This window comes from Nocardioides salsibiostraticola, assembly GCF_054783655.1.
Genome location: NZ_BAAGQD010000012.1, coordinates 1 through 56,392 on the forward strand (window position 1 = coordinate 1; position 56,392 = coordinate 56,392).

54 protein-coding genes and 2 tRNA genes (1 of these 56 cut by a window edge) are annotated in these 56,392 nt (G+C 67.9%); 31 read left to right on the forward strand and 25 right to left on the reverse strand.

What is annotated here, in order from left to right; translation table 11 throughout:
• Positions 1-140: 140 nt before the first annotated feature.
• Together ACYVLV_RS06770 and ACYVLV_RS06775 are read right to left on the reverse strand one after the other, a co-directional pair.
• On the reverse strand, positions 141-2,003 hold the full coding sequence (locus ACYVLV_RS06770) for an AMP-dependent synthetase/ligase (RefSeq protein WP_460808738.1): 1,863 nt from the start codon (positions 2,001-2,003) through the stop codon (positions 141-143).
• 134 nt (positions 2,004-2,137) lie between these two features.
• On the reverse strand, positions 2,138-3,286 hold the full coding sequence (locus tag ACYVLV_RS06775) for an acyl-CoA dehydrogenase family protein (RefSeq protein ID WP_460808740.1): 1,149 nt from the start codon (positions 3,284-3,286) through the stop codon (positions 2,138-2,140).
• A 143-nt stretch (positions 3,287-3,429) separates the two neighbouring features.
• Here ACYVLV_RS06775 and ACYVLV_RS06780 point away from each other — a divergent pair, with 143 nt between their 5' ends.
• Complete coding sequence (locus tag ACYVLV_RS06780; RefSeq protein WP_460808742.1) at positions 3,430-4,137, forward strand: MerR family transcriptional regulator; 708 nt, start codon at positions 3,430-3,432, stop codon at positions 4,135-4,137.
• A gap of 18 nt (positions 4,138-4,155) precedes the next feature.
• Here ACYVLV_RS06780 and ACYVLV_RS06785 read toward each other — a convergent pair whose 3' ends face one another.
• Complete coding sequence (locus ACYVLV_RS06785) at positions 4,156-5,184, reverse strand: LLM class F420-dependent oxidoreductase (RefSeq protein ID WP_460808744.1); 1,029 nt, start codon at positions 5,182-5,184, stop codon at positions 4,156-4,158.
• Between the two features lie 140 nt (positions 5,185-5,324).
• Positions 5,325-7,451, reverse strand: a complete 2,127-nt coding sequence (locus ACYVLV_RS06790; RefSeq protein ID WP_460808746.1) for an acyltransferase family protein — start codon at positions 7,449-7,451, stop codon at positions 5,325-5,327.
• A gap of 180 nt (positions 7,452-7,631) precedes the next feature.
• On the opposite strand from ACYVLV_RS06790, the gene npdG reads away from it, so the two are divergent.
• Positions 7,632-8,303, forward strand: a complete 672-nt coding sequence (npdG, locus tag ACYVLV_RS06795; protein ID WP_460808751.1) for an NADPH-dependent F420 reductase — start codon at positions 7,632-7,634, stop codon at positions 8,301-8,303.
• Between the two features lie 26 nt (positions 8,304-8,329).
• On the opposite strand, the gene ACYVLV_RS06800 is transcribed toward npdG, so the two are convergent.
• Positions 8,330-10,471: an acyltransferase family protein gene (locus tag ACYVLV_RS06800; protein WP_460808753.1), complete on the reverse strand. Its 2,142-nt coding sequence runs from the start codon at positions 10,469-10,471 to the stop codon at positions 8,330-8,332.
• 132 nt (positions 10,472-10,603) lie between these two features.
• On the opposite strand from ACYVLV_RS06800, the gene ACYVLV_RS06805 reads away from it, so the two are divergent.
• Positions 10,604-11,950, forward strand: coding sequence for an MFS transporter (locus tag ACYVLV_RS06805; protein ID WP_460808755.1), 1,347 nt, complete (start codon positions 10,604-10,606; stop codon positions 11,948-11,950).
• A gap of 6 nt (positions 11,951-11,956) precedes the next feature.
• Here ACYVLV_RS06805 and ACYVLV_RS06810 read toward each other — a convergent pair whose 3' ends face one another.
• The 7 genes from ACYVLV_RS06810 to ACYVLV_RS06840 all read right to left on the reverse strand — a co-directional run bounded on the left by ACYVLV_RS06810 (position 11,957) and on the right by ACYVLV_RS06840 (position 16,039).
• The gene (locus ACYVLV_RS06810; protein ID WP_460808757.1) at positions 11,957-12,364 is read right to left on the reverse strand and encodes a hypothetical protein; all 408 of its coding nucleotides are present in this window, start codon (positions 12,362-12,364) and stop codon (positions 11,957-11,959) included.
• Positions 12,361-13,080, reverse strand: a complete 720-nt coding sequence (locus tag ACYVLV_RS06815) for a hypothetical protein (protein WP_460808760.1) — start codon at positions 13,078-13,080, stop codon at positions 12,361-12,363. Before ACYVLV_RS06815 ends, ACYVLV_RS06810 begins: the two co-directional genes overlap by 4 nt.
• 59 nt (positions 13,081-13,139) lie before the next feature.
• Entirely contained in the window at positions 13,140-13,457 is a 318-nt protein-coding gene (locus ACYVLV_RS06820; RefSeq protein WP_460808762.1) for a hypothetical protein, read from the reverse strand.
• Positions 13,458-13,490: 33 nt separating this feature from the next.
• Positions 13,491-14,234 (reverse strand): hypothetical protein, encoded by a 744-nt coding sequence (locus tag ACYVLV_RS06825; protein WP_460808763.1) that lies wholly within the window; start codon positions 14,232-14,234, stop codon positions 13,491-13,493.
• 145 nt (positions 14,235-14,379) lie between these two features.
• Positions 14,380-14,616 carry a PspC domain-containing protein gene (locus ACYVLV_RS06830; RefSeq protein WP_460808764.1) on the reverse strand — a complete coding sequence of 79 codons (237 nt, stop codon included), beginning with the start codon at positions 14,614-14,616 and terminating at the stop codon, positions 14,380-14,382.
• Positions 14,613-14,879, reverse strand: a complete 267-nt coding sequence (locus ACYVLV_RS06835) for a hypothetical protein (protein ID WP_460808765.1) — start codon at positions 14,877-14,879, stop codon at positions 14,613-14,615. Before ACYVLV_RS06835 ends, ACYVLV_RS06830 begins: the two co-directional genes overlap by 4 nt.
• A complete protein-coding gene (locus tag ACYVLV_RS06840) occupies positions 14,879-16,039 on the reverse strand; it encodes a PspC domain-containing protein (protein ID WP_460808766.1) in 1,161 nt (386 codons plus the stop codon). The genes ACYVLV_RS06835 and ACYVLV_RS06840 overlap by 1 nt, the downstream gene beginning before the upstream one ends.
• Before the next feature lie 143 nt (positions 16,040-16,182).
• Between ACYVLV_RS06840 and ACYVLV_RS06845 the strand changes: the two genes are divergently transcribed.
• From ACYVLV_RS06845 to pcrA, 5 genes are all read left to right on the forward strand, one after another.
• Positions 16,183-17,484: an ATP-binding protein gene (locus ACYVLV_RS06845; protein WP_460808767.1), complete on the forward strand. Its 1,302-nt coding sequence runs from the start codon at positions 16,183-16,185 to the stop codon at positions 17,482-17,484.
• Positions 17,477-18,139: a LuxR C-terminal-related transcriptional regulator gene (locus tag ACYVLV_RS06850; protein WP_460808768.1), complete on the forward strand. Its 663-nt coding sequence runs from the start codon at positions 17,477-17,479 to the stop codon at positions 18,137-18,139. The genes ACYVLV_RS06845 and ACYVLV_RS06850 overlap by 8 nt, the downstream gene beginning before the upstream one ends.
• 122 nt (positions 18,140-18,261) lie before the next feature.
• Positions 18,262-19,062: a M15 family metallopeptidase gene (locus ACYVLV_RS06855; protein WP_460808769.1), complete on the forward strand. Its 801-nt coding sequence runs from the start codon at positions 18,262-18,264 to the stop codon at positions 19,060-19,062.
• Positions 19,063-19,090: 28 nt separating this feature from the next.
• Entirely contained in the window at positions 19,091-19,447 is a 357-nt protein-coding gene (locus tag ACYVLV_RS06860; protein WP_460808770.1) for a hypothetical protein, read from the forward strand.
• A 45-nt stretch (positions 19,448-19,492) separates the two neighbouring features.
• Positions 19,493-21,907 carry a DNA helicase PcrA gene (pcrA, locus tag ACYVLV_RS06865; protein WP_460808771.1) on the forward strand — a complete coding sequence of 805 codons (2,415 nt, stop codon included), beginning with the start codon at positions 19,493-19,495 and terminating at the stop codon, positions 21,905-21,907.
• Between the two features lie 99 nt (positions 21,908-22,006).
• Here the strand turns inward: pcrA and ACYVLV_RS06870 are convergent, their stop codons facing one another.
• Positions 22,007-23,059, reverse strand: a complete 1,053-nt coding sequence (locus ACYVLV_RS06870) for a M23 family metallopeptidase (RefSeq protein WP_460808772.1) — start codon at positions 23,057-23,059, stop codon at positions 22,007-22,009.
• A 290-nt stretch (positions 23,060-23,349) separates the two neighbouring features.
• On the opposite strand from ACYVLV_RS06870, the gene ACYVLV_RS06875 reads away from it, so the two are divergent.
• From ACYVLV_RS06875 to sucD, 3 genes are all read left to right on the forward strand, one after another.
• Positions 23,350-23,808, forward strand: a complete 459-nt coding sequence (locus ACYVLV_RS06875; protein ID WP_460808773.1) for a cobalamin B12-binding domain-containing protein — start codon at positions 23,350-23,352, stop codon at positions 23,806-23,808.
• 189 nt (positions 23,809-23,997) lie between these two features.
• A complete protein-coding gene (gene sucC, locus ACYVLV_RS06880) occupies positions 23,998-25,167 on the forward strand; it encodes an ADP-forming succinate--CoA ligase subunit beta (protein WP_460808774.1) in 1,170 nt (389 codons plus the stop codon).
• Positions 25,168-25,187: 20 nt separating this feature from the next.
• Positions 25,188-26,084, forward strand: coding sequence for a succinate--CoA ligase subunit alpha (gene sucD / locus ACYVLV_RS06885; RefSeq protein ID WP_460808775.1), 897 nt, complete (start codon positions 25,188-25,190; stop codon positions 26,082-26,084).
• Between the two features lie 189 nt (positions 26,085-26,273).
• Here sucD and ACYVLV_RS06890 read toward each other — a convergent pair whose 3' ends face one another.
• Positions 26,274-27,290 carry an alkaline phosphatase family protein gene (locus ACYVLV_RS06890; protein ID WP_460808776.1) on the reverse strand — a complete coding sequence of 339 codons (1,017 nt, stop codon included), beginning with the start codon at positions 27,288-27,290 and terminating at the stop codon, positions 26,274-26,276.
• A 73-nt stretch (positions 27,291-27,363) separates the two neighbouring features.
• Between ACYVLV_RS06890 and murI the strand changes: the two genes are divergently transcribed.
• The 7 genes from murI to ACYVLV_RS06925 all read left to right on the forward strand — a co-directional run bounded on the left by murI (position 27,364) and on the right by ACYVLV_RS06925 (position 32,788).
• Entirely contained in the window at positions 27,364-28,194 is an 831-nt protein-coding gene (gene murI / locus ACYVLV_RS06895) for a glutamate racemase (RefSeq protein ID WP_460808777.1), read from the forward strand.
• A gap of 49 nt (positions 28,195-28,243) precedes the next feature.
• Complete coding sequence (locus ACYVLV_RS06900; RefSeq protein WP_460808778.1) at positions 28,244-29,014, forward strand: MBL fold metallo-hydrolase; 771 nt, start codon at positions 28,244-28,246, stop codon at positions 29,012-29,014.
• 75 nt (positions 29,015-29,089) lie between these two features.
• Positions 29,090-30,004: an ABC transporter ATP-binding protein gene (locus tag ACYVLV_RS06905; protein ID WP_460808779.1), complete on the forward strand. Its 915-nt coding sequence runs from the start codon at positions 29,090-29,092 to the stop codon at positions 30,002-30,004.
• A complete protein-coding gene (locus tag ACYVLV_RS06910; RefSeq protein WP_460808780.1) occupies positions 30,001-30,804 on the forward strand; it encodes an ABC-2 transporter permease in 804 nt (267 codons plus the stop codon). The genes ACYVLV_RS06905 and ACYVLV_RS06910 overlap by 4 nt, the downstream gene beginning before the upstream one ends.
• Before the next feature lie 28 nt (positions 30,805-30,832).
• Complete coding sequence (gene rph / locus ACYVLV_RS06915; RefSeq protein WP_460808781.1) at positions 30,833-31,549, forward strand: ribonuclease PH; 717 nt, start codon at positions 30,833-30,835, stop codon at positions 31,547-31,549.
• A gap of 3 nt (positions 31,550-31,552) precedes the next feature.
• Positions 31,553-32,191, forward strand: coding sequence for a non-canonical purine NTP pyrophosphatase (locus ACYVLV_RS06920; protein WP_460808782.1), 639 nt, complete (start codon positions 31,553-31,555; stop codon positions 32,189-32,191).
• Between the two features lie 9 nt (positions 32,192-32,200).
• Entirely contained in the window at positions 32,201-32,788 is a 588-nt protein-coding gene (locus ACYVLV_RS06925) for a 1-acyl-sn-glycerol-3-phosphate acyltransferase (protein WP_460808783.1), read from the forward strand.
• Here ACYVLV_RS06925 and ACYVLV_RS06930 read toward each other — a convergent pair.
• The 4 genes from ACYVLV_RS06930 to bcp form a co-directional block, all read right to left on the reverse strand.
• Complete coding sequence (locus ACYVLV_RS06930) at positions 32,781-33,656, reverse strand: bile acid:sodium symporter family protein (RefSeq protein ID WP_460808784.1); 876 nt, start codon at positions 33,654-33,656, stop codon at positions 32,781-32,783. The genes ACYVLV_RS06925 and ACYVLV_RS06930 overlap by 8 nt on opposite strands.
• A gap of 44 nt (positions 33,657-33,700) precedes the next feature.
• Positions 33,701-34,471: a hypothetical protein gene (locus ACYVLV_RS06935; RefSeq protein ID WP_460808785.1), complete on the reverse strand. Its 771-nt coding sequence runs from the start codon at positions 34,469-34,471 to the stop codon at positions 33,701-33,703.
• Positions 34,472-34,517: 46 nt separating this feature from the next.
• Positions 34,518-34,599 (reverse strand) — tRNA-Leu (locus tag ACYVLV_RS06940).
• 34 nt (positions 34,600-34,633) lie between these two features.
• Positions 34,634-35,122, reverse strand: coding sequence for a thioredoxin-dependent thiol peroxidase (gene bcp / locus ACYVLV_RS06945; RefSeq protein ID WP_460808786.1), 489 nt, complete (start codon positions 35,120-35,122; stop codon positions 34,634-34,636).
• A 110-nt stretch (positions 35,123-35,232) separates the two neighbouring features.
• Between bcp and ACYVLV_RS06950 the strand changes: the two genes are divergently transcribed.
• From ACYVLV_RS06950 to ACYVLV_RS06980, 7 genes are all read left to right on the forward strand, one after another.
• Entirely contained in the window at positions 35,233-35,919 is a 687-nt protein-coding gene (locus ACYVLV_RS06950; RefSeq protein WP_460808787.1) for an energy-coupling factor ABC transporter permease, read from the forward strand.
• Between the two features lie 26 nt (positions 35,920-35,945).
• Entirely contained in the window at positions 35,946-36,296 is a 351-nt protein-coding gene (locus ACYVLV_RS06955) for a PDGLE domain-containing protein (RefSeq protein ID WP_460808788.1), read from the forward strand.
• A gap of 44 nt (positions 36,297-36,340) precedes the next feature.
• Complete coding sequence (gene cbiQ, locus ACYVLV_RS06960; RefSeq protein ID WP_460808789.1) at positions 36,341-36,964, forward strand: cobalt ECF transporter T component CbiQ; 624 nt, start codon at positions 36,341-36,343, stop codon at positions 36,962-36,964.
• Between the two features lie 18 nt (positions 36,965-36,982).
• Positions 36,983-37,738 carry an energy-coupling factor ABC transporter ATP-binding protein gene (locus ACYVLV_RS06965; protein WP_460808790.1) on the forward strand — a complete coding sequence of 252 codons (756 nt, stop codon included), beginning with the start codon at positions 36,983-36,985 and terminating at the stop codon, positions 37,736-37,738.
• Entirely contained in the window at positions 37,735-37,983 is a 249-nt protein-coding gene (locus ACYVLV_RS06970; protein WP_460808792.1) for a DUF3618 domain-containing protein, read from the forward strand. Before ACYVLV_RS06965 ends, ACYVLV_RS06970 begins: the two co-directional genes overlap by 4 nt.
• 54 nt (positions 37,984-38,037) lie before the next feature.
• Entirely contained in the window at positions 38,038-38,337 is a 300-nt protein-coding gene (locus tag ACYVLV_RS06975; RefSeq protein ID WP_460808870.1) for a GroES family chaperonin, read from the forward strand.
• A 68-nt stretch (positions 38,338-38,405) separates the two neighbouring features.
• Complete coding sequence (locus ACYVLV_RS06980) at positions 38,406-40,862, forward strand: penicillin acylase family protein (protein ID WP_460808794.1); 2,457 nt, start codon at positions 38,406-38,408, stop codon at positions 40,860-40,862.
• A 10-nt stretch (positions 40,863-40,872) separates the two neighbouring features.
• Here the strand turns inward: ACYVLV_RS06980 and galK are convergent, their stop codons facing one another.
• Together galK and ACYVLV_RS06990 are read right to left on the reverse strand one after the other, a co-directional pair.
• Positions 40,873-42,039 (reverse strand): galactokinase, encoded by a 1,167-nt coding sequence (gene galK, locus ACYVLV_RS06985; RefSeq protein WP_460808797.1) that lies wholly within the window; start codon positions 42,037-42,039, stop codon positions 40,873-40,875.
• A gap of 18 nt (positions 42,040-42,057) precedes the next feature.
• Positions 42,058-43,455 carry an MFS transporter gene (locus ACYVLV_RS06990; protein WP_460808800.1) on the reverse strand — a complete coding sequence of 466 codons (1,398 nt, stop codon included), beginning with the start codon at positions 43,453-43,455 and terminating at the stop codon, positions 42,058-42,060.
• Positions 43,456-43,533: 78 nt separating this feature from the next.
• On the opposite strand from ACYVLV_RS06990, the gene ACYVLV_RS06995 reads away from it, so the two are divergent.
• On the forward strand, positions 43,534-44,433 hold the full coding sequence (locus ACYVLV_RS06995) for a haloalkane dehalogenase (protein ID WP_460808802.1): 900 nt from the start codon (positions 43,534-43,536) through the stop codon (positions 44,431-44,433).
• Positions 44,434-44,530: 97 nt separating this feature from the next.
• Positions 44,531-44,674, forward strand: a complete 144-nt coding sequence (locus ACYVLV_RS07000; RefSeq protein ID WP_460808804.1) for a hypothetical protein — start codon at positions 44,531-44,533, stop codon at positions 44,672-44,674.
• Between the two features lie 7 nt (positions 44,675-44,681).
• On the opposite strand, the gene ACYVLV_RS07005 is transcribed toward ACYVLV_RS07000, so the two are convergent.
• Positions 44,682-46,124, reverse strand: a complete 1,443-nt coding sequence (locus ACYVLV_RS07005) for a proprotein convertase P-domain-containing protein (protein ID WP_460808806.1) — start codon at positions 46,122-46,124, stop codon at positions 44,682-44,684.
• Between the two features lie 298 nt (positions 46,125-46,422).
• On the opposite strand from ACYVLV_RS07005, the gene ACYVLV_RS07010 reads away from it, so the two are divergent.
• Entirely contained in the window at positions 46,423-47,061 is a 639-nt protein-coding gene (locus ACYVLV_RS07010; protein WP_460808808.1) for a hypothetical protein, read from the forward strand.
• Positions 47,062-47,201: 140 nt separating this feature from the next.
• On the forward strand, positions 47,202-49,265 hold the full coding sequence (locus tag ACYVLV_RS07015; protein ID WP_460808810.1) for a hypothetical protein: 2,064 nt from the start codon (positions 47,202-47,204) through the stop codon (positions 49,263-49,265).
• A 76-nt stretch (positions 49,266-49,341) separates the two neighbouring features.
• Here the strand turns inward: ACYVLV_RS07015 and ACYVLV_RS07020 are convergent.
• Positions 49,342-49,417, reverse strand: a tRNA-Lys gene (locus ACYVLV_RS07020).
• Positions 49,418-49,475: 58 nt separating this feature from the next.
• Positions 49,476-51,059, reverse strand: coding sequence for a phytoene desaturase family protein (locus ACYVLV_RS07025; protein WP_460808812.1), 1,584 nt, complete (start codon positions 51,057-51,059; stop codon positions 49,476-49,478).
• Between the two features lie 115 nt (positions 51,060-51,174).
• Between ACYVLV_RS07025 and ACYVLV_RS07030 the strand changes: the two genes are divergently transcribed.
• The gene (locus tag ACYVLV_RS07030; RefSeq protein WP_460808814.1) at positions 51,175-52,122 is read left to right on the forward strand and encodes a pirin family protein; all 948 of its coding nucleotides are present in this window, start codon (positions 51,175-51,177) and stop codon (positions 52,120-52,122) included.
• A 34-nt stretch (positions 52,123-52,156) separates the two neighbouring features.
• Positions 52,157-53,971, forward strand: coding sequence for a penicillin acylase family protein (locus ACYVLV_RS07035; protein WP_460808816.1), 1,815 nt, complete (start codon positions 52,157-52,159; stop codon positions 53,969-53,971).
• 86 nt (positions 53,972-54,057) lie between these two features.
• Here the strand turns inward: ACYVLV_RS07035 and ACYVLV_RS07040 are convergent, their stop codons facing one another.
• Complete coding sequence (locus tag ACYVLV_RS07040) at positions 54,058-54,882, reverse strand: hypothetical protein (protein ID WP_460808819.1); 825 nt, start codon at positions 54,880-54,882, stop codon at positions 54,058-54,060.
• A gap of 83 nt (positions 54,883-54,965) precedes the next feature.
• Positions 54,966-56,392, reverse strand: the 3' portion of a protein-coding gene (locus ACYVLV_RS07045) for a sensor histidine kinase (protein ID WP_460808821.1). The gene runs 298 nt beyond the window's last position; the window shows 1,427 of its 1,725 coding nt (coding positions 299-1,725); its start codon lies off the right edge, out of view; it ends in the stop codon at positions 54,966-54,968.

A 56,392-nucleotide genomic window follows, 5' to 3' on the forward strand; every position in this document is an offset into this window, starting at 1 on the left:
ACGTGCTGCCAGAACACTCGCTGAACCTCAACGCGCACCGGAGGACGGCCCACGTCAATCACCTCGATCAGATCAAGGTGTTGCGTTCACCGCCTGAACCCGCCTGGCGTCCTTCGCACCTCAACCAGCGCCGCGTCACATCAGGAGTACAACCGCTCCAACACGTCGGCGTACTTGGTGTTCACCACGCGGCGCTTGAGTTTCAGGGTCGGGGTGAGTTCCTCGGACTCGGCGGTCCACTCGGTGCCGAGCAGTTCGAAGGCCTTGACCTGTTCGGGTCGGGAGAGGCGTTCGTTCGCCGCGTCCACAGCCGCCTTGGCCATCGCGATCATCTCCGGGCGTTGGGCGAGATCCGCGAGGTCGGTGTAGGTGACCCCCATCTTCTCGGCCACGATCGGGGCGATCTCACCGTCGAGGGTCAGCACCGCCACTACGTAGGGCTTGCCGTCACCGACGGCCATCGCGTGTCCGATGATCGGCGATTCCTTGAGGTAGTTCTCGATGTTGGACGGGGCGATGTTCTTGCCCGATGAGGTGATGATGAGTTCCTTCTTGCGGTCCACGATCGCGATGAACCCATCGTCGTCGAGCGTTCCGATGTCGCCGGTGTGCACCCACTGGTCGGAGTCGATGAGTTCGGCGGTCTTGTCCTCGGCGCGGTAGTAACCCGAGGTGTTCACCGGGCCTCGGACCAGCACCTCTCCGTCCTCGCCGAGGGTCACCTCCATGCCCGGGGTGGCGCGACCGACGGTGCCGAGCTTGAAGCCGTCGGGGCCGTTCGCGGTCACGGCACCGCAGGTCTCGGTCATGCCGTAGACGTCATAGACCTTGATCCCGAGACCGGCCATGAACTTGGCGACCTCCAGCGGCATGGGCGCCGCTGCGGAGGCGGCCCACTGGACCTGGTCGAGTCCGAGGAGGAGCTTGAGGAAGCCGAGGATGGCGGCGTCCGCGTCAGCGTAGGCCTTCTCGATCTCCGGGGTCATCGTGCCGCCCACCTGCTGGGCCTCGACCCAGGTCAGGGCCGCGGCCATGCAGTCCTGGACCATCTTGACGTTGTTCGGGTCCGGGTCGGAGGCGAGCTTGGCGGAGATTCCGGTCTTGATCTTCTCCCAGACCCGGGGGACCCCGAAGAATGCGGTCGGGTGGACCTCACCCAGGGTGGCCAGCAGTTCGGCAGGGTCGCCGATCGTGTGGACGTGCCCGCCGATGTACTGCGGGGCGTAGATGCCCAGGGTGCGTTCGGCGATGTGTGCAAACGGCAGGTAGCTCACCTGACGCTGGGGGCCGTCGAGTCCGGCGCCCTCCAGGGTGCTGACGACTTCATAGAGCACGTTGTGGTGGCTCAGCACCACGCCCTTGGGGTTCCCGGTGGTGCCGGAGGTGTAGAGGATCGTGGCGGGGGACTCCGGGGTCAGTTCCGCTGCGCGGGCCGCGACCTCGTCGGGCAGGGCGGTACGCCGCGCCTGGCCGGCGGCGACCAACTCGTCCCAGGTGAGGTAGAGGTCGCCGTCGGGCTTGGCGTCGGCATCGATCAGGACGACCTTGAGCAGTGACGTCGACTCCTCGATGGCGTGGGACCAACGGGCGAGGTGGTCGGCGTTCTCGAGGATCGCGACGGTCGGTTCAGACTGCCCGGCCACGAAGGCGACCTGCTCACCGGACAACGTGTTGTAGATCGACATCGGCGTGGCGGCCGCGTGGACGATGCCGATGTCGGCCACCACGTGCTCGATCCGGTTGGTGGCCATGATCGCGACGTGGTCACCGGTGCTGACGCCCAGCGAGATCAGCCCCGCGGCGACGTCGAGTCCCGCCTCGCGGGTCTGGGACCAGGTCAGGGTGCGCCATACATCCCCGGGGGCCGTGTGGTGCTTGTCGGAGTACGCCGGACCGTCGGCGTGCTCCTCCACGGTGGCGGCCAGGACATCGACCAGGGTGCGGCCGGCGACCGCCTCTTCGATGGTGGCACGAGTGGCGAGAACGTCGGGCGTGGATGACATCAAGGGACTCCAGGGGTCGGTGCGCGGCCCTCGTCGGGGCAGTCGTGGACAAGACGAAACGGACGGGTCAAGAGCGCCTCGGGAACGCCCTGACCCGCCCGTGTGGTGCGTGTCACAGTCTTACAGGTGGGGAACTAGATGCCCAGCATTCGGCCGATGATCTCCTTCTGGATCTCGGTCGTGCCGCCGTAGATCGTCTGGATCCGGCTGTCCACGTAGGCCTTCGCGATGGGGTACTCCATCATGTAGCCGTAGCCACCGTGGAGCTGGACGCCCTGGTCGACGATCTTCTTCTGCAACTCGGTGGTCCACCACTTGGCCATCGAGGCCAGCGCCGTGTCGACCTCACCGGCGTTGAGCTTGGTGACGCAGTCGTTGACGAAGACCCGGGCGATGTGGACCTCGGTGGCCATCTCGGCCAGCAGGAACCGGTTGTGCTGGAACTTGCCGATCGGCTTGCCGAACGCCTCCCGCTCCTTGGCGTAGCTCAAGCACAGTTCGAGGACGTGCTCGCAGGCCGCCACGGCGATGGCCGCGATCGAGATGCGTTCCTGGGGCAGGTTCACCATCAGGGAGACGAAGCCAGAACCCTCCTCGCCGAGCAGGTTGGTCTTGGGCACCATCACGTTGTCGAAGAACAACTCGGAGGTGTCCTGGGCCTTGAGGCCCATCTTGTCCAGGTTGCGTCCGCGCTCGAAGCCCTCCATGCCGCGCTCGACCACGAGCAGGCTGATGCCCTGGTGACCGGCGTCCGGGTCGGTGCGGGCGACCACGATGACCAGGTCGGACATGATGCCGTTGCTGATGAAGGTCTTCGACCCGTTCAGCACGTAGTGGTCGCCCTTGTCGACCGCCGTGGTCCGGATGCCCTGCAGGTCCGAGCCGGCACCGGGTTCGGTCATGGCGACCGCGGAGATGAGCTCGCCGGAGACCAGACCGGGCAGCCAGCGCTGCTTCTGCTCCTCGGTGCCCAACTGGCTGATGTAGGGGACGATGATGTCGCTGTGGACAGGGAAGCCCAGTCCACTCGCGCCGACGCGGCTGATCTCCTCGGCGATGATCATGTTGTAGCGGAAGTCGGCCACGCCCATGCCGCCGTACGCCTCGTCGACGTCGAAGCAGAGCAGCCCCTGTTCGCCGGCCTTGGTCCAGACCTCGCGGCTGACCTGACCGTCCTTCTCCCACTGGTCGTGGAAGGGGACGACCTCGCGTTCCATGAACGCCCGTACGGTCTTGCGGAAGTCGTCGTGTTCCTGCTCGTAGATCGACGGGGTCTCGGGCATGGCGGGGTCCTCCAGGACGTGACGGGGTGGGGCCGCGGGTGGCCGCGGCATCTGCAGTGAAACTGTGACAGCAATACTGTCATCATTCAAGACCGGGGTGCCGATTGACCCCCTTCCACCCTGACAGCGTTACTGTGCCAGTCATGGACGCCGCTCTCGCCACGATCGATGAACTCTCCGCCGATGTGGGACTCACCGTGCGTACGACGCGCTACTACGCGAGCCTGGGGTTGATCCCACCGCCGATCCGGCAGGGCCGGGTGGCCTACTACGACGCCCGGCACCGGTCTCGACTGGAGTTGGTGCGGGCGCTGCAGGACCACGGCTTCACACTGCAGGCCATCGAAGGCTTCCTCGCCGAGATCCCGACCGAGGCATCGGTGGAGGAACTCGCGCTGCAGCGGGCGATGCTGACCTCCTGGACGGCCAGAGGGCCCGAGCCGATCACCCATGCGGAACTGGAGGCGAGGGCCGGGCGCGCCCTGGGGGAGGCCGAGGTCGACTTACTCGAGCGGATCGCGGCCCTGGAGCGACGGGCCAACGGGTACGTCGCCCTGCCCGGTCTCTCGGTGGGTCTCGGACTGCTGGACGTCGACGTCCCCGCCGAGAGCCTGGCGCTGGCCGAGGAGGCCATCGGCCGGCACATGGAGGCGTTGGCCGACGAGCTCACCGACATCCTGCGCACCCAGGTCATGGTCCCCTACCGCAAGGAGCCGCACTCGGCCGAGGACGCGGTGAAGTTGGAGCAGACGATGTCGCAACTGCGTCAACTCACCCTGGAGGCGGTCGTCAACGGCTTCCAGCGCGCGGCCAACGCGGTGATCACCCGGTCGTTGGGGCGCAGTTCCTGAGCGGGTGGTGGGGGCGGCTCAGCCGATCCATTCCTTGACCTGAGCGATCGCGGCGGCGGGATCTTCGGTGGCCGGGACGACCTGCAGATTGGTCACACCCGCCTCACGGAACGCCTCGATGCGCTCCTGGACGTACGACGCCGGCCCGACCAGGCTGCCGGCCTCCAACCACTCGGTGGGGACCAGGGCGGCCGCCTCCTGCTTCTTGCCGTCGAGGTAGAGGTCCTGGATCTTCTTGGCCTCCTCCTCATAGCCGTACTGGCAGGCGAGGTCGTTGTAGAAGTTCTTCCCGCGGGCGCCCATCCCACCGACGTAGAGGGCGTACATCGGGCGGGCGAAGTCGAGCATCCCCTTGACGTCCTCGCCGATGGCCAGGATGCCGCCGGCGGAGATCTCCAGCGGTCCCAGGTCGGGGGAGCGTGTGGCGGTGCCGCGGGCCAACGCCTCGCCCCAGACGTCGTGGGCCTTCTCGGGGTAGAACAGGGTGGGCAACCACCCGTCGGCGATCTCCGCGGTCAACTCGACGTTCTTCGCACCCAACGACGCGATCCAGATCGGCACCTCGGATCGCTCCGGCTGGTTGAGCAACTTCAGCGGCTTGCCCAGGCCCAGGCCCTGATCGGCGGGTAGGGGGATCTGGTGGATGCCGTCCATGACCAACGGTTCGCGGCGCAGCCCCATCCGCAGCAGTTCCACGACCTCACGGGTGCGGCCCAGGGGTTTGTCGTAGGCCAGCCCGTGGAATCCCTCGATCACCTGGGGACCTGAGGCGCCCAAGCCGATCACGGCCCGGCCGCCGGAGACGTTGTCGAGTCCGGCGGCGGTCTGCACCAGAGCGCCGGGGGTGCGGGAGTAGATGTTGAGGATGCCCGAGGCGATCTGGATCGTCTCGGTCTTGGCGGCGATGTAGCCCATCAGCGACACGGCGTCGAAGCCGTAGGGCTCGGCCACCCAGATCATGTCGAGGCCGGCCTTCTCGAGACCTACCACCGCATCGGCGGTCGCGCGCGGGTTGCCGTCGTACATCAGGGGCGTGGAGAGGATCATGGGGTCACTCTGGCAGAGCCCACGATCGGTCGCCGCACCATCCATTCAGACCCGGCCAGGAACGGGATAGTCCCTGACGTTTATGCGACGACACGCCGGAAAAGTTCGCACAAACGTCAGGGACTACCCCGGTGGTGGAGTCAGGAGCCGGTCATCCTCAGGGCCCGACCCAGCGCACCGGCGAGGCTCGCGGCGTACTCGGTGGTGAGGTGATCGGTGTCGCGGTAGGAGAGCGTCCCGCCGATGACGACCGGGCAGTCCCCGTCGTAGCAGAGCCAGGGCAGCGGGTCGACGACCTCGGCGCCGGCCAGACGGGCCGACTGCACCGCGACGTCGGCGAGCACCTCGGAGCGTTCGACGGGCACGAACATGCAGGTGCGCAGGCTCGGTTTGCCCTGGGTCAGGCAGGTGCCGGGGTCGTCGGAGGACTTGGGCACGTCGCGCAGTAACACCACGCGCCGGGAGGCGGCCAGGAGGTCGACGAAGAGGTCGTCGTAGCCCTGGGCCAGGAGCGGGGCGACCCGCTCGACCGACTCATAGCGCTCGTTGCCGTCGTAGACGCCGTTCACCGGCGGGGACGAGGCGACCACGGTGAGGTCGGGTTCGAGGACCGCGACCTGTTCGGCGACCCAGTCGTGGAAGTCGTCGCACCCCTCGAAGGGCTGGGCCTCCTTCAGCGGAGCCACCGTCACCTGGGCGGCGGTGCACTGGGACTTGACCAGGTAGTAGATCCGCCATCCCTCCGAGATCCGGTCGAAGGCCGGGATCCAGGCCCGGGCGTGGGAGTCGCCGATCACCACGAGGGTTCGGTCACCGTCGGGATCGCCGCGTTGGCACAGCACCCGGATGTCGTCGTCGGTGTAGTCGCACTCGCCCACGTCGGCGATGCTGTCGCGCAGATCGAGCAGGTCCGGCGTCAGATCACTCGGTACGGCGATGTCCTCGCGAGCCGCGTCCACGGAGGCACGAACCAGCTCGACCGCCTCGGTGTGGTCGTCCTCCGGGTCCTGCTCCGAATCGGGCCCGTCGTTCAGGGCGGAGTCCCCGGCGACGGTGATCGCCGGGTTGTTCCCCCGCTCGGCGGAGCGGTAGTCGGTCCACTGCCAGGCACCGGCGCAGACCAGTCCCACCAGGGCAAGGCTGGCCGGGTAGAGCGCGAGCGGCTTGCGCACGATGAGCCGACGCTTGGGTGCCGCGGAGCGGAAGGGGCCCTCGATGTAGCGGTAGGTGAGCACCGACAACGCCAGGGCGACAGTCAGAACCAGGGCGGTTTCCCACGGCTTCAGGGGGCGTACGGCGAACCGTTCGGCCAGGATCAGCGCCGGCCAGTGCCACAGGTAGAGCGAGTAGGACCAGGCACCGACGGCCTGCATGGGCCGGGCCGCCAGCAGGGGCTCGGTCACGGGCTTGGTGGGGGACAGACCGGCGGCGAGGAGCAGCGCGGTGCCGAAGACGGGGAGCGTGGCGGCCCATCCGGGGAACTCGGTCTCGGGGGTGTAGGTGAGCACCGCAACGGTGATGGCCAGGAGGCCGATGACGGCCATCGCCGAGGCCACCCGGCGGCTGAGGCGTTTGGCCGCCGCGGGCGTGATCAGCGCGATGAGCGCACCGACTCCGAGCTCCCAGGAGCGCGTCAACGTGGAGAAGTACGCCGATCCGGGCTCGTTGGTGGTCTGCACGATCGACCAGACGAACGAGGTGATGGTGATGACCAGCAGCAGGGCCAGGAGCGGCCTACGCGGCAGCCCGGTCGACCCCGAACGTCCCCGTCGCAGGCGGTGGGCGAGCGCCACCACGCCGACGACCAGGACCGGCCACAGGAGGTAGAACTGCTCCTCGACGGCCAGCGACCAGTAGTGCTGCAGCGGTGAGGCACCGCCGGCCTGCGCGAAGTAGTAGATGTCCTGCTGGGCGAAGTGGATGTTCGCGCCGAAGGCCGTGGCCCAACCGGCGTCCAGCAGCACCTGGCGGGCGTCGATCAGACTCATCACCTGCAGGGACACCACGACCGTCACCAGGGTCACCACCGTGGCGGCGGGCAGGATCCGGCGCGCACGTCGAGCCCAGAACTGCGACAGGGACGGTCGACCGTGCTCGCTGGCCTCGGCGAACAGCAGCCCGGAGATCAGAAATCCGGAGACGACGAAGAAGACATCGACCCCGACGAAACCGCCTGGAAGGAACGGGACCCCGGCGTGGGCAGCGACGACTGTGAGGACCGCGATCGCGCGCAGTCCCTGGATGTCGCTACGAAACCTGGTCGCCATCCTCTTCCCTCGTCGCCGTTCGCGCCGGATGGGACGCGAGCACCGCCTTCGGCCCGTAGACCCCCCGGCCATGGTCTCTACCAGCGGAAAGATACCAAAAGGTCGGGCCACCGGCCCGGTACCTTTCCACCTGGGGGATCATCCCTGACGGACCCACCACGAACCAATCGAGGAGCATTCATGACGGCATTGCGCATCGCAGTGATCGGCGGCACCGGCCCCCAAGGAAAAGGGTTGGGCTACCGCTTCGCTCGGCACGGCCACAGTGTCGTCCTGGGCTCACGATCGGCGGAGAAGGCCGCCCCGGTCGCCGCGGAGGTCACCGAGCGCCTCGCCCAGGTCGACGGGGCCGGCGCCGTCAGTGGGGCCAGCAACGACGACGCCTGCGCCCAGGCCGACGTGGTCCTGCTCGCGGTGCCGTACGACGGCCACGACGAACTCGTCGCCACCCTGCCGCTGGCCGGCAAGATCGTCATCTCGTGCGTGAACCCGTTGGCCTTCGACAAGTCCGGGCCGTCGGGGCGGGTCGTGGACGGTGGTGAGGGATCAGCCGCCGAGTCCGCTCAGCGACTGGCCCCCGAGTCGACCGTGGTCGGCGCCTTCCACCACGTGTCCGCAGTGACCCTCTGGGGCGATGCGGCCTACCTCGACGAGGAGGACATCCTCGTGTGCGGTGACTCGCGCGAGGCGAAGGACACCGTCATCGAACTGGCCCGATCGGTCACCGGGCGCGACGGTGTGGACGCCGGCAAGCTGCGGCTGGCCCGTCAGCTGGAGCCGCTGACCGCCGTACTGATCAGCATCAACAAGCGCTACAAGATCCACTCCGGGATCCGAATCTCCGGCCTCTGACACAGCGGGTAATCCAGCGGGGTAGTTCAGCGGGCGGGGGAGGCCGACGCGGAGTCGGTCCCCGCCGCGGACGCCGTGTCCGGGATCAGCCCCAGGGCGTCGGCCAGCGGCCCGGCCAACTCGGCGGAGCGTTCGGTGGTGATGTGACCGCGATCGCGGTAGGTGATCGTGGAGCCGACCACCAGGGGGCACAACCCGTCCGCGCAGAACCAGGCCGAGGGGTCGACGCTGTCGACCCCTGCGATGGCGGCGGCCGTGGCGGAGTCGTCGCCGATCTGTTCGTTGACGGGGTCCCGCTCGAAGAGACAGTCGGCCTGCTGGACATCGCGGGCCGAGAGGCAACTGCCCGGATCGGTCGGCAGCCGAGGGACGTCCTCGAGCAGGACGACCCGTCCGGCGTGCGGGGTGTAGGCGGCGAAGAGATCGGCGTACCCGACCGACAGAGCCGAGGCGATCTCTCCCTTGTCGCGGGTGAACGCCCCGTCGTCGGTGTAGATGCCGTCGGGTGGGGTGCTCGAGGCGACCACCAGGTCGGGCTTCAGATCGGCGATCTGGGTGGCGACCCAGGCCTGGAACTCCGTGCAGGCCGGCCACGGCTGGTTCGTGCTCAGGCGGGCGGGGGCCACCAGGGACGCCGTGCACTGGGGTTTGACCAGGTAGTAGGCGCGGTAGCCGGCCGCCTCCGCGATGTGTTCGAAGGCCGGGATCCACGCCCGGGCATGGGAGTCCCCCACGAGGACCAGGGTCTTGTCGCCCTCCGGGTCGCCCCGCGGGCACAGGGATCGGGTGTCCTGGGTGTAGTCGCAGTCCCCGACCTGGGCCACGTCGCGGTTCAGATCGACCAGGTCCGGTGTCAGGTCGCTGGGGATGGCCCAGCCGCTCTTCCCCGCCAGGACCGAGGCCCTGACCAACGCTTCGGGGTTGCCCGGCTCGAGTCCGAAGCGTTCCACGGTGATCGCGGGCTCGTCGCCCCTCTCGGAGACCTTCACATCGGCCCAGGCCCAACCACCCAGGGCGATCGGCAGCACGAGCGCCAAGGACATCGGGTAGAGGATCAGCGCCCGCCGAGGCTGACGCGACGTCCTGGTACGCCGGAACGGGGTCTCGACGTAGCGGTAGGTGAAGTGAGCCAGGGCGAAGGTGACCACGATCTGGAAGGCGGTCTCGACCGGGAGCAACTCTCGCGCCAGCCACATCTGCGGCAGGATCAGCAACGGCCAGTGCCAGAGGTAGAGCGAGTAGGACCAGTCGCCGATCTCCCGCAACGGCCGCACCGACAACGCCCTGCCCACCCACGTAGTCGATCCGAAGGCGCCCGACCAGAGCAGACCGGCTGTACCGAGGACCGGCAGCAGTGCGGCGTACCCGGGCAGGGTGACGGTCTCGTTGTAGGTCAGGACGGCCGTGGCGATGGCCAGGAGTCCCACGGTCGCGGTGATCTCACGGACGTACCTCGGACCCAGCGTGCGTCCCTGGTGGACCGCGACCGCGACCGCCGCGCCCAGCGCGAGCTCCCAGGCCCGGGCGGAGGTGGAGAAGTACGCCGCCCCGGGGGAGGTGGCTGTGAGGTAGATCGACCACGCCAGGCTCGCCGCCGCCAGCGCCAGCACCGTGCCCATCACGATCTTCAGGGAGTAGGCGGGCCTGGCCTTACGGCGCCGACCCAGAAGGAAGGCCAAGGAGATCAGGAGCGGCCAGACGACGTAGAACTGCTCCTCGACCGCGAGCGACCAGTAGTGCTGCAGCGGTGAGGTGCCGGCGTCCTGGGAGAAGTAGTCGGCGCCCTGGACCCCGAAGTTGATGTTGGCGGCGAACAGTGCCGACCAGACGGCGTCCTTGGCGACCCGGATGCTGTCGAGATAGGACAAGGTGGCCACCGAGAACACGACTGTGGAGACCAGGACCAGACTGGCGGCGGGCAGGATCCGACGCGCTCGACGGGCGTAGAAACCGGCCAGAGACACGCGGAACGTCCGATGGCCCTCGCGCAGCAGTAGCTGGGTGATCAGGAAGCCGGAGACCACGAAGAAGACATCGACCCCGACATATCCGCCGGGGAGCGGGCCCAAACTGGCGTGGTTGAACATCACCGCAAGGACTGCCAGGGCACGGATGCCCTGGATGTCGTCGCGATGGTGACCGCGTCGACCCTGCTTGACCTCACTCATCTCCGGAGGAGATTACCAATGGACCGGGCATCTGCACCGATCCCACTCCCGTCGGTCCGGCTCCTGTGACGGGTGGGATGGATGGGTTCTCGGAGCGGGGAATGAATATGCGGTTTCAGGAGTTGGACCCTCATGCCCGCCGACGACTCCCGACGTATCTCGATGCTGATGGGTCTCCTCTTCGGTCTGGCCGGGATGGGGTCCTCCTCGGCGGCCATCGCCCTCCCACTGCTCGGTGAGGACCTCGGGGTCAGCCAGGGCGTCGCGACGTGGACGATCAGCCTCTACGTCCTGATGCTCGCGGTGACCACCGCGGTCTACGGGCGCATCTCCGACCTGGTCGGGATCCGGATCCCGCTCCTGATCGGGGTGGTGCTGATGACCACCGGGGCGCTGGTGGCAGCCCTGGCCCCGACCTACTCGGTCCTCCTCGTGGCCCGCCTCTTCCAGGGCGCCGGCGCGGCCGCCGTACCGACCCTCGGCGTCGCGGTCCTCAACGGTCGGTACGCCGGACAGATCCGTGGGTTGGCCCTTGGCCGTCTCGCGGGGGTGGCTGCAGCGGTGAGTTCGCTCGGACCCCTGCTCGGCGGAGGTGTGGAGCACCTCTTCGGCTGGCGGGCCGTGATGGCGCTGCCGGTGCTGGGGCTGTTGGTCATTCCGTTCGTCTGGCACGCACTGACCGGTGAGGGGACCGGTGCCCGCCTCGACATCCTGGGGGCGATCCTGGTCGCCGTCACCGCCGCAGGTGCGGTGCTGATCATCCAGTCGCCCTCGACGGGACTGATCGTCACCGCCGTGGGTGTGACGCTGATGCTGTTCGGCACCCCCGCCACCGCCGCCCGAGTCAGGCGCCGTCCCGATGGTTTCCTCCCGTTGACGGTGATCCGCAACGGCACCGTCGTGCGGAGTGCCTTCGCTGCCGCCGCGGTGCCCGCAGCCTGGTTCGCCCTCCTGGTCGGAGTGCCCGTGGTTCTACTCGGCGACGGGTGGGAGCCCTACGAGGTCGGACTGGTCCTGCTGCCCAGCGCCGCCATCGCCCTGTTCGTTCCCCGCGTCACGGGCCCACTGATGAACCGCGTCGGGACGGTCTGGTCCCTGGCCATCTCCAGCATGGTGGCCACCCTGGCGCTGCTGTTCGCAGCGGCCGGGGCTGCGCTGATCTCGTGGCCGCTTCTCGCCGTCTCGGTCATCTTGGTCACCTTCGCCTTCGGTCTGGGACAACCCGCCCTGAGCGCCACCGTCGCCGACGCCGTCGAACCCGAGGTGCGCGGCGTCGCCCTCGGGGTGGCGACCCTGATCTTCCTGATCGGCGGATCCGTCGGCAGCGCGTTGGTCGGCGGTCTGGGCAGCGTGACCTCCATCGGCCTGGCCTTCTTGGTGCTCGCCGTGCTGCCGGTGCTCGGCACCGTGATCATCAGCCCGGACCTGCGCAACTCGCGCCCGAACCTCACCGAGGCGACCGAGGCGACCCCGCCCTGACCGGAGTCAGCCCCGGGAAGTACGCCGGGTAGCGAGGATCAGGGCGCCGAGGATCAGGGTCGGGACCATCAGGAGCAGGGCGATCCCGAGCACGGATCCGGACCCGTCGACGCTCAGGACGACCGCGATGAGCCAGATGGCCAGGAGATTCGCGATCGCGGCCAGCCCGCACAGGAGCGTGAGGTTCCGTCCGCCCGCAGGGTTCTTCCGCCCGGCGACGATCCCCAGGATGAGCCCGCACCCGATCAGCGCATTGCCCGCCGAGACCGTCACCGCCCAGAGGGTCGCCGCCTGTTCGTCCTGGGTGGTGAACATGTCGGGCGCGAGCAGCGCGATCAACACGCTGCCGGCCACCAGGACCGCGGTAGCGGCGGCGTACGCCACCGTGGGATGACGCTGCAGGGTGGTCGTCACGGCGTCAACACGGCCCCGGGGGGCCAGGCGCCTCCCGGGAAGGCGCTTGCTCCCGAGGTTCCGCGGGACAGTTGGCCCTTCGCGGAGGTGCAGTCGCTCTTGAGCAACACCCCGCCGGTGTAGAACGCGCCTGCGGCGATGAGGATCGCGCCCACGGCGATGAAGATCCCCGCCGGGATGCCGATGATCGTCGCCGAGGACGCGGCGGCGGAGATGAAGCCCGCGACCAGGGTGATCAATGCCGCCACGAGCGAGGTGTAGAACTTCAACAGACCGCTCTTGACCGTGTCCAGGGCGGAGGAGGCGGACTGCACGAAGCTGGATTCGATGGCCTCCATCGCCGACCGCTGGAGGGCGGCGCGCGGCAGATAGGCGGCGGCCGCGTCCCCGGTCCAGTGGTTGTCCGCGGCGAGCAGTGTTTCGCTGATCGTGCCCGCCTGTTCGGTCACCGGTCTGCCCACGTCGCCGGTCCATGAGGTCCCGGTCGCGCTGAGCGATCCGGGATCCCCCATGTTGCCGAAGAGCAGGGTCGCCTTGTCCCAGAAGTCGTTCCACTTCTCGAGCAGGGCGTTCCAGGCGTCGTGGATCTTGTCCGCGACCCACCCCAGACCCCATGGGATGCGACTCAACCCGGAGTTCACGATCTCCTGGAGCCGGTCCATCTTTCCCTGCAGTTCCTGGACGAGTCGGTTGATCTCTTCTACGAGGGGATGCATCGAGGGTGGCTCCTGTTCGAGACGGCGGGATGGCGGTGAGTGGGGACGCGGAGTCGCGACTACGGGGTGAAGTCCCAGAGTCCGGCGAGCTCCTCACGAGAGTCGGTGTCGGAGTCCTCGTAACCGTCGCGCACCTGGCGCAGCCCAACGGCCATCGACGCCGTCTCCAATCGGCCCTGGTTGACCAACTCCGCGGCCCGGCTCACGAAGGCGGCGTACTCGGCAGTCAGGCCGGTGACCTCAGCGGCCCACGACAGCTGGGAGGTGGTCAGGACCAATTCGTTGATCGTGCCGACGGCGTTGGCCAGGGTGTCGGAACTGTCGTCCCAGACCGCGGCGTCCGAGGTGAGGGACTGGAGGTCGGTTTCGAGGGTCATCTCAGGGCTCCCGGGTAGAGGTCGGTCGGAGCATCACAGGAGGCGGAGGTGCTCGGCCAGGGCGCGCGGATCGTTCGCGAGACGCTGGATGGTGCCGAGGTTGCTGTTCGCCACGATGTCGTGGGCGGTGCTGCCCTGGGTCTGGGCCAGGGCGGCGCGGTAGGCCTTCATGACGTACTGCGAGAGGCTCGTGGCCACCGTGGCCTGCGCCCAGGCAGGATCGAGGCTGATGTGATGCAGGACCCCACCGCCGGAGACGGTGACGGTAGCGCCCCGGGCGACCCCCTCGTGGGAGGCGCGGGCCTGGTCCTCGACGGCTCGGGTCACCTGGTCGACGTCGTCCACCGCGGCCTGGAGCAGGCTTGCGAGGGCTTCTAGTGAAGCGTCGCTGTTCTCTCGGAAAGAGTCCTCGGAAACGAGGTCCTCCAGTCGCGAGGACAGCGATTCGTGGGTAGGAGGCATCGGCCGGGCCGGGGGAGCCGGCTGGTCCATGGCCTCGGCGACCGACGTGCCCCATGCCTCGAGCCGCTGCTGGCCGGCGGCCGCGTAGGTCTCCAGAATGGCCGCGGCCAGTTCATCACCGTCGAGTTCGAGGGACCAGTGGGTTCCGATCACGACGTCGAGAAGCACCCCGTCGGGATCGACGCTGACGGTGACCTGCTTGTTCGGGTGGGTCGCCGTAGCGGGTTGTCGCGAGGCCTGGACGCTCTCGAACACCTGAGCGACGCGATCGAAGCCGTCTCGCGCGTCGGCGATCTGTTCGATGGGATCGCGCATGGGTGTGACTCCTCGGGGCAGGGTTCTCGGCGGGAGAATCCTGCCCCGACCCGAACATCGCAAACCTGCGGAGGACGTTCTTTCCGTCGCACCTACCCCCGACGGCGCGAGGAGCCCGTGGTCGGGTCCGCAGGAGAGGGTCAGATCATTGAGGTGGGGAGTCTTGGGTCCATGGTGCGGGCGCCGAGGGGGTGGTTGCTGCGGCGGGCACCAGGATCCAGGCCACGACGTAGACGAGAATCAGGCTGCCGGCGCCCAGGACGGTGGCGACCACCGTGAGCAACCGGACCACGTTGACGTCGACGTCGAGGTAGGCCGCGATCCCCGAGCAGACACCACCGATCCAGCGGTCGTCGGTCCGGCGGGTGAGTTTCTTGGTCATCGGAGCTCCTGGTGTGACTGGTTGCGACGACGCGACGCGACGACGATGGCGATCAGACCGGCGAAGCCGGCACTGACCCACGGGACCGGCAACAGCCACCGGACGCTGTCGTCGGCGACCGCGCCGCCGACGATCAGCGCCCAGGTGAGGGTCAGCCCGAGGAGGGCGACCCCGATGACCAGGTGGCCGATGTTGACCACGTGGAAGCCCGACTCGGTCTCGGGCGAGGTGGTGGTGGGACGTGTGTCTTCCTGGCTGTTCATCAGTTGGCCCCTTCGGAGGTCTGGACGGTGAGCTCGCCGATGCTGGCGCGGATGTTGACGGTCAGGGTGGGCACGTCCTCGCCGCCGTCGTACATGGCCGACTGAGATCCGTCCTGTTGGCGGTTGAACAACCTGGTGGTGCCGAAGCCGTCCAGCGTCGTCTCCGCGATCACGTCGACGTTGTCGGGCACCGTCACGGTGACCTCACCGATCCCGATGTCGATGTCGAGGGTGCGGCCGTCCAGATTCTCCGGGTCGGCCACCTGGCTCAGGTTGATCTCGAGGTCGGCGGCGTCGTACTGGTAGGTGTAGTCGATGTCGGCGACCCGTTGGGGGATCCGTTCGATGTCACCCACCTCGACGCGTTCGGCGGCGGTGGTGCCCGCGGTCGCCACGGCGAGGACGAGGCCGATCAGGATGAGCCCGCCGGCCCGTCCGTAGAACGCGCCGACCAACAACATCAGGGCAGTCACGCCCAGCGCGGTCGCGGGGTACGCCGACGGGGTGGTGTCGAGTCCTGCCAGGTCGAGGATCCCCAGGACCCCGACCGACAGCGCGGCGAGCGCCAGGGTGAACCAGAACAGCAGTGGCCCGCGCTTGCGGGGGTTGGGCGGCGGGGGGCGGTAGCCGCCGTGCTCGGTCATCACAGGAGCACCGGCCGGCGATTCCCAGGTGTCCGCCTGGGTCGCTGCCTGGGGTGTCGGAACCGTGCGGTCCCCGCGCCGGCTGATGATCAGGAACGCGATCACCCCGACGATCGCCAGCGGCCAGGGGAAGCCCCACCCTCCGAGTGAGTCGCCCAAAAGAGCCAGGAGCGCGATCACCGCGACCAGGGTCAGGGCAACGGTCCGGCTGCGGTTGTCGAGGTTGATGGTGGCGTCGTCCGACCCGTCGGAGGGGACGAGCAGCCAGGCCGCGGCGTACAGGATGATGCCTGCCCCGCCGAAGAAGGCGAGGACGACGAACGCGACCCGCAGGATCACCGGGTCGATGTCGAGGTGACGGGCGAGGCCGCCGGCGACCCCCGCGACCTTGCGGTCACGGCGGGTGCGGCGGAGCCGGCTGAGGTCGGTGATCTGTTCCCGGGAGACGCGAGGTCCGCCGCTGGCGGGGCCCTGGCGTGGTGCTTCTTGCGGGGCTTCTGGTGGGGAGGTGGTCATGACTCCATCGTGGCCGGATCGGGGTCGGTGCACCATCGGGGACAACCCTGGTTCTTGGCCTGAGAGGGGCTGGGAGTCTCGGGGTCCTCTCAGGGTCGTTCCTCATGGTGACCCCGCGGACCGCGTGGGACGATGGAGGAACGATGCAGACCACAACGACAGGGACCACAGGGACACTGGGGCCGAGCGGTCCCCGCCGCGCCTACCGGTCCCATCAGGGCTCGGTCATCGGCGGCGTCGCCGAGGGACTGGCCGAGCACCTCGCCGTGCCCGTGCTCTGGGTGCGGGTCGGCTTCATCGTCACCGCAGCCCTAGGCGGCCTCGGCATCGCGTTGTACGCCGGGTTGTGGATATTTCTGCCCGCGGCGTCGTTCCTCGATCATCGACCCCCCGGCCTGGCCGGAGCCTCCCGCGACGGTCGACGCCCCGGTCGGGCCCGACGAATCGGTGATGTCGGACCCGTGCTGGTCCTGGGTGCGCTCGGTATCGGAGCGTTGTTGAGTGTGCAGGCCGTGGTCGGTGGCGGCGCCCTGCTGTGGCCACTGATGATCGGCGTCGTCGGGGTGGCCCTGCTGTGGCGTCAGGCCGACGAGGCACAGCGCGAGCGATGGCTGGACTCGACCGGGCGACTGCAACCCGCTCGGGTCGTCCTGGGCAGTGGTGGCTGGGCGTCCTACGGACGGCTGGCCGCGGGGGTCGTCCTCCTGATCGTGGCGGGGGTGCTGGTCGCGCTGCGCGGGGGAGACGTCGCGGTCACTCGCGACGTGCTCCTCGCTGGCTTGTTGGGGGTGGCGGGGATCGCCATCGTGCTGGGGCCCTGGATCTTCCGGCTGGCCACCGAGCTCACCGAGGAGCGCACCGAACGCATCCGCACCCAGGAGCGCGCCGACGTCGCGGCCCATCTGCACGACTCGGTGCTGCAGACGCTGGCCATGATCCAGAAGAACCCCGAGGACGCCGTCGCCGTGGCTCGTCTGGCCCGCTCCCAGGAGCGGGACCTGCGGGCCTGGTTGTTCGACGGTGAGGACCTGGACGGTCGGACGGTCGCCAGCGCCCTGCGGGCGGTGGCCGCCCACGTCGAGGACGACCACAGCATCGCCGTCGACCTGGTGACCGTGGGGGACCGGGACCTGGAGGACTGGCTCCAACCGATCGTGGCCGCCGCAGGCGAGGCCATCACGAACAGCGCCAAGCACGCAGGCTGTGCCCGGATCGACGTCTACGCCGAGATCGGCGACGACGCGGTTGACGTGTTCGTCCGCGACCGGGGCCGTGGGTTCGACCCGGAGCAGACCCCAGCAGATCGCTACGGCATCCGCAACAGCATCATCGACCGGATGCAACGCCACGGTGGCCGGGCCGAGGTCCTCTCCACGCCCGGGGAGGGCGCCGAGGTCCGCCTCCACCTGCCCGCTCGTGCCGCAACGAAGGAGACCCATGACTGAGCCGGCCGCCGCTACCACCGTTCTGATCGTCGATGACCATGCGATGTTCCGTCGCGGGGTGAGTGCCGAACTCACCGCGGTGGGAGAAGGCCGAGTGGTCGTCCTCGCCGAGGCCGCTGATGTGGACGAGGCGGTCGCCGCGGTCCTCGAACACCAACCGGCGGTGGTGCTGCTCGATGTCCACCTGCCCGGGGGAGGTGGGGTCGAGGTGATGCGCCGAGTCGGCGCTCAGACCGAGGCCCGGTTCCTGGCCCTCTCGGTGAGCGACGCGGCGGAGGACGTCATCGGGACGATCCGCGGGGGAGCCCGTGGCTACGTCACCAAGACCATCACCGGGCCGGAGCTCGTCGCCGCCATCGGCCGGGTCGCCGAGGGCGACGCGGTCTTCTCACCCCGGCTGGCCGGATTCGTCCTGGACGCCTTCGCCGGATCGATCCACGTGGCGGCCGTCGATGAGGACCTGGACCGGCTCACCGAACGCGAGCGGGAGGTGATGCGACTCATCGCCCGCGGCTACGCCTACAAGGAGGTGGCCAAGGAGTTGTTCATCTCGGTCAAGACCGTGGAGACCCACATGTCCTCGGTCCTGCGGAAACTACAACTTTCCTCCCGCCACGAGCTGACCCGCTGGGCCTCGGACCGGCGCCTGCTGTGAGCCCCCCGCGGTCGCGGGTGCGGCCAGCGAGGCGTCTGCTGCTCGCGTTGACGCTCTGCTCGGGGCTGGCGGCCTGTTCAGAGGCTCCGGCACCGACCTCCACCCCCTCGTCACCCCCGCCGGTGACGGGTCTGCCGACCCCGACGTCCGCGCCACCCACCGCGCCCAGCCAGAAGCCCAGTCAGACGCCCAACGAACCCGAGGAGCTGGCGTACTCGACCTGGCCTTTGGGGACGCGTCCTCTGCCGTTGCGGGCGGACGGATTCGGGGAGATCCAGCCGACCCCGAAGTCGCTGCGCAACCGCCGGTACCCCACGGCCGATCCACTCGGGCCGGCGCCGCAGGACGGGACCTTCGTCTCGGACATCGCCGCGGTCTCCCCGGCCACACGTCGACGGATGGGCACGGCGTACCAGGACCTCTGCCCGGTGCCGTTGAGCGATCTGCGTTATCTGACCCTGACCTTCCGGGGCTTCGACGGACTGGCTCACCTCGGGGAGATGGTGGTCGCGGCGTCGGTCGCCCAGGACGTGGTCTCGGTGTTCGACGAACTCTTCGCCGCCGACTTCCCGATCGAGGAGATGCGGCTGGTCACCACCGCCGACATCGAGGCGCCGGCCACCGGCGACGGCAACAACACTGCCGCGACGGTCTGCCGACTGACGACCGGGTCCGCAACGACGATCTCCGCGCACGCGTTGGGCCTCGCCATCGACATCAACCCGTTCATGAACCCCTACCTCAAGGGCGACGTCGTGTTGCCGGAGCGGGCCAGCGCCTACCTCGACCGCCAACGGGACCTGCCCGGGATGATCACCGAGGGTTCGGTGGCGGTGCGTGCCTTCGACCGGATCGGGTGGACCTGGGGCGGTCGCTTCAACAGCCTGTCGGATTATCAACACTTCAGCGCCAACGGTCGGTAGGTCTGAGCCCATCCCTAGGATGAGCGCCATGGAAACCCTTCGACTCATCCTGCTCGTGATCCACCTCCTGGGCTGGGCCGCGCTCTTCGGGGGTTTGCTGGCCCAGTCGGACGCTCCCGTCAAGAAGGTCAACGCCGCGATGCGCGACGGCGTCGCCACCGCCTTCATCGCTGGTCTGGCCCTGACGGGCGTGCTCTCAGGCGGAGATGACCCGGTGAACGGGGCGAAGATCGCCGTGAAGCTTCTCATCGGGCTCGTGCTCGTGGTCCTGGTGATCGCCAACGCCCGCAAGGAAAGCATGCCGAGGGGACTGTGGTTGGGGATGATCGCGCTGGTGATCATCAACGTCAGCGTGGCGGTCCTGTGGTCCCCGGCGCACACCTGACGCGCGATGATCCCTGGGGGTGGCGCCGCGTAAGGTTCGATCCTGATGAACCTGCCACTGCCGATCCCCGAATTCGCCACTGAACCGACTGCCTCGACCCCCCGGAGTGGGCTGTCGACCGATGAGTTGCTGGACGGCCTGAACGAACCCCAGGCTGCTGCCGTGCGCCACAGTGGGGCGCCCCTGTTGGTCGTCGCGGGGGCCGGTTCCGGCAAGACCCGGGTCCTGACCCGCCGGATCGCGTGGCTGATCGCTGAACGCGGCGCCCACCCCGGCTCCATCCTGGCCATCACCTTCACCAACAAGGCGGCCGCCGAGATGAAGGAACGGGTGGAGGACCTGGTCGGGCGACGCGCCCGGATCATGTGGGTCAGCACCTTCCACTCGGCTTGCGTGCGCATCCTGCGCAAGGAGGCCGACAAACTCGGCTACAAGTCGAACTTCTCCATCTACGACGCCCAGGACCAGAAGCGGCTGATGACGCTGGTCCTCAAGGACCTCGACCTCGACCCGAAGCGGTTCCAACCCGGCGCGGTCCTGCACTGGGTGTCCAACCACAAGAACGAACTGAACGATCCCGAAGATGTGGCGGCAGGGACCCTCAACGGGTTCGAGCGTGACTACTCCGCGGCGTACACGCTCTATCAGCGTCGTCTGCGCGAGGCGAACGCGATGGACTTCGACGATCTGATCATGGCCACGGTTCACTTGCTGCAGGCGTTCCCCGCGGTCAAGGAGACCTATCGGCGCAGGTTCCGACATGTGCTGGTCGACGAGTACCAAGACACCAACCACGCGCAGTACGCCCTCATCGGTCAGTTGTGCTCCGATGACCCCGAACTCGTCGAAGAGGCCGTCGTTCCGCCGGCGGAGTTGATGGTGGTCGGCGACGCCGATCAATCCATCTACGCCTTCCGCGGGGCCAACATCCGCAACATCCTCCAGTTCGAGCAGGACTTCCCCAACGCCTCCTCGATCCTGCTCGAGCAGAACTACCGCTCGACCCAGACCATCCTGACCGCGGCCAACTCGGTGATCGGCAACAACCAGGGGCGACGCGAGAAGCGGCTGTGGTCCGAAGCCGGCGACGGGGAGCGGATCGTCGGGTACGTCTCCGACGACGAGCACGACGAAGCCCGGTTCGTCTCCGACGAGATCGACGCCCTGACCGACAAGGGGGTCAAGCCCGGCGACGTTGCGGTGTTCTACCGCACGAACGCCCAGTCGCGGGTCTTCGAAGAGATCTTCATCCGCACCGGTCAGCCCTACAAGGTCGTCGGCGGTGTGCGCTTCTACGAACGCCGTGAGATCCGTGACGCCATCGCCTACCTGCGGATGCTGGTGAACCCCGATGACCAGGTGTCGGTCCGTCGCATCCTCAACGTTCCCAAGCGGGGGATCGGGGACCGGGCCGTCGGCTGCGTGCAGGCCTACTCCGAACGCGAGCGCATCACCTTCTGGGAGGCGCTGCGCCGCGCGAACGACGCACCGGGTCTCGCCACCCGCAGTCTGAGCCAGATCAAAGGATTCGTGGCGATGGTCGAGGAACTCCAGTCGATGGTGCAGGCCGGGGAGCGGGCTGACGTCGTCCTCGAAACCGTGCTCGCCCGATCGACCTACCTCGACGTCCTCGAGGAGTCCGACGACCCCCAGGACGCCACCCGCCTGGAGAACCTCGCCGAGCTCGTGGCCGTCGCCCGCGAGTTCTCCGACGACCCGGTCGCCGGGCCGTCGGCGGACCCTGCCGATGTCGATGCGGGACTGGTGGCGCCCGGGCTGGGCGACTTCCTCGAACGCGTGGCCCTGGTCGCCGACACCGACCAGATCCCCGACGAACCGGACCCCGAAGCGGAGGACCTGGGGGTGGTGACCCTGATGACCCTGCACACGGCCAAGGGGTTGGAGTTCCCGGTGGTCTTCCTCACCGGACTGGAGGACGGGATCTTCCCGCACTCCAGGTCGCTGGGGGACCCCACCGAGTTGGAGGAGGAGCGTCGCCTCGCCTACGTCGGTCTCACCCGCGCCCGGGAACGCCTCTACGTCTCCCGTGCAGTGGTCCGCTCGGCCTGGGGCGCGCCGTCGCACAACCCGGCCTCCCGTTTCATCGACGAGCTGCCCATCGACCTGGTCGACTGGCGCCGGACCGAAGCGGCGATGAGCCGCTGGACGCGACCCGACCTCACCGACTCCTCACCCGCCGCTCGGATGGGTGCGCCGACCTCCGCGGGACGTCGAAACTTCACCTCGGCCGCTGCTCGGGCCGATGCGGCAGCGAAGTCGAAACCGGCCCGAGAGGTCCCATCGCTGGACCCGGGCGACCGTGTCCTGCACGACTCGTTCGGAATGGGCACCGTGGTGTCGGTCCAGGGTGCGGCCGAGAAGGCCGTCGCCTCGATCGACTTCGGCTCCGAGGGCGTCAAGCGCCTCCTGCTGCGCTACGCACCGGTCGAGAAGCTGTAGCGGCACGCTGGTCGAGGTGCGAAGGCCGTCAAGGCCTGAGCCTCGACACCCCTGTGGTCAACGCGCCCAACCCGGAAGCGTTTGACCGAACCAGGTGAACTAGAACAGGCCGTTGTTCTGCAGGGCGGCGTACGGGTCCACGGGGTCGCCGCCACCGGGGCGGACCTCGAGGTGCAGGTGAGAGCCCGTGACGTTCCCGGTGGCACCGACCGAACCGATGACCTGACCGGCGCGAACGGTTTCTCCGACGCTGACGAAGTAGGAGGTCTGGTGGGCGTACCACATCTCGGTGCCGTCTTCGAGGGTGATGACGGTCTTGTTGCCGTAGGCGCCTTCGTAGCCAGCTGAGGTGACGACACCGCCTGCGACGGCCTTGATCTGGTCGCCGGTCTCTCCGTTGAAGTCGAGGCCGGTGTGGGAACTGGCCCAGAGGCCGTACTGGCCGAAGCGAGCGGTCAGGACAACCGGCTCGAGGGGGTAGACCCACTGGTTGTCGGCGATCTTCTCGGCCTGCTGCTCGGCCTGCTGGGCGAGTTGGCCCAGGGCGGCGTTGCGCTGCTCGGCCTGCTTCTCCGCTACCGCGACGAGCGAGGAGTCGGCGACCGCGTTCAACGCGTTGCGGCGTGAGTCCCGGCTGACCGGGGCGCTGCGTGTGCCGGACTGGGCGCTGACGCTGGCGACACCGCCCTCACCGCTGAGGGCGCTGGCGCGCTGGATCTGACTGGAGATCGACGCCGAGGAGGCGGTGGCGGCGAACTCGGGACCGGTCGAGACCACGGCCCCGCCGACGGCCACGGCGATCGTGGCGATGCCCACGGCCACCGGGGCGGTGGGGAGGAACCTGAACACAGGGGGGCGCGAGCCGGCGCGACGGACGGCCCTGCGCTTTCCGGAGGGGATGACGGAGACCAGCGGGAACTCAGCAGTGGTCTCGACGTCGTTGAAGTGGTGGGTGAGATCGACCTTCACCTGTAGGGGGGAGGCGGTCGCGGTCGTTTCGATGCTTGAATCAGAGAGCAGAGTGGAGGCCGTTGCCGGCGCTTCGGGCGACTCCGTGGTCACGCGTCCGGCGACCCGACGGCCGGCGTAGGGGGTCGCTGCGGTCGTGGAGGGTCGTCGATCCGCGCGTCGTGTGGCTTTGTGGTGACCCATAGACCAACTTCTCCGTACGCTCGGTGAACTGTTTCGTGTCGCGGGGGCTTGCTGCAGGGGCGTGGGGCAGTAGTGCCGGGGGAAAGAGATGGAACAGCCAGTAGCCCGCCGCAGACTGTAACGGAAAGGTCACGGCCGGGCGAACTCGTGCTGGACTGATTGTGCACAACTCGGGCAGTGGTTCGTGGGGGAACCCGACAAAATGTGGTCTGGGCCACGTCGAGGGCCTTTGGTGGCGGGGATTCTCACCGCCACTCGCAGATACCTGGACGTCCTACTAGTCTGTGGTCATGATCTCCACCACTCCCGCGCCGACGACCGACGATGCAGCCCTTGGCACCACCGGAGACAACAGCACTCACCGGTTGCGCATCGTGGTGGGCAAGCCCGGTCTCGACGGACATGACCGCGGCGCCAAGATCGTGGCGCGCGCCCTGAGGGACGCCGGTCACGAGGTCATCTACACGGGTCTGCATCAGACGCCCCAACAGATCGTGGAGACCGCGATCCAGGAGGACGCCGACCTGGTGGGCCTCTCGGTCCTCAGTGGCGCTCACATGACGCTGTTTCGCAAGTTGGTCGAGTTGTTCGCCGAGCGCGACGCCTCCGACATCGTGCTGTTCGGAGGAGGGATCATTCCGGAGGAGGACATCCCTCTCCTGGAGGAGATCGGGGTCGCCAAGGTCTTCACTCCGGGCGCTGCCACCACCGAGATCACCGACTGGGTCGCCCAGCACTTCGCTGAGTGACCACCCACCGGTCGATGCCTCGCGGTGGTTGATCAGCGGGACCGGATTTCAACAGACCTGCTAACTGCCCTAAGGTGCATCGGTGGAGCCGAGGCACCCTGGTTCGTTTTTTGGGGGTGGCTCGGACACCCCAGCCAATGGTGCGCAGCGGCTCGCGCTGCACCGTCGATACAAGGACATGGTGGATCAGTGGATCTCATGGAATTCCAGGCGAAGGAACTATTCGCCAAGCATGACGTGCCTGGTGCCCTGGGCATCGTCGCGACGACGCCGGCCGAGGCCCGCGCCGCGGCCGAGAAGCTCGGTGTGTGCGTGGTCAAGGCTCAGGTCAAGGCCGGAGGCCGGGGCAAGGCGGGTGGCGTCAAGCTCGCCAAGACCCCCGACGAGGCCGAAGAGCACGCCGAGGCGATCCTCGGCATGGAGATCAAGGGACTGACCGTCCACCGGGTGCTCATCGCCCCGGCCGCGACGATCGAGGAGGAGTACTACTTCTCGTTCCTGCTCGACCGCTCGAACCGCCAGTACCTCTGCATCGCCAGCGTCGAGGGTGGTGTGGAGATCGAAGAGGTCGCCAAGACCAACCCGGACGCCGTCAAGCAGATTCCGATCAACCCGGGCGTCGGTGTCGATGAGGCCAAGGCCCGCGAGATCGTGGCCGAGGCAGGCTTCCCCGAGGTCCTGACCGAGCAGGCCGTCACCACGGTGCTGAACCTGTGGAAGGCCTTCGTGGAGGAGGACGCGACTCTGGTCGAGGTCAACCCGTTGGCCCGCCTGGCCGGCGACAAGCTCGAGGCGCTCGACGGCAAGATGTCCCTGGACGAGAACGCCGAGTTCCGTCACGAGGACCACGCGCAGTTCGAGGACAAGGACGCCGCGGACCCGCTCGAGGCCAAGGCGAAGGCCAAGGGCCTGAACTACGTCAAGCTCGACGGAGCCGTCGGCATCATCGGCAACGGCGCCGGTCTGGTCATGTCGACCCTCGACGTGGTCGCCTACGCCGGCGAGGCGCACGGCAACGTGAAGCCCGCCAACTTCCTCGACATCGGTGGTGGCGCCTCGGCTGAGGTGATGGCCAACGGTCTCGACGTCATTCTCAACGACGAGCAGGTCAAGAGCGTGTTCGTGAACGTCTTCGGCGGCATCACCTCCTGTGACGCCGTCGCGAACGGCATCGTCGGCGCGCTGGAGATCCTCGGTGACGAGGCCAGCAAGCCGCTCGTGGTCCGTCTCGACGGCAACGCCGTCGAAGAGGGTCGTCGCATCCTCGAGGAGGCCAACCACCCGCTGGTGACTCTCGTCGACACCATGGACGGCGCCGCCGACAAGGCCGCCGAACTCGCCCACGCCGCAGGCGCTTGAGAAAGATCGAGGACTGAATTGTGTCTATCTACCTGAACAAAGACTCCAAGATCATCGTCCAGGGCATCACGGGCGGTGAGGGCACCAAGCACACCGCGCTGATGCTCAAGTGCGGCACCCAGGTCGTCGGTGGGGTCAACGCCCGCAAGGCCGGCACCAAGGTCGCGCACAAGGATGCCGACGGCAACGACATCGAACTGCCCGTCTTCGGAAGCGTCGAGGAGGCGATGAAGGAGACCGGTGCGAACGTGTCGGTGGCCTTCGTGCCCCCCGCGTTCACCAAGGACGCCTGCCTCGAGGCCATCGACGCCGGCATCGAACTGCTGGTCGTCATCACCGAGGGCGTTCCCGTGCAGGACACGGCCGAGGTCTGGGCCTACCTGGACGGCAAGTCCACCCGCATGATCGGCCCCAACTGCCCCGGCATCATCACCCCCGGCGAGGCGCTCGCCGGGATCACCCCGGCGTCGATCTCCGGCTCCGGCCCGGTCGGTCTGGTGTCGAAGTCCGGCACCCTGACCTACCAGATGATGTTCGAGCTGCGCGACTACGGCTTCTCGACCGCCATCGGCATCGGTGGAGACCCGATCGTCGGCACCACGCACATCGACGCCCTGGCTGCGTTCGAGGCGGACCCCGACACCAAGGCGATCGTGATGATCGGCGAGATCGGCGGCGACGCCGAAGAGCGGGCCGCGGAGTACATCAAGGACCACGTGACCAAGCCGGTCGTCGGCTACGTCGCCGGCTTCACCGCACCGGAGGGCAAGACGATGGGCCACGCCGGCGCCATCGTTTCCGGTTCCTCTGGCACGGCGCAGGCCAAGCAGGAGGCCCTCGAAGCTGCGGGCGTGAAGGTCGGTAAGACGCCGTCCGCGACGGCCGAGCTGATGCGGGAGATCCTCAAGAACATGTGATCGGTCGGCGCTCGGCAGGCCGTCCCTGACAACCACCGCCCGTTTCTCCTGTTCCTGGGAGAGGCGGGCGGTCGGCGTTTGTGTCGCCCCTTCTGTATCGATTGCTGAGTTCTCGTCGGGCTCCTCGCCCAGGGGCTCGTCGCACCTCAACCAGCGACGGGGCTCGTCGCACCTCAACCATCGGGGCTATCAGCTGGCGCGCAACCGCTGTCGCACGTCGAACTGGCTTCCGGGCACTGAGGCAAGGCCGAGCAGGTCGGCCGCGAAGTTGGCCAGGTCGCCGTTCCGGATGGGCTGCTTGCCGGCGTAGGAGACCCTGCGCCGGCCCGGGTCGCGATAGGACGGGTTGAGCTTGTAGAGGTTGGCGCGGTCGATGCCCTGGCCCCAGACCAGGAACGGGACGCGGTAGTTCACCAACTGCTTGGGATCGAAGTGGTCCTTCCCGACGCCCCCGTGGTCGGCGGTCAGGATCACGACGGTGTCGGCGAGAGCGGCATGGTTGTCGATCGCCTTGAGCAGCTTGCCGATCAATGTGTCGACCTGTCGTACCGCCCGGAGGTCGGGCCGGGACTGGAAGCCGCGGTCGTGTCCGACCTGATCGATCTTGCCGAAGTGGACAAAGGTGAAGTCGCGACCCTTCTTGATCAGGTCAGCACGTGCCGCCTTCATCAAGGAGCGATCCCGCTCCTCTTTGATGACGAGCCGATCGATGGCCCGGGGCCAGGATCTTTTGAGGATGGAGAACTTCGTCTTGGTCGAGAACACGGCGCTGGAGCCTCCGGCCTCGGCCACCTGGTTGAACACCGAGGAGACCGGCCCGCCGGCTGCGCTCTGGACCGTGCCTGGACGATCGTCGTTGAAGTCGACGCCGTGCCCGCCGCGCCGCGCGTTGACGCGTCGTCCGGTCACCATGGAGACGTGATTCGGCAGGGTGTAGGTCTGCTCGTAGGTCGTCCGAGCGTTGAGGGTGCCGGCGCCCCGCCGGATCAACCGGAAGAGGTTGGGGGCACCCGCGCGCCCCACCTTGCGGATCGCCGCCGGGCTCAGGGCGTCGACCGAGATGGCCAACACACGTGGGGCCTGTGCACTGCTGGCTGGGCTAGCGCTCAGGGCAGTCTGAGCAGTCGGGGCCGGTGCGGCAACGGCGACCGGAGCCCCGGTGAGGATCAGGCCGAGAGTGCCTGCGGTGAGGAGGGAGCGGAGCATGCGGGGGAGCGTAGCAACGTGACGTGTGTCCCAGGGGCCACCAGAGTTGCGGTGCCGGTCTTACACTTCATCGATGCCTCCGCTCTCTTCGACGATCTCCGGATCTGTGGATGCGCCGATCGGCATTTTCGACTCGGGCTTCGGAGGACTGACTGTCGCCCGTTCGGTGATCGATCAGTTGCCCCACGAGTCGGTCCTCTATCTGGGCGACACGGCGCGGGCGCCGTACGGGCCCAAGCGCATCGGGGAGGTCCGCGAGTACGCCCTGGAGTGTCTCGACCACCTGGTCGACCAGGGGGTCAAGGCGCTGGTGATCGCGTGCAACTCCGCCAGCGCGGCGATGCTCCGCGACGCCCGGGAGCGGTACGACGTGCCGGTCGTAGAGGTGATCTACCCGGCCACCCGTCGGGCCGTGTCCACCACACGAAACGGCCGCATCGGCGTGATCTGCACCCGCTCGACCGCCGACTCACGCGCCTACGACGATGCGTTCGCGGCGGCACCGCAGATGGTCCTGACCACCCAGGCCTGTCCGGCCTTCGTTGACTTCGTCGAGCAGGGCATCACCGGTGGTGAGGACCTGATCTCCGCGGCTCACGAGTACCTGGACCCGCTGACCGCCGCCGGGGTGGACACCCTCGTGCTCGGCTGTACCCACTACCCGTTGTTGACCGGTGTGATCTCCTACGTCATGGGCGACGGGGTGACGCTGGTGAGCAGCGCCGAGGAGTGCGCTCAGGACGTCTACAAGATGCTGGCCGACACGGGACTGATGCGCACCGAGGGGGAGCCGACGTACTCCTTCCTGACCACGGGAACCCCCGAGGATTTCGAGACGATCGGCCGCAGGTTCCTCGGACCGGAACTCGCCGCTGCCGGGCAATTCATCGGGGGACTGGTTTGATCATCGGCAAGAGGGCTGAACCTGAGGTGGGGAACATGAGGGGTGGGACATGAAGGTCACCGTGATCGGTTGCTCGGGCTCGTATCCCGGACCGGACTCGCCCGCGAGTTGCTACCTCTTCGAGGCCTACGACGGCCCCGACGGGAACCGGCGCACCTGGCGGATCCTGGTCGAGCTCGGCAACGGCGCCCTCGGCGCACTGCACAACTACGTCGACCCGCTCACCATCGACGCTGTCTTCCTCTCCCACCTTCACCCGGACCACTGTCTGGATCTGTGCGGCTACTACGTGATGCGTAAGTACCACCCCACCGGCCGGCAACCCACGATCCCGGTCTACGGCCCCGTCGGCACGGCCGACCGGATGGCGCGTGCCTACGACCTGCCCGATGGCCCCGGCATGGCGGAGGAGTTCGACTTCCGCTCCTATGACGGACCGATCAAGATCGGGCCCTTCTCGATCGTGGCCGTGCCGGTGGTTCACCCGGTCGATGCGTTCGGTCTGCGGATCAAGGCCAACGGCATCACCATCGGCTACAGCGGAGACACCGGCCCCTGTGAGGGTCTCGATCGCGTGGCCGCCGGGGTGCACCTGCTCCTGGCTGAGGCATCCTTCCGCGAACACGACGACAATCCGCCGGATCTCCACCTCACCGGGGCCGACGCCGGTCAGGCCGCGGCTCGTGCGCACGCCAAACGACTCGTGCTCACCCACATCCCGCCGTGGTTCGACAAGCAGACCATGCTCACCGAGGCCCGGGTGAACTACACCGGACCGATCGAACTGGCCCGGCCCGGCGCGATCTACGACTTCGACTGATCGCGAGTCTCAACGGTCCCTGAAGGTCGGCGTTGCGGCGTTCCATCTTCATCGGAAGTAGTGCACGCTGGGCGCATGATCGAGGTTTCAGGGCTCACCAAGACGTACGGCGGCTTCACGGCCGTCGACGACGTCAGTTTCGTCTGTCGTCCCGGACAGGTCACCGGCTTCCTGGGACCCAACGGCGCCGGGAAGACCACCACCATGCGCGTCATGGCGGGCTTGACGCCCGCTACCCGTGGCCGGGTCACCATCGGCGGGCATCTCTACCAAGACATCCCGAACCCCGGCCGCCACGTGGGCGTGCTTCTCGACGCCTCAGCGCAGCACGCAGGCCGCACCGGTCGGGAGATCCTGATGATCGGCGCCGCGACCATGGGTCTGCCCGACTCCCGGGTCGACGAGATGCTGGCGCTGGTCTCCTTGGACCCGAAGGAGTCGAAGCGCCGCCTGCGCAACTACAGCCTGGGCATGAAGCAGCGACTCGGCATCGCCCACGCCCTCCTCGGCGACCCGTCGGTGCTGATTCTCGACGAGCCCGCCAACGGCCTCGATCCCGCGGGAATCCGCTGGATGCGAGGCCTCCTGAAGGGGTACGCCGACCGCGGCGGCACCGTGCTGCTCTCGAGCCATCTCCTCAACGAGGTCGAACTCATCGCCGACGAGATGATCCTCATCGGGCACGGCAAGATCGTCGCGCAAGGAGACAAAGCGACGCTCCTGGCCATGGACGGCACGGTGAGCACCCTGGTGATGTCGCAAGACAACCAGGGGCTGACCGAGGCACTGAAGCGAGCCGGGTTCGACGTACAACCCGAAGGAAGCGGCCTACGGGCCTCCTGTGCGCCGCAGGACGTCGGTCGAGCAGCGATCGAGGCGCGCATCGTGCTGACCGACCTTCGAACCGGGTCGGCCGGCCTCGAGGACCTCTTCCTCGAGTTGACGTCCGACACCCAACGCGACGTCACTGCCCCAGGAGTAGCCCGATGAGTTCGACCTCTAGTTCCTACGCCCCGTTGGACTTCAGCGACACCTCGCAGGTGCCGATGGGGCGCTTGGCCAAGGTCGAGGTCCGCAAGGCCCTCGACACCCGGGCGGGACGGTGGCTGATCATCGGGGTGCTCGCACTGCTTCTCGTGGTTCTCACGATCTTCGCCCTGGTGGGCAATGACGTCGACAAGGACTACGGCACGTTCTTACAGATCTCCGGGGCGACCCTCGGCTACTTCCTGCCGATCGTCATCATCCTGCTCGTCACCAGCGAGCAGAGCCAACGCACCGGTCTGGTGACCTTCGCCCTCGAGCCCCGACGCTCCCGCGTGGTGATCGCCAAGTTCCTCGCTGGGCTGACCCTGGGGGTGGGCCTGATCATCTTGGCGGCTCTCGTCGCGGCCGTCGGCACCCTGATCGGGGTCGCTTCGGGCGCCTCGCCGAGTTGGACCCCGGAGTTCTCGCTGATCTTCAACGGCTTCGTGCTGGCCAACCTGATCGGGGTCTTCACCGGCTTCGCGATCGCCATGCTCCTGATGAACACCCCGGCCGCGATCGTGGTCTATTTCATCTACAGCCTGGTGCTGCCGATCGCTTCGGGCATCCTGTCCAGCATCAGCAGCGGCTTCGAGAAGATCGCGCCGTGGGTCGAGTTCAATACCGCACAGAGTCCCTTGTTCGTGGGCGATGGTTCGTTGACGGGCCAGGAGTGGGCCCAGTTCGTGGTCGCAGGCACGATCTGGTTGATCGTCCCCCTCGCACTGGGTGTGGCCCGACTGCTCCGCATCGAATTCAAGTAGGTGGGCCCCGACTACTAGGGTCGGCCCCATGACTTCTCCCACCCCACGCGAAGACGGCCGGGCCGACAACGAACTGCGCCCGGTCACCATCACCCGCAACTGGCTGGACCACGCGGCCGGCTCGGTGCTGATCGAATTCGGCAAGACCAAGGTGCTGTGCTCGGCCTCGGCCAGCGAGGGTGTGCCGCGCTGGCGCAAGGGCTCCGGCCTGGGTTGGGTGACCGCGGAGTACGCCATGCTCCCGGCCTCCACCAACACCCGCTCGCCGCGCGAGTCGGTCAAGGGCCGCATCGGTGGCCGGACCCACGAGATCAGCCGTCTGATCGGCCGCTCCCTGCGCGTGGTCATCGACGACAAGGCGCTGGGAGAGAACACCATCCAGCTCGACTGCGACGTCCTCCAGGCCGACGGCGGCACCCGCACCGCCGCCATCACCGGGGCGTACGTCGCTCTGCACGACGCCTGCGCCGCCCTCGGGGTCCCCGGGGCACTGACCGGTTCGGTCGCCGCGATCAGCGTCGGCATCATCGACGGTACGCCGCGCTTGGACCTGCCCTACGTCGAGGACGTCCGCGCCGAGACCGACATGAACGTCGTGATGACCGCCGACGGGAAGTTCGTCGAGGTCCAGGGCACCGCGGAGGGTGCGGCCTTCGACCGCGCCGAGCTCGACGCACTGCTGGACCTGGCCGGCGAGGGCTGCGCCGACCTGATCCGTAAGCAGAACGAGGCTCTGGGGCGCTAGCCGATGGTCGAGCCTGTCGAGATCTTCCTCGCCTCCCGCAACGCCAAGAAGATCGCCGAGATGCAGCGGATCCTGGTCGAGCACCTGCCCGGCATCCGGGTGCTCGGCCTGGACGACGTCGCCGCCTACGACGAACCCATCGAGGACCATCCGACCTTCGAGGGCAACGCGCTGGTCAAGGCGCTGGCGGGCGCGGCCATGACCGGGCTCCCCACCCTCGCCGACGACAGCGGGCTCTGCGTCGATGCGCTGAACGGCATGCCGGGAGTGCTTTCCGCACGCTGGTCCGGCTCCGCCAAGGGGGATGACAAAGACGCAAGGAACAACCGGCTGCTGCTCGATCAACTCACCGACGTACCCACCGAGAGGCGCGCAGCGCACTTCGTCTGTGCGGTGGCCTTCGTGGACGCCCGGGTCGAGGGAGGTGCCGCCATCGTGGTGGAGGGGCGGATGAGCGGTCGGGTGCTCCACGAGGTGCGCGGCGAGGGAGGTTTCGGGTACGACGTGCTCTTCGAGGCCGACGACCACCCGGGCCTGGCGACCGCGGAGCTGTCGGCGGCGGAGAAGGACGCGATCTCCCACCGAGGCCACGCACTGCGCGAGATCGCACCTCTGGTCGCCGCCGCGTTGGCCCCCCGGTAGATTCCGAGCGTGAACCGACACTTCTTTCTCCGACGCAACCTGGCCCGTTTCCTGTTGCGCATCGTCCGGTGGAAGCCGGTGGGGACCCCGCCGCAGGCGGGCATCCTGGTGGGCTACCCGCACACTTCCAACTGGGACTGGGTGCTCAGTGTCCTGATGGCCTGGACGCACAACGTGCAGCTGCAGATCCTCGTGAAGGAGTCGTTCTTCAAGGGACCTCTGGCGCCGATCATGCGGGCTAGCGGAGCCATCGAACTCGACCGCGACAACCCCGGCGCCACCATCCGCGAGTTGGTTGCACGGGCCAAGTCGGACGAAACTTTTCTGCTGGCCATCGCTGCCGAAGGAACCCGCGGCAAGGTCGAGTTCTGGAAGTCCGGCTTCTACCGGATCTCCCAGCAGACCGGGTTGCCACTCACCCTGTCGTTCCTCGACGCACCCAGCCGCCGCGTCGGCTTCGGTATCACCTTCCAGCCCACCGGTGACGTTTCGGCGGACATGGACCGGATCCGCGAGTTCTACGCCGACAAGCAGGGCATCTACCCCGAGAACACCTCGCCGCCCCGGCTGCGGGAAGAGGGCGAGACCCTCAGCTGACAGATGCGCTCTCTGTCCTCCGGATGCGCTTGCTGATCAGCACACCCCAGGCCGCGGCCATGAAGAACATCAGCAGCGAGTAGACCGCGGCGGGGACCGCGACCTCGTTGACCTCGAGGATGTTCTCGGCCACGAAGATCGCCAGGGTGCCGTTGTGGACGCCGATCTCGAAGGACGAGGCGATCGCCTGTCCCTGGACGATGCCGAAGGCGCGGGGGACGGCGTACCCCACGACGAGGCTGATCGCGCAGAACAGGGCGGCGGCAGCGCCGACCGAGGCCAGGTAGTCGCCCACGTTCTCGGCTTCTCCGGCCAGGATCCCGATGACCAGGACGGCCAGGATCACCGCAGAGGCGATCCGCACCGGGCGGTCCATCCGCTCGGCGAAGTCGGGGCGTCGGGAGCGGACGGCCATCCCGATCGCCACAGGGACCAGGATCAGCACGAAGACCTTGATCACCTCGACCGGGGGAAGGCTGACGGTGTCGCCCTGGTCGAAGTAGGCGATGGCCAGGTTGGTGATCACCGGAAGGGTTGCGATCGCGATCACCGAGTTGATCGCGGTCAGCGTGATGTTCAGGGCGACATCGCCCCGGAACAGATGGCTGAAGAGGTTCGCCGTGGTGCCACCGGGGGAGGCGGCCAACAGCATCAGCCCGATCCCGAGCAGCGGCGGCAGATCGAACAACAGCACCAGACCGAAGCAGATCAGCGGCAACAGGAGCAACTGGCATCCCAGCGCCACGACCACCGCCTTGGGGTGCTCCCGCACCCGGCGGAAGTCCCTCAGCGTCAGATCCAGCCCGAGGCCGAACATGATGATCCCCAGTGCGATCGGCAGTCCGATCTCCGTCAGTGCTCCACCCATGCGCGGAGCCTAACCCCCTGTGAGCGGCGTCACAGGTAGTCGAGCTACTCCCAGGTCCAGGAATCCAGAATCTCGTCGAACACGTCCTTCGCTCCGGCGTCGCCCTTCTCGGCGCTCAGGGTGATCGAGTAGACCGCACCGTCGACGACCGCCAGATAGGCGGTCTGTGCCACCGAGACGTCCTGGTTGTTGACGCTGTCGAGGGTCGCGGCGATGACCTTCTCGCCGCCGATCTGCGAGTCCGGGCCCGGCTTCGGGGTGACGCCCACGGCGTTCCCGAGGTTGCCCTGCCAGCTCTCCCGCAACTCCTCCAGGTCGGTGACCTCGGCCGGTTGGCGTTCCACGATCAGGTTGGCGCGACCGCTCTCGATGTCGGGACCCCACGTGGCGACCGTGTCGATGGCGCCGGGTGGGTTCTGTGCCAGCACGTCTTCGCTGACGTCCTGCCACTCGTCGGGCAGTGTGTAGGAGTAGCCCTCCCCGGACAGGAGGCCCGTCTCATCAGCGGGGTCCTCGGAGGCGTCCTGGGACGGGTCGGCGCTCTGGCTACTGATGGGCGCGTCGGCACTCGGCCCGTCGTCGCCGCTGACCAGCACGACGACTCCGATGATGATCGCGCTCAACGCCAACACACCCGCGGCGATCAGACCGACGATGAGGCCGACGTTCTTCTTCGACGACGGCTTCTGGCCCGGTTGGTAGGGGGCCGGCGGATACTGAGCCGGTGGGTACTGGCCCGGTGGGGCAGGAGGTACGCCGTCACCGCTCGGTCCCGGCGGTGTCCACTCCGGCGGCTGCTCCGGTGGTTGGCTCATGGTCGCTCCTGACCGATCGCGAGACAGGCATCAATAGGGTTCATCGTGCCGGAGGGGGGACTTGAACCCCCACGCCCTAGAGCACAGGTACCTAAAACCTGCGTGTCTGCCAATTCCACCACTCCGGCTCGCCAGGAAGTCTAGTGCCGACCCGGCGTCGTCCTACGCCAGCCCGAGGTCGCGATGAAGCTTGGCGACGTGGCCGGTGGCCTTGACGTTGTACTGCGCGAGTTCGACGGCACCGGCGGGGTCGACCACGAAGGTCGAGCGGATGACTCCCTCGACGACCTTGCCGTAGAGCTTCTTCTCGCCGAACGCACCGTAGGACTTCATCACCGACCGATCGGGATCGGAGAGCAGGGTGATGGTGAGCCCGTCCCGCTCGCGGAACTTGGCCAGCTTCTCCGGCTTGTCCGGGGAGATGCCCAGCACCGTGAACCCGGCAGCGGCCAAGGAGTCGAAGGACTCGGTGAAGTCGCAGGCCTGCTTGGTGCAGCCGGGCGTCATCGCCGCCGGGTAGAAGTAGACGATGACCCGCTTGTCCTCACCCAGGAGCGAGGAGAGGGTGACCTCGGTGCCCTGATCATCGGTCAGGGTGAAGTCGGGGGCGGGATCGCCCATGGCGAGTCGGGTCTGGTCGGTGGTGGGCATGGAGGCTCCTTCTCGCGCAACTGCGGGCCAGAGGTAGTTGCACATTGTTTGCAATAACGTAGGGTTTCCTCAACCAACTTACTGATGGCCAACTGGTAGGAGACGCCCGCATGCACGTGCCCGATGGATTCCTCGACGCACCGACGTCGATCACCACCGGTGTGATCGCCGCGGGTGCCGTGGCGGTGGCGTTGCGCAAGGCCCGCACCGAGTTGGACGACCGGACCGCGCCCATGGCCGGACTGGTCGCGGCCTTCATCTTCGCCGCGCAGATGATCAACTTCCCCGTGGGCGCCGGTACGAGCGGTCACCTCCTGGGAGGTGCGCTGGCGGCGGTCCTCGTCGGCCCCTGGACCGGTGCCTTGTGCATCAGCGTCGTGCTCCTGGTCCAGGCGCTGTTCATGGCGGATGGCGGGGTCACGGCCATCGGCACGAACATCACCCTGATGGGCATCGTCGGCTGCTTCGTCGGGTACGCCGTGTTCCGCCTGGCCCTCGCGGTGCTCCCGAAGCGTTCCTCCAGCATCGCCCCCGCCGCCGCGGTGGGCGCGTTCGTCTCGGTCCCGGCTGCCGCAGCGGTGTTCACCCTGCTCTTCGCCATCGGTGGGGTCGCCCCCATCGACGCCAGCACCGTGCTGACCGTGATGCTCGGCTGGCACACCCTGATCGGCCTCGGCGAGGCCGCCATCACCCTGCTGGTGGTGGGCTCGGTGGTTTCCGTGCGTCCCGACCTGGTGCACGGCGCCCGCGGTCTGGTCTCCACCCGTGAACTCGAGATCCGGACGGCCACCGCATGAGTGGGCAAAGCATGAGTGGGCAGAGCATGAGCGGTCAGACCGAGAAGCGTCCGCGCATGTCCACGCGGACCTTCGCGATCCTTGCGGTGCTGGTGACCCTGTTGATCGCGGGTGTCGGGAGCTACTACGCCAGCGGCAGCCCCGACGGTCTGGAGTACGTCGCCAAGGACAAGGGCTTCGACGACACTGCGCAGACCCCCAAGACCGACGACGGCCTCTTCAGCGGATACGACACCAAGGGCATCGACAACGATCGGTTGGGCGGTGGGGTGGCCGGGGTGGCCGGCGTACTCCTCGTTCTGGCTCTCGCCGGGGGACTGACCTACGTCGTGCGCCGTCGTACGAAACACGAGACGGAAGCGAGCGACACCCACTAGTGGGCGCGGGACACGGTCACCGTCTGCACTTCCACGGCCACAGCGTGGTGCACCGCTTCCCGGCGCATCTGAAGATCCTGACTCTGCTGGCCTTCGTGCTCCTGGCGGTGGCGACACCGCCGCGGTTCTATCCGGCGTACGCCGTCTACCTGCTGATCGTGGTCGCGGTGATCCTCACCGCCCGGGTGCCGTTGGGCTACATCGCCAAGCGGATGGTCATCGAGGTGCCCTTCATCGTGTTCGCGGTGCTGTTGCCGTTCGTGGCCACCGGACCTCGGGTCGAGGTCCTCGGCCTGAGCGTGTCGGAGGCCGGACTGGTCGCGGCCGGAACGCTGCTGGCCAAGGGCACCCTGGGCGTGATGGCGGCCCTGACCCTGGCGGCCACCACCGAACCCTCCGAGGTCCTGGTTGGTCTGCAGAAGTTGCGGATGCCCGACCTTATCGTCCAGATCATGAGCTTCATGATCCGCTACCTCGACGTGGTCACCGCCGACCTGGGACGCATGCTGGTCTCGATGCGGTCGCGTGGCGTCGACCCCCGATCCCCGCGGCACTGGCCCGCGCTGGCGCGCTCCCTGGGGGCGTTGTTCATCCGCTCCTACGAGCGGGGCGAACGGGTCCACCTCGCCATGCTCTCGCGCGGCTACGACGGAAGGATGCCCCGGTGATGAACAGGTGATGTGCTCATGAGTGTGCCCGTTCTCGACGTGCAAGGACTTGCCTACGCCTATCCCGACGGGCACCAGGCCCTCTTCGGGGTGGACCTCCATGTCCATGCGGGGGAGCGGGTCGCGTTGCTGGGACCCAACGGTGCCGGCAAGACCACCTTGGTGTTGCACCTGAACGGCATCCTGGCCGGCGGGGTCGGATCGGTGCAGATCAGTGGGCTACCGGTCGAGAAGGCCAACCTCGCCGAGGTACGCCGCCGCGTCGGGATCGTATTCCAGGACCCCGACGACCAACTCTTCATGGGCACCGTCCGGGCCGACGTGGCCTTCGGGCCGGCCAACCAGGGACTCAAAGGGGCGGAGTTGGAGGCCCGGGTGATGTCGGCCCTGACCCAGGTCGGGATGGCCGAGGTGGCCGACCGGCCGCCGCATCACCTGTCCTTCGGCCAGCGACGTCGCGTCGCCGTGGCCACGGTGTTGGCCATGGAGCCCGAGATCCTGGTCCTGGACGAGCCCTCCTCCAACCTCGACCCCGCCTCGCGCCGCGAGCTCGCCGACATCCTGCGGGGACTGGACGTCACGGTCCTGATGGTCACCCACGACCTTCCCTACGCCCTGGAACTGTGTCCCCGATCGGTCATCCTCAGCGACGGACACGTGGTCGCGGACGGCTCCACCCTCGAGGTGTTGAGCAACGAGACGTTGATGGCTGAACACCGGTTGGAACTCCCCTTCGGCTTCGACCCGCGGACCATTGGTAACCTGCCCTCGTGAGCAACGAACCCTCTGACATCGAGCGCGAGATCGAAGAAACGCGCGAGCGCCTGGCCGGCACCATCGACCAGCTGCTCTACCGCTCGCACCCCAAGACGATCGTGAGTCGTGAGATCGCCGCGATCAAGGCGGTCTACGTCGACGCCGAGACCGGGGAACCCCGCACCGACAACATCCTCAAGACCGTGGGCGGTGTGCTGGGCGTGATCGTTCTGTTCGCGACGGTCCGCAAGATCGCCTCCTAGATCACCCGCCAGATCTCCATCGCACCCCGCGGAGGATCCGTGCTCCCGATCAAGATGCTGCACGACCGCGTCCTGTGTGAGCTCGACGGTGACGCAGGCGAGCGCAAGTCCTCCGGGGGGATCGTCATCCCCGCCACCGCGGCGATGGGCGGCAAGCGCCTGGCCTGGTCGAAGGTCGTGGCGGTCGGACCCCACGCCCGCGCGGTGGAGGTGGGGGACAAGGTCCTCTACGACCCTGAGGACAAGGCCGAGGTCGAGGTCAGCGGTGACACCTACGTCGTGATGCGCGAACGCGACGTGCACGCCGTAGCGGCCGACCGGTTGGCCGACGAGGCCGCCGGCCTCTACCTCTGAGCCTCGAGCCGCAGACCTCGGACGCCTCGGGTCCGTAACCATCGCCCCACCTGGTGCGTTGGAGCACTGTGCGCACTCGACTCAAGCAATCCCTCGCGACCCTGGCGTCGCTCTCCCTGATTCCCCTCGCCACGGTGAGCGCCTTCGAGGCCGGTGCCGCTGCGGCCCCTGCCGCGATCCCCGGCTCGACCAACGCCACCGCAGAGCCGGCCACGGTGCTGAGCAAGAAGGGCAACGGGAAGTACCGCGCCCGGATCGAGACGACCAAGCACGGGATCCCGCACATCACGGCCAAGGGGTTCGGTGGCCTCGGCTACGGCTCTGGGTACGCCGCCGCCGAGTCGTCGGTCTGCACCCTGTTCGACACCCTGGTCACCGGTCGGGGGCAGCGTTCGCTGTTCTTCGGACCCGATGCCCGCTACGACGACCAGGTGACCCTGGAGGCCTCGAACCTCCAGGTCGACGCCTTCGTCACCGACCTGCACAACCGCCGGGTCGTCGAGAAGCTCTTCGCCGGTCCCGCGGGCCCGGAGCGCGAGGCCAAGCAGATCGTCAAGGGGTACGCCGCCGGGGTGAACCGCTTCATCCGGGAGACCGGTCGCCGGGGAGTGACCGACGCCGAGTGCAAGGGCGCGCAGTACCTCAAGCCCAACGTCAAGGCCGTCGACCTCTGGTACGGCGTCTACTTGGCCAACCTGCTCGCCTCGGCGGGGGTGTTCGTCAAGGAGGTCGTCGACGCCGCACCCCCGACTCCCGGCGATCCCGGTCTGCCCGATCTGCCGCTGCGCGCCTCGCAGGTCGATCGGGACGCCCTGCTGGCCGGCCTGGGCAAGGACCCCGCCGCAGCCTTCGGGTCGAACGCCACCGCCGTGGGCGGCGAGGACACCTCGACCGGCAAGGGCATGCTGCTCGGCAACCCGCACTTCCCCTGGCGCGGGCGCTACCACTTCACCCAGCAGCAACTCACGATCCCGGGGAAGTACGACGTCGCCGGGGCCTCGCTGATCGGTTCGCCGGTGGTCAACATCGGGTGGAACAAGGACGTGGCCTGGAGTCACACCGTCTCCACGGCGTACCGCTTCACGCCCTATGAGTACAAGACGCCCGTCTCGGGCACGACGTACCTCACCGACAGCGGACCCCGTGAGCTCGAACGACGCCTGGTCAAGGTCCGGGTACGCCGCGCCAACGGATCGGTCGGCACGGTCACCGAGGACCTCTACCGCACCCCGCAGGGTTACGTGCTGGACGCCCCGGCGCTCTTCATGCCGTGGAGCCCGACGAGCTTCTGGGCCTTCCGTGACGCCAACGCCGAGCATCTGCGCACCATCGACACCTTCCTGCAGATGGGGAAGGCCACCAACGTCCGCGACCTGTTGCGTCGTCAGGACAAGGGCGGCGGGATGCCGTGGGTGAACACCACCGCAGCCGACCGGAGCGGCAACGTGCTCTACGCCGATCACTCGGTGGTGCCCAACGTCCCGACCGCGCTGGCGCAACGCTGCATGACCCCGGTCGGCCGGGTGCTCGACGAGGTCGCCGGGCTCCCCGGTCTGGACGGCACCTTCGCCGACTCCTCCTGCGCCTGGGGCACCGACGCCGACGCCCAGCGTCCCGGCATGTTCGGTCCGGCCAACCTGCCCGCCGTGGTCCGCCGCGACTGGGTGCACAACGCCAACGACTCCTACTGGCTGCCCAACCCCGACGTGCGGCTCGAGGGCTTCGCGAACATCATCGGGTGCGAGAAGTGCGAGCGCACGATGCGCACCCGCATGGTCGCCCAGTACGTCATCGACCGTCTGGCCTCCGGCCGGAAGGAGACCCCGGCGAGCTTCCGGCGGCACGAGCACGCCAACCGTCTACGAGGCGCCGAGGTGATGCGGGCCGGAGGAGCACTCGACCAGGTCTGCGCGGCCACCGGGGAGACCAAGGCCTGCGCGGTGTTGAAGGCCTGGGACGGTCGTTCCCAGCGCAGCAGCGTCGGCACCCACATCTTCGAGGAGTTCGCGAACCGCACCCCCGACCAGGGGTTGTGGCGTACGCCGTTCTCCGCGGCGGACCCGCTGAACACGCCGCGCGACCTGAACGCGGCGAACCCGCAGGTCGTCGCGGCCATGCAGGGCGCCATCGACTCGCTGCGCGCCCGCAAGATCCCCTTTGACGCCACCTGGGGCTCGTTGCAGGTCGCCGGCGACCGGGGTGCGCCGGCCATCGGGCTCGGGGGTGGCGACGGGGGCCTGATCGGCAACGCGAACGTGTTGTCCTCCCGCAACCCGGAACGCAACAGCGGGCGCTACAAGCCGATCACCTACGGCTCCTCGCACATCCAGGCCATCGCCTTCCAGAAGAAGGGGAAGGTCAACGCCCGCACGATCCTGACCTACAGCCAGCAGGAGGACCCGAAGGCCCGCTACTCCGCGGACCAGACCCGGATCTTCGCGAAGAAGCAGTGGGTCAAGTTCGCCTGGACCCGCAGTCAGATCAAGAAGGACCTGGTCGACAAGGTGATTCTCCAGGGCCGGTAGTCGCCGCGGGTCAGGAGACCCGACGGGCCCCGTCCGAGGCGGCCGCGACCATCGTGGACGGCGCGGCGAATCCAGCCTCGGCGTACGCCGAACGCACCGCAGCGGTCACCTCCTCGACCGTGTCGGCGTCGGCGAGGGCGAGCACGCATCCACCGAAGCCGCCACCGGTCATCCGGGCGCCGTAGGCACCCGCCGTCAGTGCCGTCTCGACCGCCACATCCACCTGCGGAACAGTGATCTCGAAGTCGTCGCGCATCGAGGCATGCGACGCCGTGAGCAGCGGACCGATCACCCGGGGGTCGGCCCCTGAGCGCAGGAGGTCGATGGTGTCCAGCACCCGCGCGTCCTCGGTGACCACGTGTCGCACCCGACGCCGGACCACCGGATCCTCGATCAGGGACTCCCGATGGGAGAAGTCGTCGGGGAGTACGTCGCGAAGAGCGGCCACGCCCAGGGCGGTCGCCCCGGCCACACAGGCCGCACGCCGGTCGGCGTACCCGCCCTCGACCAGCGCGTGCTCGGTCCGGGTGTCGATGATCAGCAGGGCCAGACCGTGGGATCCCAGGTCGAACGACACAGGCTCGACCTCGAGGCTGCGGGTGTCGATGAACAGGACATGACCAGCGACACCGTGCAGCGACGCCATCTGGTCCATGATCCCGGTGGGAGCGCCGACGAAGTCGTTCTCCGCGGTCCGGATCAGCAGGGCCAAGGAGGTCCGGTCCAGATCGATGTCGCTCAGTCCGAGCAGGGCCACCGCGACCGCGCACTCGAGGGCGTGGGAGGACGACAACCCGGCTCCTCGAGGCACATCGGACTCGATCACGAGATCGGCGCCGCCGATCGGGTGACCGGCCCCCCTCAGGGCCCAGGCCACACCCGCGGGGTAGGCACCCCACCCGGGGATGTCACCGGGGGACAAGGCGGTCACGTCGCATTCCAGGGGCTCCCCGGTCTGCCCGGAGGTGACCCGCAGGATGTTGTCGCTGCGGGCTCGGCCTGCGACGCCGACGCCCTGGGCCAGAGCGAGCGGCAGGACGAATCCTTCGTTGTAGTCGGTGTGCTCACCGATCAGGTTGACCCGCCCCGGGGCGAACCAGACGCCGTCCGGCGCAACCCCGTGGGTGGCGGCGAAGGCGTCGGCGGCCCGCCGAGCGGGTTCCGTCCAGGCGATCACGTCGCAGCGTACCTCGGCTCAGCGACTGATAGCGCGCTGTCGGTAGTCGGGGATGTACGCCGCTGCTGCGGCCGCTCCGATCATCGACACGGCCAGGACCAGGAAGCCGATCGTGTAGCCAGCCTCGACGGGGAAGCCGTCGACGGTCAGTCGAGCGGTGACGATCCCGGCCATCACGGCGGCGCCCAGGGAGCCGCCGATGGTGCGGATGTTGGCGTTCATCCCGCTGGCCACACCGGTCTGTTCGGCGGGCACGGCGGCGATGACGACGCCGGCGAGGCTGGCGAAGACCAGGCCGGAGCCGACCCCCTGGGCGGTGGTGGCGACGTACAGCTGCCAGGTGGCGTCGTGGAAGAGCGCGATCGAGGCGAAGGTCAGCCCCATGACCAGGGTCCCGGTGACGATCACGCTGCGGGCGCCGACCCGTTTGATCAGGGGAGCGGTGCAGAACCCCATCAGGAACGACGCGAACGCCGAGGGCGCCAGCAGCCGACCTGACTCGGAGATGGAGGCGCCGAAGCCGTAACCCGCCTCGATGGGGGTCTGCAGGAACTGGGGCAGGAAGCCGAAGGTCGCGAAGGTGGCGAATCCGACGAAGCCGGCCACCAGGTTGGTGCTCCAGACTCCGCGGCGACGCATCATCGCCATGTCGATCATCGGCACCGGCACCCGGAGTTCGGTGCGGACCCAGATCACCACGAGCAGGCCCGAGAGGGCCAGCAGGCCCAGGGTGCGCCCGGAGGCCCAGCCCCAGTCGTTGCCCTCGCTGAGGGCGATGAGCAGGGCGATCAGCCAGCCCGCGAGCAGCACCGCGGGCGTCACCGGGAGCCGGGCAGGGGTGCGGACGGGGGAGGACGGGATGAAGGCCAGGGCCGCGACCCCGGCGATCGCGGTGGCGACCATCGGCAGCCAGAAGAGGCCGCGGAAACCCATCACGTCCACGATGGGTCCGGCGATGACGATGCCGATGCCGAATCCGACGGCGGCCAACGAGGCGAGGATGCTCAACGCGGACTGAAGGCCTGAACGGAACTCGTCGCGAGCGATGCCGAAGCACAGCGGCAGCACGCCTCCGCCCATGCCCTGGATCACGCGGGCCACGATCAGCACCTCGATCGAGGGCGCGACGGCCGCCAGCAGCGACCCCACGGTCAGGATCGCCAGACAGACCACCAGCATCCGTTGTTTGCCCACGACGTCGCCGACCCGACCGAGCAGGGGGGTGGCGATGCTCGCCGAGAGGAGGTACGCCGTCAGCACCCAGGTGACGGTGTTCTGGTCGGTGTCGAACTCGGCCTGGATCGTGGCCAGCACGGGGATGACCAGCGACTGCAGGAGCACGAACGTGGTGATCGACAGGGCGAGCAGCACGAAGGTCAGGCGCGGACGGGCCGGCCGGTGGGTGCTCTCGAGCACATCGACTCCTGATGGGTGAGAGTTAGTTGAAATGGACAACTAACAACGAGCGGGAGCCTAGCCGGTAGGTTGCGGTGCGTGGACATCGTGAGCACTCCCGAGGACCGGTTCGCCGCGCTGAGCGACTACCCCTACGCGCCGTCGTACGTCGACGTGGGTGGCGCCGGCGGCCCGCTGCGCATGGCCTACGTCGACGAGGGGCCGCGCGACGCCCCCGTCGTGTTGCTGCTGCACGGCGAGCCGACCTGGGGTTACCTCTACCGCCACATGATCGACCCGCTGGTCGAGGCCGGTCTGCGTGTGGTGGTGCCGGACCTGATCGGCTTCGGGCGCTCCGACAAGCCGACCAAGGTGTCCGACTACTCCTATCAGGCCCACGTCGACTGGATGACGACCTTCATCGACGAGCTCGGCATCGGCGACCTCACCCTGTTCTGTCAGGACTGGGGCTCGCTGATCGGTCTGCGGATCGTCGGGATGGAGCCGGAACGGTTCGCGCGGGTGGTGGTCGGGAACGGCTTCCTGCCCGCCGAGGGCACCAAGACGCCCTTGGCCTTCCACGTGTGGCGTGGATTCTCCCGGTGGTCACCGGTGTTCCCGATCGGGCGGATCGTCGATGTAGGCACGGTTCGGTCACTGAGCAAGGCCGAGCGGGCGGCGTACGACGCCCCGTTCCCCTCGGCCAAGCACCTCGCCGGAGCGCGTGCGTTCCCGGCGCTGGTGCCGACCGGGGCCGACGATCCCGCTATGCCCGCCAACCGGCTGGCGTGGGCGGGGCTCGGGCGCTTCGAGAAGCCCTTCCTGACCGTCTACGGGCGCAAGGACCCGATCCTGGGCAAGGCCGACAAGCCGCTTCAGGCGCAGGTGCCCGGCGCGACGGGGATGGATCACGCCCGGGTTGACGGCGGACACTTCGTGCAGGAGGACCAAGGGCCCGAACTGGCCCGCCGCATCATCGGTCTGGTGGAGTCCGACTAGTCACAACGGACTAGCCGCAGTGCGTGCTAGGTCACATGTGACGGGAATGACTCCCGTTCCGGTGGCGCGAGACCGCGATGGATGCCACCGTCGTCACATGCAGTCGAACACCAGCCCCCGAGGGGGCGTCCTCGAAGATCTGACCGCCTCGGTCGAAACCGTGTCGTCCCACTCCCATGGGGGGTCTGACGCCTGGACCGCCGAGGGCGATGTGTTGCGCGACCTGTTGTCGCACTACTGAGGACGAGTCACCACTTCCGTTCGATTCGGACGCTCTTCTTGATCCGTTCGGTGTTGCCAGCGGCGTCGGTCACCTTGATGTTCAACCGGGCCCATCCGGAGAAGGTGCGCTGCATCTGTCGGTAGACCTTGGGGTGCAGCCTCATTCGGAACTCCTGCTCGTACCCCGGTGTGGCTCGGCGGACCTGCTTACGGACGTGGAAGAAGCGCTTGCCCTTGCCCTTGGCTTTCGCCTTACCGGTCACCCGGATCCAGGCAGGCTCGTCGACGCGGATCTTGGCCTGGACGAACCACCGCTTCACGAGCCTGCGGTTGGTCTTGGCCTTGAGCCCCAGCACCTCGTCGTCACAGACTGAGGGCGTGATGTTCAGGGACCAGCCGTCGAGGGACCCGCTGAGACCATTGGGGTTGGTGTCGATGATCCGCAGGATCCAGTCACCGTTGGGGTCCTCCCCACGGAAGGCGCCCATGGCCTCCTCGGGAACGAGCCTGTCCGGCGTGACGGTGTCGATGAAGGGGTAGTCGCTGACGATCTTGGCTGGGGCGGCGTAGGGCACCTGGCTGCCGGGGTCGGCGTGATCGTCGAAGACGACGTCCGCGAAGTTGTCGGCCCCGTTGCCGTTGCCGGTGGTGAGCGTCGTGGTCGTCCGCTCGGGCGAGGTCAGCGAGATCTCCAGGTCCTGACTGTTGGCGTGCGGTAGTTGGAGTCCCACGGTGGTGTCCGCGATCCTCGATCCGATCCCGGCAAGCTCGAGCACCGAGTAGACGCCATAGCCGTCATAGGTCTCGTTGACAGGCTGGGCGGCGTTCTCGCTGAATCGGGGTACGGCGGGACGGGTCTCCGCCGATGTCCGCGTGGCCAGCTTCAGGCTCCAGGAGTCGAGCGTCCCGGTGTCGCTGACGTGATCGGCGTCGCGGATCGTCAGGGTCCACTGGCCGTTCGGGTTCTCGTTCGCGAAGGCACTCAGCGCTTCCTCCGGGACGAGCCTCGAGGCGGTGACGCCATCGGTGAAGACGTGGTCGGTCACGATCGCGACGGGAGTCGTCGAGTACGGGACCATGTTTCCGTGGTCTGCGTCGTCATCCCAGGTGGTGCCGGCGAAGACGTCGTCATTGTCGCCACCGTTGTTGGTCGTCAGGGTCACGACCGTTCCCACCGGCGACTCGAGAGTCATCTCGACGTCGTCGTTGTAGGAGTGCTCGAGATCGGTGAACAGGTCGACGTCCACCAGGTTCGGACCCGCGTCGCTCACCGTCAGGATGGACGTCGTGAGTCCTGTTGCCGGATCCGCGGGGACCGGCACCGGGGTGGTGTTGGTGTACGACGTGGTGCTCGGTTCCTCACAGCCCGGGGCTACGGCTGCTGGTGCGGGCGCGGGCGCAGGTGCAGCGCGGACGGGGCCCACCGCGCTCAGGGCGCCGACCGCGAGAGCGGAGACCGATAGGGCCACGATTCGAGAGCGCAACCGCGAAGTAGGGGGCGTGGGTCTGATCGATCTGGACATCAAATGGTCCCTGCATCGTCCCGAGGTGGAGTGAGGCTCTCTTCAGTGAAAGCGGAACTCCCGGTCTAGTCAAGGGCCCGGGCGCCGCAGCGGATCCCGACGCGGCTAGACCACTCATCGATCCACTGCTGCGGGGGTAGCCAGAGGCCCTGGTTCGGAGTAAGAAGAAACGTTGTGGCCGCTGGATCTCGGGTCCCTTGACCGCTCAGTGAAGAGCACATCAAGATCTCCGAAAGGAAAGTCCATGAAGATTCCACGCCCCACCCTCTCCGGCATCATCGCGGTGCTCGCCCTCACCATCGCCGTCTCCGGCACGGCCTACGCCGCGGTGTCCTTGCCGAAGAACAGCGTCGGCGCCCAGCAGATCAAAACCAACGCCGTACGCACCTCCGACATCAAGGCCAACGCCGTGCGTCGATCCGACATCAAGACCAACGCCGTGCGCAGCGACAAGATCAAGAACGGAGAGGTGCGCCTCGAGGACCTCGACTCCGCGGTGGCCAGCGCCATCGGCGACCGTGCTCCGACCGCCTATCAGGTGAGCAACAGCAGCATCCAGTTCGTGGGTGCGGTGAGGGAGACCTTCGCGACAATGGAGATCGCAGAGGGCGGCGACTACCTGATCACAGCCAACCTGCGGGTTTTCCCGCGCGTGGGCAACGCCGGCGACAACCTCTACTGCGACATCGTCGGAGGTAGCGGCGGCAACATCAGCATCGTCAACCACGGAGTCGACATGCCCGCGGGTGTCGCCCAGGTGACTATGCACGGCATCCTGTCGACCATCTCGGACGCCACCACGCTGGCCCTGGAGTGCCGCGCAGGAATGAACGAGATCACTCTCACCTACGACTGGACCGCGGTTCAGGTCGACCTCAACTGAATACCGGGTGGTGTTGGTGGACGTGGTGGTGCGGTCGTAGGCGTTGGACGGTCCGGGTCCGTCGGCTAGCGTGACCGGGTCGCGTCAACATCGCAATACGCCGGGGGCCACCACGTATGTCACGAAAGATCCTTGTTGCCATGCTCATGGGGGCTTTCGTCCTCGCCGGGCTGAGCCCGACCAGCGCTCAGGCCGGGCCCGCACTCGCGAACCTCGGTGAGCTCCCGCAGGTGGGGCTGGCCTCGGTCACCGATGATCCGAACGTCATTGATCGCGACCGGGTGAGTTCTCCCGGTGGGAACGAGTGGGTCGTCCGCATCGAGGCGGGCAAGCTGAGGGTCAACAGACTGGACCAGTCCGACGTGGTGATCGCCACTGGACTCCACGTAGTCCCACAGCCGGGCGATGCGCAGTTCGCTATCCGGGGGGTGGCGGCCGCCGGTGCCGGCGTTGTCGTGGCCATCAAGGCGGTCAGCGCCAGTGGGCAGGGTCGCGACAGGGCTACCTTGTTCCGCGTCCTGGGGAACGGACCGCTCGCGTACAAGCGGAACTTCCGGCCCTCGACCTACGGGAGCTTCCCGAGGTTGGTCTCGGTCGTGGACCAGAAGATGATCATCGGCTCCCCGAGCAGCAATATCGGTGAGGCCGATCCCGGGAAGATTCACCGGTTGGCGCTGGCCACCGGTGACCTCGAAATCAGCGTGGACTCCGACCATGTGCCCGACCCCTCTACGCCACTGGGGAACGACTCCTTCGTCTCCTCGGATCTGATCCCCTCCGACTGCTGTTTCGGCCAGTACCTCCGGCGATACAGCGTCAACACGCTGACCCCCGTGTGGTCGCGGAAGTTCGCCAACGGTGGCGGCGAGTTCACCGTCGACGGCGACCGGATCTACGTCGTGGGTCAGCTCGAAGGCAACGTGACCGACCAGGACGCTGACCTCACGCTGAGCGCCCTGGATGCGGCAGGGGTGCAGGTGTGGACCTACGCCTACCCGGTCAAGGTCGGTGGAGCAGGGACGTCCACGCGGCTGGTGATGACCGACAGAGGACCGGTGGTGGTCCAGAGCACCCGCGAGATAGGCAATGGTTTCGTGGGTCTCTTCGGCCTGACCAACAACGGAGCGGAGCGTTTCCGTCACCGGTTCCCGTTGGCGCTTGTCGGTGACGATTCTTTCGTCGCGGCGCGGTGGGAGGCGGCGCAGGGTTTACAACTGACCACAATCCGCCGGAACCAGAACGCGAGCAAGGTCATTTCGACCCACACCGCCTTCCTGGCCGATGAGGCGACGCCGATCGTGGCGCCCTTCGTCTTCGTGTCCGGGGTCGGGACGCATCAACGCGACGTACTCACGGGAGTGCAGTTCGCGCCCGGCCAGACCTTCATGGTCTCCCGGGGGTCGGCTCCCCCGGACGCGGGTCAGTGGTCTGCTCGGATGATCGGCGACGGCCAGGGACGGCTGGAGATCACAGTCACCAAGTCGGGCCGCTACGCCGTCGCCTGGCGGATCGAGAACGCCGACGGAAGCCTCGCGCAGTCCGGGGAGATCGTGGTGACCGTTCGCGGCACCACCTCGGAAGCGGTGATCCTCGAGTCCGGCCCCGCGAAGCGCTCGGTCAGGTCGCCGCTGGTGGTGACGGGGATCGTGCGTTTCGGCGGAGGAAGAACCGATGACAAGGCGATCCTCCAACGCCAGAAGAGCAACGGGGAGTGGACCAACGTCGGGCGTTTCGACCTCACCCATATCGGGGGAGACGCCTTCATGGCCACGATCTCCAAGCGTCAGCCCGCAGGACGCTGGGACTACCGAGTGGCTCTGCCGAGTTTCCCGGACCCGGCCAAGGTCGTCTCGAACACCGTCAACCACGGCTTCTACAAGCTCTGGCTGGTCGGTGCTCAACGATTCGGGGACCAGTGGTTGCGGATCAAGAACCCGAGCCCGATCTGGGCCCCGATCCGCGGTGCTCGCCTGACCGTCTTCGGCCAGCCCATCGCCACCATCGACCGGGGCAGGCAGTCGATCGGCCCAGGCAAGACCGTGCGCATCCATATGGGCGCCGGACGAACGGACGGCGACGACATCTATCTGCGAGTCGGGGGGCAGCAGAGGCTGAAGGTGGCCAAAGGGACCGCCGGACTCGAAGCCCGTGAGGACGGGATGTGGCGCACCCTGAACGTCTTCAGGTGGAACACCACGAACTAGTGCCGGATGCGCCCCCGGAGAACAGTTCAGGCCCACCCGGATCTCTCCGTGGTGGGCCTGCAACCTGCTGCTTGGGTGGTACGGCATCAGGGACTTGAACCCCGAACCCGCTGATTAAGAGTCAGCTGCTCTGCCAATTGAGCTAATGCCGCGCGCTGTGAAGCAGACGCAAGATTAGCAGGCGTCCTGCGACGGGTGAAATCGGGTTGCCTACTGCTTGTCCCGCTCGCGATCGGCGAGCACGGCCATGGCCGCGTTGTGCCCGCCGAGCCCCGAAACGGCGCCGCCACGGCGGGCCCCGGAGCCACACAGCAGGACCGATCCGATGCCGGTGTCCACGCCCCACTGCTGGCTCGGGCGGTCCATCGGAGCCCGGTTCGAGGCCCACGGCCAGTCCAGGTCGCCATGGAAGATGTGGCCACCGGGCATGTTGAGGTCCCGTTCGACATCGAGCGGGGTCTTGACCTCGATGCACAGCCGGCCGTGTTCGTCGCGGGTGACGCAGCGTTCGATCGGTTCCTCGAGACATTCGTTGATCGACTCGATGGCACGGCCCACGGCGAGCATCCGAGTACTGACGGGGTCGAACTTGAACAAGGAGGCCGGCGTGTGGAGGCCGAAGTACGTCAGGGTGTGGGTGCTCTCGCCGAGGTCCCCGAGAATGGTCCGGTCGGTCAGGGTGTGGCAGTAGATCTCGCCCGGGAGCGCGGTCGGCATCTTCCCGCGGGCGGCCTCGTGGTGCGCCCGCTCGAGCGAGCTGTAGTCCTCGTTGAGGTGCAGAGTGCCGGCGAAGGCGGTCTCGGCATCCAGTCCCGACTTCAACTTGGGGAGCCGGTCGAGGAGGAAGTTGATCTTCAACTGTGAGCCCTCGGGCTTGGCCTCCGGGTCGGCGGTGTGACCCAAGAGGGCTTCGAGCACCCAGGGCGCGACATTGGCCAGCACATGGCGGCAGCTGATCGTGTTGGTCTCCTGACCGGTGTGCCAGGTGATCTCCGCCTGGTCCTCGCCCGCGTCGATGGAGGTGACGTTCACACCGGTGACCAGTTCGGCACCAGCGTCGACGGCCGCCTTCGCCAACGCGTCGGTGACTGCGCCCATCCCGCCGACGGGGACCCGCCACTCACCGGTCCCGTTGCCCATCAGGTGGTAGAGGAAGCAGCGGTTCTGGATCAAGCGGGGGTCGTGCAAAGAGGCGAAGGTGCCGATCAACGCATCGGTCGCCACCACTCCGCGCACGGTGTCGTCGGCGAAGCGCGTCTCGATCGTCTGACCCAGCGGATTGCTCACCAGATCGGCCCAGACCTCCGGGCGGACCTGTCCGCGCAGGGTGCGTTCGGTGGGGAGCGGGTCCATCAGGGTCGGCGCCACGACCGCGGCCAACTCACCGACGTCGGCGTAGAAGCGGCGCCAGGCGTCGTACTCCTCATCGGAGCCGGTCAGGGCGCGGAAGGAGTCGCGGGTGGGGACGCCCTCCTCGTGCTCGACGAGCAGCCCACCGGATCGGCCCTCGCGGGTCCAAGGGGTGTACGACGCGGTCTTGCGTGATCCGAAGCGGAGGTCGAGCTCGAGGTCGTCGATGAGGCGATCGGGCATCACCGAGACGAGGTAGGAGTAGCGGGACAGGTCGGCGTCCAAACCGGGGAAGGCGCGGGAGGACACTGCGGCGCCGCCGACGTGTCCGAGGCGTTCGAGGACCACTACGTCTAGGCCGGCACGGGCCAGGTACGCCGCTGCGACCAAGCCGTTGTGTCCACCGCCGACGATGACCACGTCGAACATGGGGGGTGTGTTCACCCTCAGCAATCTAGCGCTGATCAGTGGAGACGGCACTAAGTCCGAGCGGAATATTAAACTTTCAACTATCGTTGGACCGAGTACACCATCCCCGCTTCGTGAGGAGGTGGGCCGAATGCCCGCCATCACCGTTGACGACCTGACCGTGCTCGACCGACTGCGCTCGCCCGGCCTGGGCGACCAGCCGCGCCCGGTCTGGCAGATCACCACCGCCCCCGAGGGGCACGAGGGAGAGGGCTTCCCGGTCCGTCGCGCGTTCGCGGGGATCGACCTGGCGCACCTCGATCCGTTCATCATGATGGACCAGATGGGGGAGGTGGAGTATGCCCCCGGCGAGCCCAAGGGCACCTCGTGGCATCCGCACCGCGGCTTCGAGACCGTCACCTACATCATGGACGGAACCTTCGACCACCAGGACAGCCACGGAGGGGGCGGCACCATCACCAACGGCGACACCCAGTGGATGACCGCCGGTTCGGGGCTCCTGCACATCGAGGCGCCACCTGAGTGGCTGGTCACCGCAGGTGGGCTGTTCCACGGCCTGCAGTTGTGGGTCAATCTGCCCCGCGACGCCAAGATGAGCGCGCCGAAGTACCAGGACATCCGCTCGGGCCAGGTGCAGCTGTTGACCACACCGGACGCCGGTGCGCTGGTGCGGGTGATCGCCGGAAGCGTCGATGGCCACGCGGGTCCCGGGTCGACGTACACCCCGATGTCGCTGGTGCACGCCACCATCGAGCCGGGTGCGCAACTCGAGTTGCCGTGGGACGTCGAGTTCAACTCGCTGGTCTACGTGCTCAACGGATCAGGGACCGTGGGGGTCGACCGCCAGCCCATCCACACCGGCCAGGCCGCTCTGCTCGGGGCCGGCGACTACCTCACGGTGGCCGCCGACGGCACCCAGGAGAGCCGCTCGCCGAAGCTCGACGTGGTGGTCCTCGGGGGTCGCCCCATCCGGGAGCCCCTGGCGTGGGCCGGGCCGTTCGTGATGAACACCAAGGCCGAGGTCATGGAGGCCTACCAGGCCTTCCAGCGCGGATCGTTCGGGCAGATCCCGGGCTGAGCGCAGCCAAGACAGGGGCCACTAGGGTCGCCCTGTGAGCCAGATCTATCGCGACGCGTACGGCGTTCCGCACATCCGGGGGGACTCGGTCCTCGACGTCGCTCGTGGCCACGGGGCGGCCACGGCTGTGGATCGCTCCTGGCAACTCGAGTGGCTGCGGTTGCGGGCCACCGGCACCACCGCTTCCGTGTTCGGTGACGCGGGTCGCGCCTGGGACGACTTCGCGGCCCGGACCCAGGTGGTCGACACGGCCCAACGTGCCTTCGACCGGTTGTCGGAGGAGTCGCAGGCGTTCGTGGCGGCGTACGTCGAGGGCTTGAACGGCCGTCTCCATGGCGCCGCCGTGGAGTTCGCCGACCTCGGCCACGAACCCGAGCCGTGGACCGACTGGATGCCGTTGGCCAACTTCCACGCCCAGCACATCCTGTTCGCCAACGCCGGCAACCAGGTGTGGAAGCGGCACGCCGACGCGGTCCTGGGCCCCGATGCGGCGCTCATCTCGCACGAGGGGCCGACCCTGTCGGGGAGCAACGCCTGGGCGGTGGGCGGCCAACGGACCGCGTCGGGGCGACCACTGATCGGCGGAGATCCCCACCGGTCCTTCGAGTCGCCGGGCGGCTACCAGCAGGTGCGCCTGGCCAGTGAGGACCCCGAGGACCCCTTCGACGTGCTGGGGCTGGCGTTCGTCGGCGTCCCCGGGATCCCGCACTTCGCCCACGCCGGCGAGGTGGCCTGGGCCATCACCAACGGCGCGGCGGACTACCAGGAGGCCGGTGCGGACGGGTCGTTCCGCAACGCCTCGACGGTCCTGGGGGATCTGGGCTTCGAGGCGCTGTTGCCGTTGCTGCGCGCCCGATCCGCGGACGACGTCGATGCGGCCTTCGACCACTGGGTGGAGCCGGTGAACAACGTGGTGATCGCCGACCGAACCGGTGCGGTCCGCTACCGCATCGCGGGACGGGTGCCGACCCGTGACCCGGCCGACCCGACGAGGTGGACCGGGTGGCTGGCCGACGCGCACCGCGAGGACGTCGCCCCGGACGGGCAGGTCATCACGGCCAACGAGCGCCGCGGCCCGCAGAGCGATCAGATCGGCTCGACCTTCGCCCCGCCGTACCGGGCGCAGCGGATCGCCGATCTGCTGCGCGACCGTCGCGGGTTGTCGACCGACGACTTCGCTGCGATCCACCGCGACACCTGGTTGGCCGTCGTACCGTTGATCCGGGGGCTGGTCCCCGGAGCCTTCGACGACTTCGACGGGCACATGGACGCCGACTCCGCGCAGGCGGCTTCGTTCGCCGCGTGGCGCTCGGCGCTCGTACGCCGGATCGCGGCCGAGCCCGCGCTGGCGGGTCTGCACGAAGCCCCGGACGTGGACCCGGTCTTCCGAGCGTGGCTGGACGTCACCCAACGCATCGCCCTGGCCCTCCCCAGTCTGGTGGCGGCCGGTCGACCGTTCGGGATCGACCTGCCAGCGTTGGCGGCTGCCGCCCTGGAAGACAGCCGCGACCACACCGGAACCTGGGGTGACACCCACGTCTTCGATCCGACTCACGCCTTCGACCTGATGGGGTTGCGGCCGCCCGAGGTACCCCGGGTGCGGCTCTCGGGCGACAACGACACCGTGATGGCCGCCGGCTCCCTCCCGGGTCAGTCCGACGCCTGCTTCCGCGGCGCGGTCGCCCGCTACGTCTGGGACCTCGAGGACCGTACGGCCGGCGGATGGGTGGTCCCGCTGGGCGCCTCCGGCGACCCCGGCCACCCACACCACCACGACCAGACCGCGTCCTGGGCCGTCGGAGAACTCTTGCCGATCGTCACCGCCTGGGGTCAGTTGCGGCTGGAGTAGGGGAGTCGCTGATCAGGGGAGATAAATCCGCACGGGTTGCGGATTTATCTCCCCTGATCGGGCACTCGGGACCGCAGGGTTGTGGACTACCCGAGCCTGACGGTGAGGTCGCCGCGCGCGGCCGAGTCGAGGTCGCGCTGCAGGTCGGACCAGCGGTCCCGAGCGAACTCGTGCCCCAGGCGGCCGTCGAGTTCGACGACGAGTTGCTGCTCGGCGTACTCCACGTCGCGGTAGGTGATGGATCCGGTGACGACCCGCCGCTGCCGCTTGCCCCGCGGTAGGCCGTGGGCGCGCTCAACGGCGCGCAGATAGCGTCGTTCCAATCCGGAGTTGACTCCCTCATCGAGATCGCGGAGCACGTCCTTCAGCACCTGGCGGTGTCGCAGTCTTGGGCGATGGGCCATTGCGCCGCGCGGGCGGGAGGGGGTCGTACGCCGTTCCTGGACGGCATCGGCCAGGACCGCGACCGCTTCGTCGACGGTGGTCGCTTGGGAGGCCACGTCCAGGACGGCGTACTCGATGCGAACCCTCGGCGGGCTGAGGTGCATCAGCGCGGCCTGCTCGACGTCGGTGAGTTGGCGAGTCCTGATTGATCTCGGGTCCCGCACGCGTTTGCCGCGTGGGGCCACCAGATGGATGGGAGTCGCCTCGGAGAAGCAAGTGAGGCCGTGCGCGCGCAGGGCTGAAGTACCTCCCAGAGCCGATGGCCAGTGATGCAGCACCGCGGCCCAGGCCCGCTGTTCCCACGTCGGGGGGCCAGTGTGGTCGACGTACACGCCAGGGTGGATGCGGGCCCACTGACGGCGGCGCAGGTGGCGATCTATGTCGTCGTCGGTGCCGCTGGCTTCAAGCACCTGGCGGCGACTGCCCACTCCGGATTGTCGCCGCAGGGTGTCTCGGAGAGCGTTCATGACGATCACCCTGCATCGGCTCATCGAAGGTAGCCAGCGCTCCGAGATCGGCCTGTGGATAAGTGGGGGCTGAGTCGCCAAGCTCAGGTCGTGATGGAGGGGACCCTGTGGAGGGGATGCGTGGCGCTCTCCTCGACGTCCTCGAGCCGGGGGAGGGTCACGGTGACGCAGGTCCCGACTCCGGGCTCCGATTGCAGAGTGATCACGCCGCCGTGCGCTTCGACGATGGAGCGGCACAGAGCGAGCCCGAGGCCGGTGCCTGGGATCTCGTTGAGCATGGAAGAACTGGAGCGGAAGAAACTCTTGAACAGATCTCCCTGCTCCTCCACCGGGATACCGATGCCGGAGTCGCTCACCGTGAGGAGCACTGCGGCCGCCGTGACACTCAGATCGATCGTGACCTCACCCCCGGGACGAGTGAACTTGATCGCGTTACTCAGCAGGTTGACGACGAGTCGCTCCAACTTCTCTCGGTCCCCGGCGACCCATGCTTCGGCCGTATGGGGGATGTCGAGCGTGACGCCCCCTTGAGCCGCCACCGGGCTGAGGGCGAGCGTCGCGTGCTGCACGGTCACGGTGAGGTCGACCGGACCCGAGTGATCCAAGGGGCGGGTGTCGCTCATGTCGGACAGGAGGAGGAGTTCGTCCACCAGACCGAGAAGTCGTACGGCGTTGCGGTCCACGACGCTGAGGGCGTGCAGTTGGCGCTCGACCAGTTCGCCGAGTTCGCCTTCGCGCAGGAGTTCGAGGTAGCCGCGGATGCTCGTCAGCGGGGTGCGCAACTCGTGCGAGACGTTGGCGATGAAGTCGTTCTTCGCGTGATCCAGAGCAAACATGTCGGTGACGTCGTGGAAGGTCAGGACCATTCCGGCGACAGCAGGATTCGCGGTCAGATCGCGGACGGCCACATGGTAGGAGGTCGAAAGCTGACCGGGGTGGGCCAACCGCACCACGATCTCGTTGGCGGATCCCGTGCTCAGGGCCGTGCGCAGCGCTACGACATCCTCGGCGTGGATGAAGTGCTCGAGGGCGTTCCCGACTTGCGTGGTGGACCGATCCTCACCCTGGGGCGCCAGCACCCGCTCCGCAGCCGGGCTGAGGTAGATGAACCGACCGTGCCGGTCGCAGACCATCACCAGATCCGCGGACTGTTCGATCAGGACGCGGTGACGTACGTCGTTGGCCACCTCCGCCTGCAGGCGCGAGCGCTTCCGATGGAAGCGGTGTTGGATCCAGGCCATGGAGAGGAAGGCGAGGGCCACGCTGAGGACGACCCCGAAGTCGCTCCACCGGGCCAGGGACGCGTTGCGCGCTCTCAACTGTGTGGAGGAGATCGTGAGGGTGTCAAGGAGTTCGGCCGCGGCGGGCTCCACCTTCTCGTCGACCAGTGCTTCGCTGTCGCTGATCTGCCCGGCGTCGAGCAGATCGATCTCCTGCAACACCAACTCTGAGTACCGGTCGTGCAGCGCGTACAGGCGCTCGACCTCAGGGGGACGCAGACCGACTCCTG

Bases quoted from the DNA above. Each gene is read 5' to 3' on its own strand.
- ACYVLV_RS06770 (WP_460808738.1), bottom strand. From the start codon at position 2,003: ATGTCATCCACGCCCGACGTTCTCGCCACTCGTGCCACCATCGAAGAG.
- ACYVLV_RS06775 (WP_460808740.1), bottom strand. From the start codon at position 3,286: ATGCCCGAGACCCCGTCGATCTACGAGCAGGAACACGACGACTTCCGC.
- ACYVLV_RS06780 (WP_460808742.1), top strand. From the start codon at position 3,430: ATGGACGCCGCTCTCGCCACGATCGATGAACTCTCCGCCGATGTGGGA.
- ACYVLV_RS06785 (WP_460808744.1), bottom strand. From the start codon at position 5,184: ATGATCCTCTCCACGCCCCTGATGTACGACGGCAACCCGCGCGCGACC.
- ACYVLV_RS06790 (WP_460808746.1), bottom strand. From the start codon at position 7,451: ATGGCGACCAGGTTTCGTAGCGACATCCAGGGACTGCGCGCGATCGCG.
- npdG (WP_460808751.1), top strand. From the start codon at position 7,632: ATGACGGCATTGCGCATCGCAGTGATCGGCGGCACCGGCCCCCAAGGA.
- ACYVLV_RS06800 (WP_460808753.1), bottom strand. From the start codon at position 10,471: ATGAGTGAGGTCAAGCAGGGTCGACGCGGTCACCATCGCGACGACATC.
- ACYVLV_RS06805 (WP_460808755.1), top strand. From the start codon at position 10,604: ATGCCCGCCGACGACTCCCGACGTATCTCGATGCTGATGGGTCTCCTC.
- ACYVLV_RS06815 (WP_460808760.1), bottom strand. From the start codon at position 13,080: ATGCATCCCCTCGTAGAAGAGATCAACCGACTCGTCCAGGAACTGCAG.
- ACYVLV_RS06820 (WP_460808762.1), bottom strand. From the start codon at position 13,457: ATGACCCTCGAAACCGACCTCCAGTCCCTCACCTCGGACGCCGCGGTC.
- ACYVLV_RS06825 (WP_460808763.1), bottom strand. From the start codon at position 14,234: ATGCGCGATCCCATCGAACAGATCGCCGACGCGCGAGACGGCTTCGAT.
- ACYVLV_RS06830 (WP_460808764.1), bottom strand. From the start codon at position 14,616: ATGACCAAGAAACTCACCCGCCGGACCGACGACCGCTGGATCGGTGGT.
- ACYVLV_RS06835 (WP_460808765.1), bottom strand. From the start codon at position 14,879: ATGAACAGCCAGGAAGACACACGTCCCACCACCACCTCGCCCGAGACC.
- ACYVLV_RS06840 (WP_460808766.1), bottom strand. From the start codon at position 16,039: ATGACCACCTCCCCACCAGAAGCCCCGCAAGAAGCACCACGCCAGGGC.
- ACYVLV_RS06845 (WP_460808767.1), top strand. From the start codon at position 16,183: ATGCAGACCACAACGACAGGGACCACAGGGACACTGGGGCCGAGCGGT.
- ACYVLV_RS06850 (WP_460808768.1), top strand. From the start codon at position 17,477: ATGACTGAGCCGGCCGCCGCTACCACCGTTCTGATCGTCGATGACCAT.
- ACYVLV_RS06860 (WP_460808770.1), top strand. From the start codon at position 19,091: ATGGAAACCCTTCGACTCATCCTGCTCGTGATCCACCTCCTGGGCTGG.
- pcrA (WP_460808771.1), top strand. From the start codon at position 19,493: ATGAACCTGCCACTGCCGATCCCCGAATTCGCCACTGAACCGACTGCC.
- ACYVLV_RS06870 (WP_460808772.1), bottom strand. From the start codon at position 23,059: ATGGGTCACCACAAAGCCACACGACGCGCGGATCGACGACCCTCCACG.
- ACYVLV_RS06875 (WP_460808773.1), top strand. From the start codon at position 23,350: ATGATCTCCACCACTCCCGCGCCGACGACCGACGATGCAGCCCTTGGC.
- ACYVLV_RS06890 (WP_460808776.1), bottom strand. From the start codon at position 27,290: ATGCTCCGCTCCCTCCTCACCGCAGGCACTCTCGGCCTGATCCTCACC.
- murI (WP_460808777.1), top strand. From the start codon at position 27,364: ATGCCTCCGCTCTCTTCGACGATCTCCGGATCTGTGGATGCGCCGATC.
- ACYVLV_RS06900 (WP_460808778.1), top strand. From the start codon at position 28,244: ATGAAGGTCACCGTGATCGGTTGCTCGGGCTCGTATCCCGGACCGGAC.
- ACYVLV_RS06905 (WP_460808779.1), top strand. From the start codon at position 29,090: ATGATCGAGGTTTCAGGGCTCACCAAGACGTACGGCGGCTTCACGGCC.
- ACYVLV_RS06910 (WP_460808780.1), top strand. From the start codon at position 30,001: ATGAGTTCGACCTCTAGTTCCTACGCCCCGTTGGACTTCAGCGACACC.
- rph (WP_460808781.1), top strand. From the start codon at position 30,833: ATGACTTCTCCCACCCCACGCGAAGACGGCCGGGCCGACAACGAACTG.
- ACYVLV_RS06920 (WP_460808782.1), top strand. From the start codon at position 31,553: ATGGTCGAGCCTGTCGAGATCTTCCTCGCCTCCCGCAACGCCAAGAAG.
- ACYVLV_RS06930 (WP_460808784.1), bottom strand. From the start codon at position 33,656: ATGGGTGGAGCACTGACGGAGATCGGACTGCCGATCGCACTGGGGATC.
- ACYVLV_RS06935 (WP_460808785.1), bottom strand. From the start codon at position 34,471: ATGAGCCAACCACCGGAGCAGCCGCCGGAGTGGACACCGCCGGGACCG.
- bcp (WP_460808786.1), bottom strand. From the start codon at position 35,122: ATGCCCACCACCGACCAGACCCGACTCGCCATGGGCGATCCCGCCCCC.
- ACYVLV_RS06950 (WP_460808787.1), top strand. From the start codon at position 35,233: ATGCACGTGCCCGATGGATTCCTCGACGCACCGACGTCGATCACCACC.
- ACYVLV_RS06955 (WP_460808788.1), top strand. From the start codon at position 35,946: ATGAGCGGTCAGACCGAGAAGCGTCCGCGCATGTCCACGCGGACCTTC.
- ACYVLV_RS06965 (WP_460808790.1), top strand. From the start codon at position 36,983: ATGAGTGTGCCCGTTCTCGACGTGCAAGGACTTGCCTACGCCTATCCC.
- ACYVLV_RS06975 (WP_460808870.1), top strand. From the start codon at position 38,038: ATGCTGCACGACCGCGTCCTGTGTGAGCTCGACGGTGACGCAGGCGAG.
- ACYVLV_RS07000 (WP_460808804.1), top strand. From the start codon at position 44,531: ATGCAGTCGAACACCAGCCCCCGAGGGGGCGTCCTCGAAGATCTGACC.
- ACYVLV_RS07010 (WP_460808808.1), top strand. From the start codon at position 46,423: ATGAAGATTCCACGCCCCACCCTCTCCGGCATCATCGCGGTGCTCGCC.
- ACYVLV_RS07015 (WP_460808810.1), top strand. From the start codon at position 47,202: ATGCTCATGGGGGCTTTCGTCCTCGCCGGGCTGAGCCCGACCAGCGCT.
- ACYVLV_RS07030 (WP_460808814.1), top strand. From the start codon at position 51,175: ATGCCCGCCATCACCGTTGACGACCTGACCGTGCTCGACCGACTGCGC.
- ACYVLV_RS07040 (WP_460808819.1), bottom strand. From the start codon at position 54,882: ATGAACGCTCTCCGAGACACCCTGCGGCGACAATCCGGAGTGGGCAGT.